This window comes from Sporosarcina sp. P19 (genome assembly GCF_002743165.1).
In the GTDB taxonomy this organism is placed as follows: domain Bacteria; phylum Bacillota; class Bacilli; order Bacillales_A; family Planococcaceae; genus Sporosarcina; species Sporosarcina ureae.
This window is the reverse complement of sequence record NZ_PDYR01000001.1, coordinates 1-57,671: the sequence shown is the minus strand read 5'-3', so window position 1 is coordinate 57,671 and position 57,671 is coordinate 1. Positions and strand designations below refer to the sequence as shown.

The window sequence follows — 57,671 nt, the reverse complement described above, 5'->3', positions numbered from 1 at the left end:
CCTCCTGCCACGATTTTGCCTTTGAACGCATTCTCGAGCAAGGCGCGCCCCATCCTAAAATAATTAATGCCGTGATGTTTGTAGAACCGTTGATCCTCCACGGACACGACGGCTTCGACCAGCGTATCCGGAATCTGATCGATCAATACACCTTCAATAGTCGAATTCGAAACCTTACGGATGACTTCTCCGTCCGGATCGTAAATAACCGTTGATCTGGGTGCCGGTTCTTCGAGTTTACTTACATCGCTGAATGTGATGAAAATATTCAGCACGAGTAGCACGGAAAGGACGGCAAGCAGTACACCGATGATTGCGAAACGGATGATCTTTTTCTTCAGGCTGATTTTCTTTATTGGCGTTTTTTTACGCTGTAGTTCTTTATATTCGGATCTTTTCATATAGGATTCACCTTCTTTATTACTGCGGAGTTTTATTTGTTGAATATAGCATAGTATTGACGATGGGGGTGTTTGAAAGTTGCGGATTTTGTCTTTTGGGGGATTTTGGTACGAATGTATGTAAAAAAGATATTACTCAGAAGTTGGGCTTCTGGGTAATATCTTAATAAAAATACCTGTACTTGAAATTTTCATGATCGTTTACACATTCACGCTTTTTCGAATACGGATAGGTAATGTAAATTAAATACCCAATTATTGAAGGAACGGTGCCATTAATACTTTTCCTGTTCCGCAGTAGACATTTACCAATCCTTCGCCTGAAGCCGCCGAACCCATAAGTGTTTTTCCAGACCGTTCGACAGTAAATTCTAAACCGCCTGACCAAGCAATCGCCATATTCCCATCGATTTTCAACTCATCATTTTCTAACTCGACTTCTATAAGTTCCTCTCTCGCTACGGAAGATTCCAGTGCAATCGTTCCTTTACCGGTAAGTCCCAGATTGAAAAGACCTTCCCCACCGAGTGCAGCAGAAGAAAGATTTGAGCGCATCACAGCCTTATGTTTTAATCCTGAATCACAAGCTAAAAAGAGTCCGTCTTCAATAACGAGTGACTGATCCCACTCGTCTACATCCAGCAGCAAAATATGCTTGTACGTTGGTTCTAAAACAAGTGTACCCGTTCCCGTGTACTCAGGTTTGATGCTCGATTCTTTGGTCATTTTTCCCCTAATCGTTTTTCCAATAAAGTCTCCTACACCCTTAAGCCCAGTCGTCGCTTTCACATCTCCGGCCATCCATTGCATCGCCCCTGCCTGAATCGTAATGTTCGACTGACTGACATCGCAAACTAGCTGTCTTCTTCTTACATTCATTTCAGAAGCATAATATGCCGATTGGGCCGTAGCATGGCCGATACTTAATTCTCTTTGAAACTCTACGACTTTAAAAGGACCTAGCTCCTCCCTGACTTTTACATTCTCATTGTCTTCAAAATTTTTGATCGTAAACAGAAGAATCGCCCGCTTTCTGATTTTTTAATTTGTTTGATTATGGTAATTATAACACGAGATTTTACTTAACTAGAAAAAACCTGTACAGCCTATAACTTTAACACGAAGAAGGATCGTATTGAAGTTATACCTGTACAGGCTAGCTATTAACTTATTGAATTGTAATCACAATTTTACCTTTTGCATGATGCGTTGCACTTAGATCATGTGCTTCATGCAATCCCTTTTCTGTTAACGGAAACGTATGACCAATATGAGATTTGACTTCTCCTTTTTCCATCAGGTCTCCCAGTTCTGCGAGTTGCTTACCATTTGGATTCAGCCACAGTGATTCTGCGGTAATGCCATTCGTTTTCGCTTTCTCTGCATTTGGCTCACCTGCAATTGAAACGAGTCGACCGCCTTTCTTCACAACATCTAAGCTCTTCTCTAAAATTTCACCGCCCATAGTGTCCAATACTAAGTCCATGTCCTTTGCCACATCTGCAAAATCAGTAGTTTTATAATTTAGTGAAAGGTACCTGTGCGTGGAACTTTCATGATTGTTTAAACATTCATGTTTGTTTCTTGCACAGGCACCCATACTTCAAAGGGCACAGGATGAAAAAACAATCTTAAACGTTAGTAATGTTACTATTTACATTACTACTTGGGAATTGACTAATGATTTCTTCAAGATTGAAACTCAAATTCTTTAGATTTTCCAGTAACGATAGCACATCCTCAGATGCTGACTCGGCTAATTCTAATTTAATTTCACCCGCTCTTTCCGTACCAGTATCATGATAGCCCTCTAAGTATTCATCAAAAGCCATCATTGAGTTTTTATCAATATAGTCATTGACATATCTGATTTCATCAAACTTCATGTATTCATTGATTGGGGAACCTTCAGTATAATGGTCTCTAATATTCTCCAAGTCGGAAACCACCTGTCCTATATCAAATTCATCTATTTCATATTGCTCAAATTCAATTTGCACTTCATTTAGTAAATCTTCCAGATCATAAAGTAGATTATCCACTGGGGAAATATCATAAAGGGAGATATTATTGTCTACCATAAAAAACTCTTGGCTCTTACCTGCATGATCATGACTACCATGGGTTGCATAATAAAGGTCCTGTCTAATGCTTTCAAGATTCGAATAAATGAGGGATAACATTACTTTTAATCTACTAAATTTGTTATTGTAATAACTCACCGAACTCCCTTCCATATACCCTACTATATCCTTCTTAATGAATTCTATAAATTCTACATCGTCGCTAATGAAACCACTCTCTATATTATTTCTAGATTCATCAGAGAAGTTCGCAGATCCTACGTATACTTTATTATTTGTTAGTATGATTTTTGAATGATTACTAAAACTAAAACTTGTATCTGTATTTAAATTAAATCTTTCTGGGTTTAGTTTATCAATATAAATTCTAATTTTTCTTTTTGCAAGATTTCTTGCATTCTCATGATAATACTGCTTAAACCGCTGAGGTATATTACTAAAAATTTTAACCTCGGTATTAGGGCTGACATTTTTTAACTTACTAATTAGATAATCGCCATTCTCAGAAATATTAAAGGTCACAACAAGAATATAATCACTATTTTCAAAGTCATCAATGACTTCTTGGTATCCACATTCACTTTGGGAAAAAACAAATTTTACATTATTGACTTCGCGAGAAATTATCATATTATCCTCCTAGGGTTATCGTAAATGAAATCATCAGATTGACTTCAGTGTAAACTACAAAATACTATGACAAATCATTATTTAGTGGTTTTAAATCAAATGTTGGGATGGAGTAAATGACTCACTCCCCCTTATCCTAAATGAACACCAATTTCCTTATATTTGATATTTAATAAAATCTTCGCTCCAAAGTGATCGAAACGTCTAATGTCACAAGCATTGCGTTTCATCACTTTTTTATTATTAATGCCTTCAAGAAACCCATTGGAATAGTTGAAAGCGAAACTATTCAATATCTTGACTCGCCAGTTCTTCAACGTTTGTATCGCTTTTAGAAAGGCAGGTATCTGTGCCTCTTCCAACTTACGGTAAAACGCTTCTAATCTTCTTTTCACTTCTACGACATCATCTGTCGTCTTCGCCCAATCAAACCATTCACAATACGCTTCTTTCAATTCATAAGCTGTTTTCAATTCTTCAGACATCCCTATATACCAATCACGATACCACATGGATTTGTTATGAAGTTTTCTACTTCGCTTATAGAGCACATACTGCATCCGTTTACACTTTTTGCGATCATACACATGCCATTCTTTCTGTACTTTCCGTTAAATAAAAGTACCTTTGCATGAAACTTTCATGATTGTTTAAACATTCACGTTTGTTTCTCACACAGAAACCATTTTTACAGAGCTTCTGCGCTCCGTGTCTTTTTGTCTGTTAGTTCCGAACCCGCTTGACAAGACCATACAGCTCGTTGCCTTTTCCGTTCGTCTTCTGGATGAGTCCAATGTCTTGGGCGTAGTATTCGATGATGGTTTCTTTGTTCCACCATAAATAGTTCTCCACGACAAGTACATCATGATACTTCACGCCATGTACAGATTTCACCGCATTTGTGGAATTAATCCAGATATCACCGTAATTTGCCGGTCCTATGCCGTCATCTTTATGTGTCTGCATCACAGCAAATGGATGTGCAAGATAAGTGTCAAAGTGCGTCCAGTTTTCAGCACCTGCCCCGTAGTGAGACTTGTTTTGCATATATCCGATGCGTGGAATCTCTTCATACTCTGTTTCATTTGTAATTCTCCAGTAATCCAGCCCATTTTCTTCATTGATACCTTCATGATCATGGCGATACATACTTTCGCTGTCTGTATAGTAATACGTATAATCGCTGTTTGGCATTATATTCATTTGTTTCACAGTCATCGCCCGAGTGAGGAAGGCTGCAAAGTGTCCCCGTGTGATTAGGTGATTCGGCTTAAATTTACCATCGGGATAGCCAGTTGCTACGTTATTCGTCGAAACACGCATGATATCAGTATAAAACTCTGATTTTTTTCTTACATCCGTATATGGTGGCTGATAATCTCCCTTGTCCAGCACTTTCAATTGAAATGCTTTACTCATCAGACGTGCCATGAACGCACGAGAAATACTTGACTCCGGTTTGAACCGATCCGCTTTAGAAAATAATCCTGCCGTGTAGGCTGCCGCAATTTCTTTATAGTATGGATGATTTTTCGGTACGTCACGGTAGCCAGGATCTTTCAAATCATCTGTCGGCAGTTCCAGCGCTTTGACAAACATCGCAGCTATATGCTTTTTAGCAATCGGCTCGTTCGGCTTGAAACGACCATCCGGATAGCCGCTGATAATTCCTTCATCTGCTAGATAATTCACTTCCACATATAGAGAGGTTTTGTATTTTTTCATATCTTTAAAACTTGCAGCCTGCACCCCCTGTCCCAAAACTGTTACTGCCAGCACGCTGATTAGTAGCGCTGTCATCCATTTCTTCCACATTCCAACCGCCTCCTTCTCTTTTTGCATATTCATTAATTTAAGTTACCTGTGCATGAAACTCTCATGATTGTTTTACACAAAGTTATCATACACTAACTTATTCTTTAAAATATGCGGATTGTAATGATGCATATCCACTTGAATAATCTGCGTTCAATATCACGCTATATCCTTTCTTAAACCACGATGCACTAACTTTGGAGTATTTATCATTTTTATAGTAATCCGGTTTTCCTAAATCTCTTTTGATATCTTCTAAAACATTATAATGAAACCCTTCCAATCGATCCCATGCAACGTATTCTTCTATACCTCCAAAATAATCGAACATTATTGATGTTAGTTTATCTTTCTCAAAACCGTAAAGTACCGTAGTGTCATAGAAACCTGGACCACTTACTATTTTATATTGTAAAAAGCTGGTATGTCCATCTGTAGTTTCTCCTATTAAATGTGCATTTTCTCCTTTTTTGATTTGTTGTACGCTTGCGCCAAAATATACTCCACGAGCTATAATTTCTTTTTCTGCTGGTCTAAATGATGGTTCCATTGCCCTAGCGATAAATGCTGCAATATGTGATCTCGTCAATGTTTGATTAGGTTTAAACGTACCGTCTGGATAACCAGATGTGATATTTGCAAAAGCTAATTTGCGTACGGCATTGTAAGATGTAGATCCTTTCGCAACGTCGCTAAAATAAAAATTTCCTTCTTCAGTCAATTTAAAAGCATTTGCGATAAAAGCTGCCATATGACCACGCGTGACAAACTGTGTTGGTTTGAATGTACCATCTGGATAACCGTTGATGATTCGAGCATTTGCTGCTGATTGAATATATCCTGATGAATATCTACTAGCTGGTACATCTTTAAATTTGGTTTTCGTTTTTTTTCCATTTAAACCAGTGGCTTTAGCGACCATGATTGCTACTTCTTCGCGAGTAACTTTATCGTTAGGGCCGAAACGCTTTTGCTTTACAATAACGCCTTTATCCGCCAAATACATAATAGCTGCGTAATTAGGATGATTTTTCTTTACATCCGTAAATACATTTGAAGTCGCCTCAGTTTTTTGAATCGGTAAGAATGAAGTTACTAAGATTAGAATTAATAATACTGATAATATTTTTCTCATATACAGTCAATCCTTCCTATTTAATGATATAGATATTATATCATACAAAAATAGTATATTTTGTATGAACGCAAGTTTATTTTGAGTAAATAAAGGCATCTATGCGTAAGACTTTCAGGATTTTTTCTCATATTATCAATTTTTTTATAAATCTTAAAAGTATGTACATTAAATCCGTGGCGGATTGTTACGTACGCATTCACTCAGTCCATTATTATTTTAGACCATCATATTTTCGCTGTTGCGAATTGGGCACGTCCCGCTACTTTTCTGCTTGTTATTGGTATTTTGTTTTATAAAGGTGCCAGAACCTCACACAACTCTAGTTTAATTCAGAATTATTTCTGACTTGTCTAGGGACTTGTAGTCACTTTAAAAGGTACCTGTGCGAGAAACTTTCATGATTGTTTGAACGTTCATGAAAGTTTCATACACAGATACCTTATTTTAAAAGACAGGCAACTAATTTATAGATGCCTTTATTTTATTCATAGTTTCAAAAAGGTGTTTTATGAATAAAATCTAGCAGGAATCAAGGTTCCTGCGGATTATGAAGTTTGGGTGATGGCACACAACTGTATAATGCGGCTGAAGAATACGAGCTCCCGACAGTCAACATGTCGGGAGCTCGTAGATAATTGATTATTCACGTACCTCCGCTGCAGTAGTGAGCAAAGGTTCCGCTGACACACGCGATACGACCTCTTCTTCCTCATGGACAGTTTCATCGTAATGCGAAACTTTTCTCGTGTCTGGTGAGAAGATGGCCAAAACTAGCGAAACGAGAAGGGCTACTATCATAAATCCGCCGAAAATCCATGGAGAAGGACCGTAATTGGCCGCCATGGTAGTCCATATCATCGGCCCGAACCCAACAATCGCAGCGGCTATTTGATATCCGAGTGACAGCCCTGTATATCTAACATTCGCGGGGAACAACTCTGAGAAAAACGTCCCTTGTGTCGCAAAAATGGCAGCCCAGACGACACCAAGCAACACAATCTGCATGATAAAGAATGTAGATGTACTACTGGAAATGCCGATGAAATAAGGAATTGTCAACACCAACATGCCGATTAGCCCAGAAATATAAATCACTTTACGTCCGATGAAATCAGATAGGTATCCCACTACGGGTATCGTAATCAGCATCATTGCACAGCTCAGTGAAAGGGCAAGCAGAGCCGTGTCTCGCGAGTAGCCGATATACGTTGTAGCGTACACCAGAATAAATGACATAAGGAATACGTTGAAAAAGCCGTCGCCCAGTTTCAAGCCGATGATTCGGAACATATCCTTGGAATTATTTCTGAACAGCGTCAGTACTGGCATCTTCTCGATATTGCCAGACTCTTTACGTTGTTGAAATTCTGGGGTTTCTTCGATGCTACTCCGTATCCAGAGCGCAAGTACAATGAGGACGCCGCTGAACAGGAACGGAATTCTCCAGCCCCATGCCATGAACTGTGCTTCCGTAGTGAAGCTGTTAATAATTGTGAAGCTGAATGTGCCAAGCACTAGCCCAATTGGTACGCCCAGCTGTGGGATGGAACCGAACAACCCTCGTACTCCTTTGCTGGCATTCTCTGTAGCAAGGAGGACAGCTCCACCCCATTCTCCTCCCAGAGAAATTCCCTGAATCAACCGCAGTATGACCAGCATGGCTGGCGCCAGGATACCGACTGCCGCGTAGGTCGGCAACAATCCAATCAAGAAAGAACTACCGCCCATCCCGATGAGCGTGATCATCAAGGAAGCTTTCCGTCCAATCCTGTCTCCCATATGGCCAAATATAATACTACCCAGCGGTCGTGCTGCATATCCCGCCCCGAATGTGGCAAATGCAATCAAAATGGATACGGCGGGATTTTCATTTGGGAAGAAAAGTGTAGTAAATACAATTCCAGTGGCTGTTCCGTATAAGTAAAAGTCATACCATTCAATAATAGAACCTGACAAGCTCGCCAACAATACTTTAAACTTTTTCATAAAAAGTCTCCCCTCTATTTAACTGGAATGTAATTTACCAACTTATTTTTTTGAATCTTACCCACAGATGTTCTTGGGAAGTCATCTAAAAAATCAATGGAATCAGGGACTTTGAATTTAGCCAACTGTGTTCGGCAGTGAGCCAACAGCTCATCCTCCCTTACGTCCATTTCTTCATTCAATATAACGAAAGCTTTAATCGCCTCATCGCGCATATCGTCCGGCACACCGATCACTGCTGCTTCGTACACAGCTGGATGGGAGGCTAAGGCACTTTCCACCTCAATGGTGGCCACATTTTCTCCAGATCGCTTAATCATATCTTTTACGCGATCTACGAAATAATAGTATCCATCTTCTCCAATACGGGCATTATCGCCTGTGCGAAGCCAGCCGTCCTGTATCGTTTCCTCAGTTGCCAGTGAATTCTGCAGATACTCTTTCATAATGGTGCGCCCCGGATGGCCTTTGATCAAGATCTGTCCTGGAGCACCTTTTTTAACCTCATTACCTTGTTCATCGACCAATTTCACTTCGTACGCTAGAGTCGGTCTGCCAATGCTTTCATTCTTGCATACGCCGTGTAGCGGATTCATTAGCGGAATGCCTATCGTTTCTGTCATCCCGTACAGCTGACTTAATCTGACACCGGCGAGTTCTTTAAAGCAGTTCAATTGTTCTGCCGCGACATTTTGTGCGAAGATAATTGTATGAAGAGTGTTCTTAATTACGTTCATTGATTCGTTTTTAGCTAAAATCATGCGAATAGGCGCAGCGAACAGTGAACCGACTGTAGCTTGCAGCTGATTGGCCTGCTCAAAATAACGGGATGCGCTGAACTTTTCAGTTAAAGCTATTGAAGCGCCAACGGTTAAAGCCGACATGGAAGAATAGTATTGAGCGTTACCGTGGAACAGCGGAAGGACGATAAAGGCCCGGTCTTCGGCAGTCAGCTGTAAGTTTAACGCCATCTGTTCGCCGACGAATAAATAGTTAGCATGCGTAACACACACACCTTTAGGTTTCGAAGTAGTGCCTGACGTGTATAGAATGGCGACGGTATCTTCATTATTAAGCTCAGGCAACGCGCATTTGTAATCGCTTTCAAAAATTAGCGCATCATTGTAGGATAAGTAACCATCAACAGGCTGACTTCTTGTGAGCATTCTGTAACGGATTGCGGGGCAGTGAGTTTCCACATCCGCGAACTTGTCTAAATAAGGCTGTTCTGTAATCAACATGACTGAATGGGAATTAGAGATAATATAGTTCATCTCGCTCGCAGGGGATAAAATATTCGTAGGCACCATGACAGCCCCTATATTCGCCAAAGCAAACCAAATTGTATAAAACTCCAAGTTATTCGGCATGTGTAATGTGACATGTTCACCTTTTCGTATTCCCAAGTTAAGGAAATATCGGCTTAGCCGATCCACTTCATCCTCAAATTCACTATAGGTTTTTTGTGAGACATGACGATTGGCATCTTCGAATAAAAACAATGTCTTGTCAGGATGCTGATGCAATTTCTCATTTAACAGGTCACGAAGTGTTCTTTCGCCTACACAATCCATTAAATCCCTCCTGTTCATTTGAATAGACCGTAGTCTTAGACTATAGTCTATATATTAATTGAATGTTCACAAGACTGTCAATATATTCTGAAAAATAGTTTTATATTTTATGAGGTATAATATCATCGGGGGGTATTGCTATGAAGAAATCGGCTAGACAAATCCAGGCTGAACAGACGAAGAAGCGCATATTGGAGACCGCGCTGGAGCTGTTTCGAAAAAAGGGATTTGATAATGTAACCGTAGATGAAATTGTGAAGAAAAGTGAAAGTTCCAAAGGTGCCTTTTATGGCCACTTCAGTTCAAAATATGATATCTTCATGGAAAAATTCAAAGAAATCGACCAATATTACATAAAAGTGGTTTCAGTTATGCCGGAAACGTTAACGTTCAATGAAAAAGTGCTGTATTTAGTGGAACGACAAATGCATTACCTTGAATTCGAGTTGGGAAAAGACATGATGAGGACGGTCTATGTCAGCGGTCTTATGGAAAGAGAAGGCAATTTCTTTTCTATACATGACAGAGGGTTGTATACCATTCTGGATGAATTTATCGTCACGGCAATCAAAGAGGGAAATCTGCCGGAAAACACCAATAATAAAGCGCTGATCCGCATGCTTTCAAGATGTATGCGCGGTCTGCTGTATGATTGGCTCTCTTTAGGCAATGAGTACAATCTAGATGCCGAAAGCAAGATGTTTTTTTCTACATTCCTGGCGGGACTTCAGTGTGCAGAATGAAGGCTGTGCTGTTAGAAGTGGAACGAGGTGGGCTGGGTCTTAAGCAATTTCGTAGGCGACTTAGAATCGTTTTCGGATTAATTGGGGACTCAATCTTTTTTAAATAAAGGTACCTGTGCACGAAACTTTCATGATTGTTTTAACATTCACGTTTGTTTCTCACACAGGTACCTGTTTTTAAAATTTACGATTATAAACATTTTCATACATTTATTAGAGGGAATTTTAAAAAACAAGTGATCTAATCGACATTTAATATTGTGATAATAAATGCATATCAATTAATAAATAAATTAATCAAAGAAATAATTAAACTAATAACAGAAACTGACACAGGAATCGTCTTAGCTAACAACATATATTTTTTATTCTCAAGATAGGCAACACCTCTTTCTCCTATTACTATTTGAACTGAACCATTTTGCAATTCTTTAGTTCCAAAGTGATGTTCTTTTCCATCAAGATGATTATATATATATCTTTCTTCTAGTAAATACTTTAAAAACATAATTACTTGAATATGAGCATATCCAGGGAATAAATCTTTAATTTCATCATAGGATAATTTACTCGTTTCACCCTCTTTAGCCTCTTTTTCTCGATAATTTTTTTGTTGTTTTTTTAATTCTTTTAAAATTTTTTCTGAATCCTTACTCAACATATAATAATTTCACCTCAAACATTCTTTTTTACATTTCACAAATAAACCTAATTCCTTTTTGTTCTCCATCACAAACCACTCTCTAAATTAGTTTAGGAAGTAAAAAAAAGGATTTCTCATGATAAAAGTTAAACGCAATTCAAAAGATAACATAATAAAATCCTGATTTTATAGACGGACTTTTACTAAAAACTTTTCAAACATACTCTTTATTGTCTTTTGAAATACTCTCAATATCAAAAGAAAGTTTATCCATCTTTTCTTTTGAGTGAAGATTTAATAAGTTGAATAAATTGTGTGACATTATTTGAACTAATTCAATGTGTTTTCCTTCACTGTTCTTAAAATCTATAATACTCTCTAATATTTGATCTCGTATCTCATTATCAATGTAGTCTTCACTTGTAATAGTTGATAAAATTTTCTCTTCTAAAATTAAATACCTCTGTAATCTTAGAGATAAAGATTGCAAATCGTAATTGAGGTTGATTGAGTTCACTTTTAACTCATAAACTGTGTCATTATTTTCTTTGAAAGTTCTTTCGTTTCTATCTACAATTTTTAGCAATGTATTTTTATTCTCATTTATATCTAACAAATTATAATTATTTATCAAACTTTCGATTAACTGCTCCTTAGCTATTTTAATGATTATATCTTGATCTCTGTTATTAATTCTCCACTGAAAAAATGCAAACACTGCAATAATTAGCGCGAAAAGAACTCCTACTACAGATAACATAGTGCTTTGCATTGAAATTAATCTATCAATTTGATCATAAAGTTGTTGAATCATAGTTGTTTCAGACATAGTTAAATCTCCTTTTCAAAGTACTCTTGGTAAAATATCTATCTCTTCCTTAGATATTGATTTATATATATTGACGAAAGGTCCTTACACAACTCTATTTCAATTCAGAATTGTTTCTGATTTGTGTAGGAACCTGGTACTTTCTTTATGCTCTACCCATATACTACCATTATAATAGTATGTCAACAATACTTGACAAATTAATGAAACTATTGGGTATAAGGTACCCGTGTAAAATATCAGTCCATCCATATAAGTAAAACTACAACTTTACATATTTCATAAATCCCAACATACATCCCCTATCTATCATGTATAGTTAAAGTGAATTCAAAAACCTACACATATAATATAAGCTGGAGGCGACTTACAATGAAAAAAATCATCCTAACAACCGAAAGCGGAGCCGATCTACCAGAATTTCTAGCAAAGAAACACAACATCCATGTAGTACCCATGCACGTCATTATGGACGGCCAGGACTATTTAGACGGTCATCTACCTGTACAAGACATATTTGATTTTTACGACCGCACTAAAAAGATACCGTCCACTGCCGCCACGAATACCCATGAATACCAAGAGTTTTTCAAAAAGATTCGAACAGAATTTCCTGATCATACAATCGTTCATATAGGCTATACATCAAAGGCATCTGTTTCCTATCAAAATGCGTTAACAGCAGCGGAAGATGTAGAGGATATTTATTTACTAGATGCATTAAACGTTACTGGCGGATTAACTGCGGTGATTATGTATGCGGTGGCTCTGCTGGAGGAAGAACCTGAAATGGATCCTATCCTCTTGCTAGAAAAAATCGAAGCAAAGATTCCAAAAGCAAGACTTGCCTTCGTTCCTGGCAGCTTAGATTTTTTAAGAGCTGGCGGACGAGTCAGCAATATGGCGTATCTTGGAGGTGCCTTGCTAAAAATCAAACCATGTATTGAATTAGTAGAAGGTAAGCTTGTTTCGACTAAAAAATATCGTGGAAAAATGAGCAAAGTGGCTGAGAGTTTACTGCTAGACTATTTACAGCAATACGACATAGATAGACAACAAATTTATTTTATTTATTCAATCGGCCTTAGTGAAACTATCAAAGAACGGATCAATGAAATCGCACGAGAAAAAGGATTCAAAAATAGTCTTTGGATTGAAGCGGGTGGTATGATCTCGACACATTCTGGTCCTGGAGGATTTGGGATTGCGGGGATAGAAGTTTAACGTCAATAAGGTACCTGAGTTTATACAGGTACCTTTAACTATGTTGAGCCCTATCCAATAAAACTCAAATACCGGCCCAATTCCATCTCTTCATAGTCCACTATAAACTCCACAAACCCCTTATAATCCCCTGAAACAGCAGCCTGATCCAACAACTCATAATATTCAAACCGACGCTCTGTCTCAATAATAACCGGTAAATAACCCGATCGTACCAGTTCTAAATTCAACAACAGACGAGCCGTCCTGCCATTGCCATCAGTGAATGGATGGATATTCACAAAATTACTATGAAGAATCTCCGCTCTTTCCACTGGATGTAAATTCTTAGCGGCATTGTACCATTAGATCAAATCCGTCATTAACTGCGGAACTACTACAGCGTCAGGTGGCGTATGAGAGGCACCTGAAATGATTACATTCTGCTCTCTATATTTCCCAGCATTAGCTCTGTCTATTGAATGCAAGACAATGCTATGCAATTCTTTAATCACCATTTCCGAGAAAGGCTGATCTTGCTGCACAATTTCTTCAGCAACTAAAATTGCTTCCTTATGCTTAATAGCTTCTAGGTGCTCTCTCATGGATTTTCCAACAATAACTATACCGTCCTCCAGCACTGCCTTCGTTTCAAAAACCGTTAATCTATTTCCTTCAATCGCATTGGAGTGATATGTACTTTTAATTATAAAGTCTTCCTTCAGGATTCTAGTCAGTTCCTTTGAAAGCGGTCGTTGCTGATCAAGGTTCTTCTTCATTAATGTGAGTCGGTCCAAATTTCCATTCATAGCTAATCCTCTCTCCTAATAAAAATAAGGGATATCACACAAGAGGTTATCTTGTACAATATCCCTTACATCTTATTACACCTTAATCTCATAATGGAGACGGTGGGAGTCGAACCCACGTCCAAAGGCTCTGCTACTTCAGCGTCTACGCGTGTAGATTGATCATTTAGGTTTCGCGCAAGCATTCTGCCATCAATCAGGGCGTCCTGTGCGCTATTCCGGGAATCTCTTATGACACCCTCAGAATGCAGACGTCATCGTAGCTCACTATAAGTGAACCTTACGCCTCCACATGAGCCATGGAAACGGAAGGTAGATTCAACAGCTTACGCTGCGAATGCTAGGTTGTTGTTTGTTTTGCCAGTTATTATTAACTGTCGTTTCTGACGGAGACGATCCCTCCGACGCGCAGCTCAAGCCCAGACCACCCCTGTCGAATCCGTAACGTCCCCGAAGGAAAGTCCGGAACCCAGGCCCGTTTCACTTAAAACGGCGGGTCGTACTTGAAACTATCTATAGTATATAATAAATCGGCTTGAATATCAATCTTGTTGATTGGCTTTGAATGCTCGTTGCATATCGCGCTTATGCTCTTTTTCTTTCAAGTCTTGGCGCTTATCATAGAGTTTCTTCCCTTTACCTACACCGATCAATACTTTGGCGAAGCCATTTTTAATATACATTTTCAACGGGATGATCGAATAGCCTTGTTGTTTCATCGTGCCTGTGAGCGAAGCAATCTGTTTTTTGTGCAACAGTAATTTTCGCACACGAACGGGATCATGGTTATGGATATTCCCTTGTTCATATGGACTGATGTGCATATTCGACAGCCATGCTTCGTTATTACGGATTAATATAAAGGCATCACGCAACTGGACTTTCCCTTTGCGGATTGATTTGATTTCCGTTCCTTTTAGCACGATTCCTGCTTCAATCGTTTCTTCAATTGCGTAATCAAAATTCGCCTTTTTATTGACGGCGAGTACTTTACCGGTTCCTTTGGCCATGCAACTTCCTCCCTGACAGAAGACCGGAGACAAGCTCCAGTCTTATTTTTTCTTTGGACGTTTCTTAGATTTCTTTGGCATACCTTCATAAAACTTCTTCTTCGGTTTTTCGTATTTTTTATTGCGCTTGTCGCTAGAACTCTTCGCTCCGCCACCAGTACTTGATTTACTACTAGACCCTTGGCTTCTTCCTCTACCTGCACCTTGGCCTCTGCTCTTACCTCTGCTAGCCTGGATAACTTTTGGTGACTCTTTACGAGAGCCTCGGAAGTTTTCTTTCATTCCAACGATTTCGAAGTCCACTGCTTGCTCTTCTGGTTTAACAGATGTCACACGCACTTTTACTTCGTCCCCGATACGGTATTGTTTCGCTGTACGTTCTCCGATCATCATCATTTGGCGATCATCGAAGCGATAATAGTCGTCGTTCATGTTCTTGACATGGACAAGTCCTTCAATCGTATTTTCAAGCTCTACAAAGATTCCGAAGTTCGTAACAGAAGATATGACTCCTTCAAACTCTTCCCCTACTTTATCGAGCATAAACTGCGCTTTCTTCAGTGCGTTCGTATCACGCTCTGCATCTACTGCACGGCGTTCACGTTCAGACGTGTGCTGCGCAATCTCAGGCAGTGTAGCGGACCAATGTGCAACCGTTTGTGCCGATGTATCTTTATTGAATAAATACGTACGGATGAGACGGTGAACGATTAAGTCCGGGTATCTTCTGATCGGTGCAGTGAAGTGCGTGTAGTATTCCGTCGACAAACCGAAGTGACCGATACTGTCTTGGAAATACTTCGCTTGTTGCATCGAACGTAATAACATCGTGGAGATTAGCGATTGTTCTGGCAGTCCTTCAATTGATTCCACAATTTCTTGCAATGCACCTGAATCGACTTGTTTACCCGTTCCTTTGACGACGATTCCGAATGTCGTAAGGAACTCGAAGAAGCGTTGTAATTTCTCTTCTTTAGGATCTTCGTGGATTCGGTATAAGAAAGGTACTTTCATACGGTCGAAGTGCTCTGCAACGGTTTCGTTGGCAGCTAGCATGAATTCTTCGATTAAACGTTCAGATACTGTACGCTCAATAATGATGACGTCTGTCGGCCAGCCGTTTTCATCTACTAAAATTTTGGATTCTTTGAAGTCGAAATCGATGGCGCCACGGTCTTGACGCTTCTGACGGAAAATGCTTGCCAGTTTGGCCATGTCGTTTAGCATCGGTACGATCTCTTCGTATTTCTTCGATAGTTCTTCCTCTTGATGCTCAATGATTTGGTACACTTCATCGTATGTCATGCGGTAATTGGAGTTAATGACACTCGGATAAATATCATGATCAATGACTTTACCGTTCATATCGACTTTCATTTCGCATGTCAGTGTTAAGCGGTCTTCTCCTGGATTGATGGAACAGATTCCGTTCGACAATCGGTGTGGCAACATCGGAATGACGCGGTCTGTCAGATAGACACTCGTACCACGGTCTGCTGCTTCTACGTCCATTGGAGAGTTCTCTGTTACGTAGTAGCTCACGTCCGAGATATGGACAAATAGACGATAGGATCCGTTGTCTTCTTTGAAGACTGAAATCGCATCATCCAAGTCTTTTGCATCGGCACCGTCAATAGTCATCGTTAATTCTTTACGTAAATCTTTACGGCCTTCAAAGTCTTCTGGCTGAACTGTCGTCGGTACACTATTCGCGTGTTTCATGACGTCTTCAGGGAATTCGATCGCAATGCCATGTTTGTGAATAATTGATAGGATGTCTACACCTGGATCGTTTTTATGCCCAAGAATCTGTGTGATCATGCCAGTCGCATTATTTTCATCGCTTGGCCAAGCCGTGATTTCAGCAATAACTTTCTGACCGTCTACCGCTTCCAATGAATGACCTTTTTCGATGTACAAGTCCATTGGCAATTTCTTGTCATCCGGTAAGACGAAGCCATAGCCTTCATGTGCTTGATACGTTCCGACGACTTGTGTCGTTTTACGCTCGACGACTTTCGTGACCACACCTTCGCGACGATCTCCAAATGAGTCGTTTGATACGCGTACCAAGACGATGTCGCCATTCATTGCGCCGTTTACTTCATGTGGCGGGATGAAGACATCATCGCCCTCTACTTGCTCTGGTGCCACAAAGCCGAAGCCTTTTGCGTGTCCGATGAATTTACCGCGAATTAAATTCATTTGTTCAGGCAAGCCGTAGCGGTTATTGCGTGAACGAACGATTTTCCCGCTCTGTTCTAATTGTACGAGCATTTTTACTAAGTCTTTAAATTCGTCCGCCTGTTCTAAGCCGAGTGCTTCTTGTATCTCGTGCACAGTGGACGGTATATAGGATTTTTCTTTTAATAAAGACATAACCCGTTCTTGTAACTCTTTTATATTTGGTTCCAAAAAAACCATCTCCTCCTTTTGTTCCTTTAGTTATATCTTCCCCTAATTTCACTCTTGCCAATCAAGGGATTCTAAAAATTTTAGTATATTTTTGTGAAGTTGTGCTTTTTCGGGGCCTAGTGTAATGACATGTCCCGATTCTTCGTACCATTGTAGTTCTTTTTCTGTAGATTCTGCTTCGTCATAGATGATTTGTGCAGAGTTCGGATCGATTACGTCGTCGTGACGTGATTGAACAACGAGTAATGGTGTGTAGATGCAGTCAACTTGGTCGCGCACGCCTTGGACCATGGATTGCAAACCGTCTAGACCTGGCATGGACTTCGTTTTTAAGTCGTCCATTTCTCTTTTGATTTGCTCATCTGATAGGCCCGCGAATTTTTTGTAGTCTCGTGCATATTTCAGCACGCCTGACCACATCAAGTCCGTCGTTTTCATCGTCATCGGTGCGCACATCGTCACGATACCTTTTAGCGGAAATTGCGCTGCGAGCTTCAATGAAAATACGCCACCGAGCGATAATCCCGCCACAGCAATCTCTTCATATCCTGCCTCTTTTAGCTCATTATATGCATCCAGTACATCTTGCCACCACTGGTCAGGATTTGTCTCGATCAATTCTTCAGGCGGCACGCCATGACCGCGGTAATGTGGTGCCAATGAAGTGTAATTATGTTTTTCAAGGAAGCGGCCGAGCATCCGCACATCCGCGGATGTTCCTGTAAAACCATGCAATAGTAATACCGCACGTTTTCCATGTTGAAAGAAGAATGGTTTCGGTTGGGCAATTCGCATGTATTTCGTTCCCTTCTACGAAAAGCGCCTGACCGTTCAAACATGGTCAGGCGCTTGCATTTTATATTTTCATAATCGCAATGGTTAGGACAAAAAATAAGACGGATAAGACGATAGTCGCTCTTTGTAGAACGAGATCTAATCCACGTGCTTTTTGTTTTCCGAAAAGTTGCTCTGCGCCTCCGGAGATGGCCCCTGACAGTCCCGCACTCTTACCGGATTGCAATAAAACGACTACTATTAATGCTATAGCTACGACTATCAGCGATGCTGTTAGAACGGCATGCATGTTTTCCACCTCCAAAAATAGCAAGTTACAACATTTCTATTCTACCAAAGCAAGTCTCTCGGCACAACCTTTTGTTACAAATTATGCCGATTGACCAGTAATAGATGCTATTATTTATTCAAATTATAGAATGTCTCTTTGCCTAGGTACTGCGCTGTTTCAAACAATTGATCTTCGATACGAAGCAATTGATTGTATTTCGCGACACGATCCGAACGAGAAGGTGCACCCGTTTTGATTTGGCCAGCGTTTGTAGCGACAGCGATGTCTGCAATCGTAACGTCTTCTGATTCACCTGAACGGTGAGAAATAACTGCCGTGTAGCCTGCGCGTTTTGCCATTTCAATCGCGTCGAATGTTTCAGTCAGTGTACCGATTTGGTTCACTTTGATAAGGATCGAGTTACTGATGCCTTCTTTGATTCCACGTGATAATTTGTCTGTGTTTGTAACGAACAAATCGTCACCCACTAGTTGAACTTTATTGCCAAGACGTTCTGTCAATAGCTTATGGCCAGCCCAGTCGTTCTCGTCCAAACCGTCTTCAATCGACACGATTGGGTACTTTTCGCAAAGCTCTTCATACCAAGCAACCATTTCTTCAGATGTTTTACGAATATCTTCACCTGCAAGGTAGTAGTTGTTTTGGTCTTGATCGTAGAACTCAGAAGAAGCTACGTCCATCGCAAGCAAGATGTCTTCGCCTGCTTTGTAACCTGCTTTTTCGATTGCTTCGATAATAGTAGAAAGTGCTTCCTCGTTAGAAGCTAAGTTCGGAGCAAATCCGCCTTCGTCTCCAACTGCTGTGTTCAAGCCTTTACCGTGAAGAACTGTTTTTAGGCTGTGGAAAATTTCCGTACCCATGCGAAGTGCATGACGGAAAGATTCTGCGCCAACCGGCATGATCATGAATTCCTGGATGTCGACGTTGTTATCTGCGTGCTCTCCACCGTTTAAGATATTCATCATCGGTACCGGCAATTGCTTCGCGTTGAATCCGCCAAGATGCTGGTACAATGGAATGTCTAAGTAATCTGCTGCTGCGTGTGCAACTGCCATAGAAACACCAAGGATTGCGTTCGCGCCGAGGTTGCCTTTATTCTCTGTACCATCTAATTCGATCAAGGCTCTGTCGATGACGACTTGATCCAACACAGAATAGTTTTCTTCTAGTTCAGAAGAGATCACTTCATTGACATGATCTACTGCTTTCAATACACCTTTACCGTTATAACGATTTTCGTCGCCGTCACGTAGTTCTACCGCTTCATACTCCCCAGTAGATGCACCGGATGGTACGATTGCACGTCCAAAGGCACCGCTTTCTGTGAATACTTCTACTTCTACAGTTGGATTGCCTCGTGAATCCAATACTTCTCTAGCTTGAATGTGGGTAATGATTGGCATGAAAATCTCTCCTTAGAATAATGATTTTCCGGTCATTTCAACCGGTTGTGGAATTCCTAACATTTTCAACATCGTCGGTGCCAAGTCTGCAAGAATACCGTCTGTACGCAGCACTACATCTGGATTCGTGACAATGACAGGTACAGGATTTGTCGTGTGCGCTGTCATAGGTTGTCCACCGATTGTAGTGACTTCATCCGCATTGCCGTGATCCGCTGTAATGATAGCCGATCCGCCTTTTGCAGATAATGCGTCTATGATTCGGCCTAAACATGTATCGACCGTTTCAATCGCTTTAATGGTTGGCTCTAGCATTCCGCTATGGCCGACCATATCCGGATTCGCGAAGTTCAGGATGATGGCATCTTGTCGTTCCGCTTCGATTTCGGCAACTAACGCATCTGTTACTTCGTATGCGCTCATCTCCGGCTTCAAATCATACGTCGCGACTTTCGGCGAATTGATCAGAATGCGCGTTTCACCTTCAAACGTCTCTTCGCGTCCGCCACTCATAAAGAACGTCACATGCGGATACTTTTCTGTTTCCGCAATACGCAACTGACGCTTGCCTTGGTCTTCTAGCACTTCACCGATTGTTTTGGTTAGATTGACATTATGAAATACAATGTCTGCTACTACATCATCATTATAATGCGTAAAGCCGACAAAATGTAAGTCCGTAAATTTTTTCACGCCTCGATCGAAGCCATCAAAGTCCGGTTGCGTGATCGCCCGTGATAATTGAATCGCACGGTCTGGACGGAAATTGAAGAATATTACCGCATCTCCGTTATCAATCGTTGCTACTGGTTTGCCGTCTTGTTGAACGACAAACGGCTCGATAAACTCATCATGTATTTCTTCGGCATACGAAGCACGAATTCCTTCTTCTGCTGAATCACAATGAGGTCCAATTCCATAGACCATCGCGTCATACGTTTTCTGCACACGTTCCCAGCGCTTGTCGCGGTCCATCGCAAAGTATCTGCCGGACACCGTAGCGATCTGACCGACCCCTACTTCTTCCATCACATCTTCTGTACGTTTGATGTAAGGAAGAGCTGTCGTCGGTCCCACGTCACGTCCGTCGAGGAATGCATGCAAGTAAACACGCTCTACGCCATGTTCTTTCGCCATTTTCAATAAAGCGAATAAATGCTCATAATGACTGTGAACGCCACCGTCAGATAGTAGTCCCATTACATGAAGTGCAGAGCCCTTCGTTTTGACATGCTCCATCGTCTCAAGCAATGTCGCGTTCTCAAAGAACTCACCTTCACGAATCGACTTGTTGATGCGCGTCAAGCTCTGATAGACGATACGCCCCGCACCAATATTCAAGTGACCTACTTCAGAGTTCCCCATTTGTCCTTCTGGTAACCCTACGGCTTCTCCACATGCCGTTAATGTTGCGTGAGGGTAGTTCTCCCATAGCAAATCAAAGTTCGGAATGTTGGAGTGTGCTACCGCGTTGCCGTACGTTTCATCTCGTAAGCCGAAGCCGTCCAAGATAATTAACGCGACCGGTTTATTCACCATGAGTTCCTGCCTCCACTAATTGAACGAATGCTGCCGGATCAAGACTTGCTCCTCCGACTAACGCACCGTCGATATTGTCCTTGCTGAGTAGTTCCGTGATATTTTCTGGCTTCACACTGCCACCGTATTGAATACGAATAGCATTTGCTACGTCTGTTGAGTAGAGTGTTTCGACCTTATGACGGATCGCTGCACATACTTCATTGGCATCATCAGCTGTTGCTGTTTTGCCTGTGCCGATCGCCCAGATAGGTTCATAGGCAATGACGGATTGTTTCGCTTGTTCTGCTGTGACGCCAAGAAATGCCTTTTCTACTTGCGCTGAGACGATGGAAACCGTTTCAAGTGCTTCGCGCTGCTCTAACGATTCTCCTACACATACTATCGGTACGAGGTGATGGTTGAACGCTGCGAGTACTTTTTTATTCACCGTATCGTCGGTTTCATTGAAATACTGACGACGTTCGGAATGTCCAAGAATGACATACTGTACGCCTAAGTCTTCCAGCATAGCCGGGCTGATTTCGCCTGTAAATGCCCCTTCGTCGGTATCATGCATCGTTTGAGCGCCTACTTTGATCGCAGTCGTTTCAAAACGTTGTAGTAAATCGTTCAGATACAATGCCGGTGGGCAGATGACTGCTTCGACTTGATCTGATGCCGTGAGTTGTTCTTTAATGTGTTCCGCAAAATCTGCAGCTTCACCAGATAATTTAAACATTTTCCAGTTGCCCGCAATGATTCGTTTTCGCAAAAGAATTCCCCCTTATTCTCGATCTTGTAATACAGCGACTCCTGGCAATTCTTTGCCTTCCATAAACTCGAGTGACGCGCCGCCACCTGTAGATACATGATCCATTTGATCCGCGACTTCAAATTTTTCCACAGCTGCTGCAGAGTCTCCTCCACCAATTACCGTATAAGCAGTTGTTTCTGCCATTGCGTCCGCCACTGTTTTTGTCCCGTTTGCGAATGGTTCCATTTCAAACACACCCATCGGTCCGTTCCAGATGACAAATTTCGAGTCTTTAATTACTTGCTCGTAACGCGCTGCTGTTTCCGGTCCGATATCCAGACCCATCCAGCCTTCTGTAATCGCATCGACTGCAACCGTATTAGTTTCTGCATCCGCTGCGAACTTATTCGCTACGACTGCATCTGTTGGCAAGTATAGATTCACTGCCTTTTGCTTCGCCTTTTCAATGAAAGACGTCGCCAACTCTACCTTATCTTCTTCTACTAATGAATCTCCAGTTTCATGACCTTGTGCGCGTGTGAATGTATACGACAATCCGCCACCAATCAACAAGTTATCGACTTTATCCAACAAATTATCGATGACGCCGATTTTGTCTTTTACTTTCGCTCCGCCTATGATCGCTGTGAACGGACGATCCGGATGAGACAATGCTTTTCCGAGGACATCTAATTCTTTTTCGAGTAGGAAGCCAAGTACCCCCGGTATGTACTCTGCAATGCCAGCAGTGGAAGCATGTGCACGGTGCGCCGTTCCGAATGCATCATTTACAAAGACGTCTGCAAGTTCTGCAAATTGCTTAGATAATCCCGCGTCATTCTTCTCCTCGCCTGGATTAAAGCGAACGTTTTCTAGCAAGATCACGTCGCCGTCTTTCATTTCCGCAATCGCTTTTTCTACTTCTTCACCGATGGATGAATCCAATTTCTTCACAGGTTTCCCAAGAAGCTCAGACAATTTATCGCCAGCAGGTGTCAAGCGCATATCTTCTTTCACTTCGCCTTTAGGACGTCCTAAGTGGCTAGCTAAAATAACCTTTGCCCCCGCGTTTGTCATATATTCAATTGTTGGTAAAGCTGCTCTAATGCGTGTATCATCCGTTACCTTTCCGTCTTCCATTGGTACGTTGAAATCCACGCGACAAAATATGCGTTGACCGTTCAATTTAATATCTCTAATCGTCTTTTTCGTGTTCATTCAATAAGTCCTCCTCGGCTTAAATACAAAAAGAGGAACGGGTTCTCCGTTCCTCTCACCCATATTAATTCATTATAATCGGTTAGTTGTGGAATGGCTACGATTTATAACAGAATTGATGGTTTTATCGAATTATAGGCCTTGTTCGTTCATATATCGTGCAAGATCGATACAACGAGCGGAGTAACCGGACTCATTATCGTACCAAGAAATGACTTTTACCATATTGTCTTCCATTACCATAGTAGACAATCCATCTACTGTGGAAGAAGCTGTGTTTCCGTTGTAATCAACAGATACTAATGGCAAGTCACTGAAGAACAGAAGTCCTTTTAATTCGCCTTCAGATGCTTTCTTCAATGCTGCGTTGACTTCTTCTACCGTTACGTCTTTTTCTAATTCCGTTACAAAGTCAACAAGTGAAACGTTTGGAGTTGGCACACGTACTGCCATTCCATCTAGTTTTCCTTTTAGTTCAGGAATTACTTTCGTTACAGCAGAAGCTGCACCTGTTGTCGTCGGAATCATTGACACGCCAGCCGCACGCGCACGTCGGTAGTCGGAGTGTGGTAGATCCAGAATTTTCTGGTCGTTCGTATACGAGTGAATCGTCGTCATCATACCGCGCTTAACGCCGAATGAATCGTTCAATACTTTCACGACAGGTGCTAAACAGTTCGTCGTACAAGACGCGTTCGATACGATGTGATCGTTCGCTGCATCGTACGTTCCTTCATTGACACCCATCACAAGTGTTGTCATTTCACCTTGTGCTGGAGCCGACAAGATGACTTTCTTCGCGCCTGCATCGAGGTGTTTTTGCAATCCTTCTTTTGAACGGAAGACACCTGTACAATCGATGACGATATCTACCCCAAGGTCTTTCCAAGGTAGGTTCGCAGGATCTTTTTCTGCAAACACGCTAATCTTTTTGTCATTTACACGGATCGATGATTCATCTGATTGCACATCAGCATCGAAAATGCCGTGTACTGAATCATATTTCAATAAATGAGCCAACATCTCTGCGTCCGCTAAATCATTGATTGCCACTACTTCCATATCTTCTGTTGCAAATGCTTCGCGAAGTACCAAACGTCCAATTCGTCCAAACCCATTAATCGCTATTTTCACTGCCACAATAAATCGCCTCCGTTAAAGTAGTTGTATCATTTCGCCTTTTAGGCATTATCTCTGCGGTTTACATGAGCGACAGCATATTCTGTGCTGCCCCTTCATCTGTTATCAAAATTGTTTGGGACGGTGCACTTGCTAAATACGACAGCAGTGCTTCCGCTTTACTCGCTCCGCCAGCTACTGTGAACACGAGCGGAACGTCTTGCAATTGCTCCATCTGAATTCCAACTGTTCGGATACGATGGACAATTTCACCTTGCTGATTAAAATAAAAGCCGAATGCTTCTCCCTTAGCTTGCTGATCCTGTAAAATCTGCTGTTCTTCTTCGGAAGAGTTTCGCAATACAGCCATCTTCGTCGCATCCCCGACACCGTGGATCACGCAATCGGTGCGACTATATAACTCCAACATCTCTTTCGCAGCAGGCTCGTGCTGGAATACCGCATGTGCTTCTTCACTCAGAGTATCTGGATAATAAAACGCTTTGTATGTTGCGTGACACGATTCTGCAAACGAAGCAGCAATCATATTCGCCTGTAACCCAACTTCTTCCCCAACGCCACCTCTTGCTGCAATGAATTGCACATTCGGCAATTCGTCTTGCTGCATAAACGATGGTATCGCGGCTACTGAACTGCCACCAGTTACAGCGACAATTTCATTCCCTTTAATGCGCGAGCGAAATTGTTTCGCCGCTTGCATGCCGAGCAGCTTTTTCGTCAAAGGTGAATCATCGGAATCCCCTTCCACAACATGTACTTTCAGAATACCGAGACGCTCCGCCAACTCATTCGCAAGTTGTCGTCTGCCCGATTTCTCTTCCATCGTATCATGTAATACAAAAAGCACTTCTATACCTTTTTCGGTAGTCGATACGCCTTCTTTCGCAATATGCACCAATTCTTGTTCTTTCATTAAATCGAGCATCGTACGTGTTTCCCTTTCGGAATAACCAGACATGGAACTAAGTGTTCGTCTGCCGACAGGCCCCGACGCTTTAATCAATTTCAACATCTGATAGCGTTGCTCGATCAACAGCGGAAGTTCAGGTACAAGCGCGAGTTGCGCTTCGTAAAATGATAAGTTCACTCACATCACTCTTTTCAAGTGGGTTATATTCGGTCCCTGTTAGTTATTCTTGTCCCACCTAGTGTAAAAAAATACTATACATGAAGTATAGCATGTTCAGAAATGAAACACAATAAGAAAGCGTTTTCATTGTTCAATTAATTCCAAAACATCGATATAGCCGATATTTCCATATGCTAACACTTGCCCTTCGTGCTCAATGACTGGGATCATCAACATATATTTCTCGTGGATTTCGTCATCTTCTTCTATATTAATCGTCTGCCACTCGAGTGGGTAATCCTCTGCGACCAAGTGAAGCATTCGTTCCGCTTCTTCGCATAGCTCACAATTGGGTTTTGTGTAGAATTGAATTTTCATTGGTGGGTCACCTCGTTTTTACTTATGATGTCATGGAATGGGCTGTTTTTCTAGTGATTTGCATTTTTTTGTGGAGGTTTGGGTGAGGTTTGAGCGGTTGTTGGGGTGGATTGAGCGGTTGGCTTGGGGTTATGAGCGGATACGGGGTTGCATTGAGCGGGAGACGTGGGACTATGAGCGGATTTAGAGCGTGATAGAGCGGACCACGCAGCTGATAGAGCGCTAGCTGGGGGGCATTGAGCGCATCGCTAGATTCATTGAGCGAAAACCATTGAAGACAAAGATAGATGGCGCGATGGATACAATGTGAGGAGATAAACTGTCGTGCCGCGGACTTAGAGTGGATAAGGAGTTGCATTGAGCGGGAAACGTGGAACTATGAGCGAATGTGGGTCGAGATAGAGCGGACCACACTGCTGATAGAGCGCTCGCTGGACTGTATTGAGCGGATAACGAGATTCATTGAGCGCCTCCCCCCTGCAATGATAACTACGGAAAGATAGATGGCGCGACAGATACAATGGTGGGAGATTAGCCATCAGGCCGCGGACTTAGAGCGGATAAGGAGTTGCATAGAGCGGGAATCGTGGAACTATGAGCGAATGTGGGTCGAGATAGAGCGGATCACACTGCTGATAGAGCGCTCGCCGGACTGTATTGAGCGGATAACAGGATTCATTGAGCGCCCTCCCCCACTGCAGTGATAACCGCGGAAATAAAGCACTCAACCAACAAAAAAAGTGACAACAACTCAAAATCGAGTCATCGTCACTTTCCCGCAAAGCAAGCCTTTACCAACTTCGGCCTGCTCCGCCACCACCACCGGAACCACCGCCGCCGAAGCCACCAAAGCCTCCACCGCCGCTACTTCCACCTCCGAAGCCGCCGCCACCGGAGCCAGGGAAGAATATTGGGCCGACGCTAGATCGGCCACGTGGACCGCCGCCACCGCCTCTTCCTCCGCCGCCGAAAAAGACGCGGAATAGAATATAGAGAACGATGATCACGATAATAAATGATGGCATGCCCACGTCTTCATCACCTTGCTCGGGGTATACGACTGGCAACTCATCGCCTTCTAATCCGTATTCCGCAGCTATTTCATTATAGAATGCTTTGTACGCTTCCATAATAGCGAGGTCTGGTTGTTCTTGCCTTAAATACGGCATCGCTAGTTCGTCAATATAACGTCCCACTTTACCGTCAGGAAGTGCTCCTTCCAAACCGTAGCCAGTCGCTAAATAAAACTTACGATCGATACCTGCCGCCTCATCTTTTTCTGTGGAAACGACAAGCAATGCGCCGTTGTCCATTTCTTTATCGCCTAATTGCAATTCACGAAGCAACCGTAATGCATATTCCTCAACGGGCTCGCCTTCGAGAGAATATACTGTACGAACAGCAAATTCTGCTTTTGTTGCTGCTTGCAAGCGAATTCCGTACTCTTCTATCTCCGCTTCTTGCGTAGGTGATAAAATGTCCGCGTCATCAACTACCACATCTGTAATCGCATGAACGGTCGTAGTACCGGTAAGGGCCACTAGTAGCGCTACGAGGAACATGCAGACGCGGTGGATCACTTCACGTCATCCCCGAAATCGACTGATGGCGGTTGTTGCGCCCCTTCGACCGCTTTGAAGTATTCTTTTTCATCGAATCCGAAGATCGAAGCTACGATTTTACCTGGGAATCGTTTCACTGTTCTATTAAAAGCAGACACGACGTCGTTATAATCTTTACGTGCAACAGCGATACGATTTTCCGTACCTGCTAATTCATCCATTAATTGTTGGAAGTTCTGGTTCGCCTTTAAATCAGGATAATTTTCCACTACTACTAATAAACGACTTAATGCACTTGATAGTTCTGAATCTGCGGCAGCTTGTTCTTCAGGACCTTGTGCCCCCGCCATTTTACTACGTGCATTCGCAATGTTTTCAAGCACCTCTTTTTCATGGGAGGCATATCCTTTCACCGTATTCACTAAGTTCGGGATTAAATCTACTCTACGTTGTAATTGCGTTTCGATTTGCGCATACGACTGATCAACATCTTCTTCCAAGTTCACTAACTTGTTGTAAGAAGGAACGATCATAATCGCCGCGATAATTACTAACACAATAATGGCTATAAGCGGGCCAGCAAGTTTCTTCATTGATCACTACTCCTCTCATCATCTCATTAGTATGTACTTACCCTACTTCTTTCACTCACCAAACTTCCCATCGCGATCTTTTTAACGTTAATAGTTGGGTCTATGTCCAGTTTACTTCCTATATATAAGCATAAACTACATACAATATGACGCATCTATTCAATTAAATGTGCTTCTAGATAAAATCCGCAAGAATATTTTTCAATAACTACTTTACAGAAATTTTTGAGTAAGCTATACTATTGAAAGTTGCGCTAGGGAAACAATATAGTCCTAATCATGCATTAGAGTTGCATAGGGGAAACTATTGTTTTATATTATTACTTATAAAAAAACTATACTGCTTCTTGAGTAAAATAAAAGTTGTATTCCTTTTATCTAAAAGTTGCACTAGGGAAAGAAAAGAGGAGGAAACTGGATGATAGATCCGATCACAGTCAATAATGTAAGTGTTTCGTATGACGGAAATGAAGTCGTAAAAGACGTTTCTTTTTCATTTGGAGCTGGTAGTTTGATTGGTGTTCTCGGGCCGAATGGTGCGGGTAAATCTACACTGATGAAAGCTATGCTCGGCTTAATTCATAAAGATCAAGGAGATGTGAGATTCGGTAGTAAGACGGTGGATTCCATGCGTAAGCAAATTGCTTATGTTCCTCAGCGTTCCAATATCGACTGGAACTTCCCAATCATCGTGAAAGATACGGTTTTGCTTGGTACGTATCCTAAGATCGGCTTACTAAGACGTCCTCGTAAAGCAGATAAAGAATGGGCAATGGAGTGTTTGAAGCAAGTGGGAATGGAAAGCTTCGCTAATCGCCAAATTGGTGAGTTATCGGGCGGCCAGCAGCAGCGGGTATTTCTTGCACGTGCGCTAGCCCAAAAGGCGGACTACTTCTTTCTTGACGAACCATTCGTAGGAATTGACGTATCCAGTGAAGAGATTATTATTGGCATTTTGCGCGAGATGCAAGCGGAAGGCAAAGTGATTTTTGTTGTTCACCACGACTTGTCAAAAGTAAAAAAATATTTTGATGGTCTGATTCTCATTAATAAAGAGTTAATTGATGCAGGTCCTACTAGTAAAGTGTTCCAGTCAGACAATATGGCGAAAGCATATAACCGTGAATTTATGATCGACGGCTTGGAGGTTTCTATGTAATGGAGTTTATTCAAGACTTAATGACGTACAGTTTCTTACAGAAAGCATTGATTACGTCGATCATGGTCGGCATCATTTGTGGAGTGATTGGAAGTTTCATCGTTCTTCGAGGAATGGCTTTGATGGGTGATGCGATTTCCCACGCTGTTCTACCAGGTGTTGCCATTTCTTATATGCTTGGAATTAACTATTTCTATGGCGCAGTGTTTACAGGTGTTCTTACAGCATTCAGTATCGGTGCCATATCTCAAAATAGTCGAATCAAGAATGACTCCTCTATCGGGATTGTCTTTTCAGCGTTTTTCGCTCTCGGGATTATCTTAATCACACAAGCTAAAAGCGCGACGGACTTAACGCAGATTTTATTCGGTAACGTGTTGTCTGTCCGTAGTTCTGATATGTGGCTGACATTGATTATCGGTGCAATCGTCATTTTAGTAGTAGCGTTGTTCTTTAAAGAACTCCTCGTTTCTAGTTTTGACGAGACGATGGCTGCAGCTTATGGTTTGAAAACGCGTCTGATTCACTACGCGATTATGTTTTTATTGACATTGGTTACAGTCGCTTCATTACAGACAGTTGGCGTGATTCTCGTTGTCTCTTTATTGATCACACCCGCTTCTACAGCGTATCTGTTAACGAATCGCCTCTCGGTCATGGTCGTACTAGCAGCATTTTTCGGTGCAGTATCTTCCATCGCCGGACTGTATTTCAGTTTTTTGTACAACATGCCGTCTGGACCTGTGATCGCATTGGCAGCGACAGCCATTTTCGTCCTAGCCTTCCTATTCTCACCTAAGCAAGGCGTTGTTGTCAGTATGTTCCGGAAGAAATTCAAACGTAAATCAATTGCAGGCGCAACCGAGTAAGGAACCAACCGCCGCGGCGGTAATATAAATTTATTATTCATAAAGGAGTAGAGTGTATCACATGAAGAATTTAGCAAAATGGCTAACCTTGTCATTGCTCGCTGTGTTTATGTTAGCAGCATGCGGTAATGATGATGAAGGCAAGAAGACAGAAGGTACGGACGACGGTGACAAAGTAGCGGAAACAGGCGACAAGCTGAAAGTTGTTACGTCATTTACAATCATTGCAGATATGGCACGTGAAATTGGTGGCGATTACGTTGATGTATACAACTTAGTACCAACCGGAACGGACCCTCATGAATATGAGCCATTGCCCAATGATATCAAAGCCGCAACAGATGCAGACATATTATTCTATAACGGTTTAAATCTTGAAGGCGGAGAAAAAGGTTGGTTCTTCAAAATGATGGATTCCGTAGGACAAAAAGACGAAAACATTTATAGCTTGACTGAAAAAGTAGAACCTATGTACATCGGTGGAGAAGATGGTAGTGACGAGGAAATCAACCCACACGCGTTTATCGATCCAGCTGTTGGTGTCAAGATGGCTGAAGCTATGCGCGACGCATTGATTGAAAGACACCCGACAGAGGGCGAAAAAATTAAAAAACAAGGTGACGAGTACGTAAAACGTCTTCAAGAACTGGATGATGAATTTGCAGAGCGTATTTCTACAATACCTGAAGAAAACCGCGTACTTGTTACAAGTGAACGTGCATTCCAATACTTGAATGACCACTATGGTTTGAAAGAAGCATTCATCTGGGAAATCGATACGGAAGAGAATGGTTCACCTAAGCAAATCAAAGAACTCGTTCATTATATCCAAGATCACAAAGTTCCTGTATTATTTGTAGAATCTAACGTAGACTCTCGCCCAATGGAAACTGTTTCTGCAGAGACTGGCGTTCCAATTGCTGAAAAGAAGATCTACTCTGACGAAATCGGTAACCCTGGTGACGAGATCGATACGTATGTAAAATACTTAAACTACAATATGAATCTCATTCATGATGAGTTGAGCAAAGAACGATAATTTCCCGGTCAACCAACTCGAGATAAAAAGGAAGCCACACTCCCCTGTGGCTTCCTTTTTTATTTGTGTATATAAAAGTATTGAACATGTAAGTCTAAACTTATATGTTATAGAGACAAAAAAATATAGGAGTATTTTATAAATGCTACACAAATGGAACGTTACTTAAAAACGATTGGCGATTAATTTCTATTGCAATTATTGAAGTTATGGCGGGTTCCTCCTATTGAAAGTAGTCAATAGGAGAACCTATGCAAATAATACTAGCTTCTACTATATTTCTACTCACGCTAGTCTGGGTTATTTGGCAACCGCGTAACCTCTCAATTGGATGGTCTGCATTACATATGGCGTTTTTGCCAAAGGAAGTAGCGTACGGATGTTTTTACTAGTCATCCTGCTTGTTGCTGGAGTAGCAGGATTGAGGTCTGTACTGACTGGCTTGATCGAGTAGACATCAAGTCACGGCTTGCATGCTGCTACGATTAGTATGCGGTTCATCGCAGCGGTACCACCTAATGTGCGGGAGGCGTTAATTTATGCGAATGTGATTTAGGTCTGAAGATGACACCAATCGGCTCGCTGACGGCGTTGCTTTGGTTGCATGTGCTGCTGTTAAAGGGCGTGCGTACTTCATGAAGGTATTAGGTAGTGTATTGACTGTGCCTACGCTTCTGATTACGCTGACGGGTTATGGTGGCTATCGGTTTCTTGAAATTAGGAACGCTGGGGATTGGTGCTTCACCCCCATGTAAACACTACCTAACTCTCACAAACATTCATGTTTATCTCCGGAGCATTACTTCGGTTCTGAATTTCTACCGATGATTTATTCATAGGAAAAAGTAAACAAAATGAATATAACTTATTAAAAAAGAACACACTCAATGAGATTACTTACACTTTTTCTCATCGAGTGTGTTCTATTTATATCTTTCCAATGTCGTAAAAAACAACGATTGGATGCACGATCCAAATGGACCATGACAAACAATCGTTGTTTAAGATAGAACCTTGATGCCCTCGGCGGGAGTCGAACCCACATTTTGAGCTTCGGAGGCTCACGTGCTATCCATTGCACCACGAGGACTAAACGTGTAGTATCAAGCTTTAACTATAACTACTCCACTACAGAAAAAAGCTTTTCTTCTGTAAGAGACATCTTCCATTATATCGTAGAATATAATGAAAAGCAATGTGTATTTTTAAGGCAAATGATTTGACCTTTGTTGACCTTAATAGGTAAAATACAGTTATAGTTGAAATACGAAATGATTTCAACCGAACGAATATTATGAAGTAATTAAAGGAGGAAGTCTAATTGAATCTAATTCCTACAGTTATTGAACAAACAAACCGTGGTGAGCGAGCGTACGATATTTACTCTCGTCTATTGAAAGACCGTATTATCATGTTGGGTAGCGGCATTGACGACAACGTAGCCAACTCTATCGTTGCACAACTGCTATTCCTAGAAGCTGAAGATCCAGATAAAGATATCTCCATTTACATCAACAGCCCAGGTGGAAGTATCACAGCAGGTATGGCAATCTACGATACAATGCAATACATTAAGCCAGACATCCGCACAATCTGTGTAGGTATGGCAGCATCTATGGGGGCATTCTTGCTAACAGCTGGTACAGAAGGTAAACGTTACGCTTTGCCAAACGCAGAAGTAATGATTCACCAACCACTAGGTGGCGCACAAGGTCAGGCAACTGAAATCGAAATCGCCGCAAAACGCATCTTGCACCTACGTGAAAAACTAAACCAAATCCTAGCAGATCGCACGGGCCAGCCAATCGACGTCATCGCAAAAGACACAGACCGCGATAACTTCATGACTGCCGAACGCGCTAAAGAATACGGCCTAGTCGACCACGTTCTAGAACGCAGCGAAATCGAAAAGAAATAACAACAACAGGTTGTCCGGAAAGCCAAATGGCCTTCCGCGACAACCTTTTTATTTTGTATTTTATATGGGGTTGGGGTTTATCTTCACCACACAAATGTACCAGCTCTCTAACTCCAGAAAGAGACAGCTAGTTGATCTGCGTTCCAGGGGGCGACTCCCGATGGATTAGCGTGCGCCTTGAGACCCTGGACGTAGCGAAGCGAAGGAAGCGGCTCAAGGCCACGCCCATGGGAAAGCGTCCACCTGGAACGCAGATCAACGGGTCGCTCTCCTCCCTTATTCCAAAAAACAAAAAAAGATGACGAAACCTAAAAAGGTCATCGCCACCCATATTCAACACGATCCGACTCACTGCTCAACTTCGACTAAATCAGCCAAATTCTGAAGAGCCAAATCCTCATCAATCCCGTCCGTAATCAACGTGATCTCCGTCCCCTTCGCAATCGCCAAACTCATAATCCCCATAATGCTCTTCGCATTCACCTGACGATTATCCTTCTTCAAATAAATATCAGCCGTATACTTATTGGCCTCCTGTACAAATAACGCCGCCTGTCTAGCTTGCAAACCAGGTTTAATTCCTACTTTTACTGTTTTTTCTACCATAGTGTGTGCTCCTTTTCTTCCTCTTCTCATGAAGGATCTACTAGTTATTTAACGTAAACGATCTGCGATTTCTTCAATCTTACGCAAACGATGATTGACACCCGACTTACTGACCGGTGCACCCGTTACCAGTTCACCTAGCTCCTTTAGCGTCACGTCTTGGTGCGTAACACGTAATTGAGCAATTTCTTGCAGACGATCCGGTAATTGATCTAAACCAATCGTGCGCTCAATTAACTTAATATTTTCTACTTGCCTTTGTGCCGCACCGATTGTCTTATTCAGATTGGCAGTTTCACAATTCACTAGCCGATTCACACTGTTGCGCATATCACGCATGATCCGCACATCTTCAAACTTCATAAGGGATACATGCGCACCGATAATGCCAAGGAAATCGGATATTTTTTCTGCTTCTTTAAGATACGCAATAAATCCTTTTTTACGTTCAATAGATTTCGCATTCAACTGAAAATGGTTCATCAACTCAACAAGTGATTGACTATGTTCTTGATAACTTGAGAAGATTTCCAAGTGGTAAGAAGACGTCTCCGGATTATTAACGGAACCTCCTGCCAGGAAAGCTCCCCGTAAGTATGCGCGTGCACAGCAGTCATTTTCAATTAGCTGTGGATCGATCGTATTAATCATTTGGAAATCATGCGTCATAATCGACAATTCTTCTAATAAATGTTTGGCTCCATCTCGGATCCGACAAATATAGATATTATTTTTCTTTAAACGCATTTTTTTTCGGACAAGCAATTCCACTTTATATGGATACAACGCCTTCACGTTCGAATACAGACGACGCGCAATAGAGGCATTTTCTGTTTGAACGTCAAGACTTAGTTGTTTATTAGAAAAAGACATAACACCATTCATTCGGATGAATGCCGCAATTTCTGCTTTCGTACAGCAGTCATCCGCCTCAATTTGCGTCAGTTCTTTTTTCGTTTTGGATGCAAAAGACATGATATTCCCCCTTTTCGGCGATCTTCATATCTATCCGCCTTCTACGTTCTCTCTATATAACTCATCAACATATCTGATACTTCCATCGTTTTATGCATGATCGTTCCATCTAATATTGTCGCAATCTCCTGCACAAATACTTCAGGCACTAGTGATTGAAGTATTTCTAGGTCATTCTCCACAAGCCAAGGTTCTTCACTTTCACTCAGGTTATGCGTACGTCTGAACGCTTCTGCATTATTCACTAGTACTGCATCAAGAAATGGTTCTCCCGCATGATCATAAAGCGCCTGAACATGCTCAGAAGCAGTATAGCGATACGTTTCGCCACGTTGTGTAGTTAAATTACCAACATAGACCTTTTTTGCAGTACTTTCGAGAACCGCTTCGCGAATATCCTGCACTAAAAGTGTTGGCAAAGTACTAGTATACAAGCTTCCCGGTCCAAATACGATTAAATCTGCATTTTTTATTGTATCCGCTGTTTCTGGCAAAGGTTTTACATCTTGTGGCGTGATGAAAACGTTACGGATTTTCCTTCCATAGAGAGGGATTTTCGATTCACCTGTAATGATTGAACCATCTTCAAGCTCGGCATGCAAGGTAATTCTCTGATTTGCTGCAGGTAGTACGGTTCCTTTAATATTCAGCACAACGCCCATCTGCTCGACTGCACGTGCGAAATCGCCAGTAATAGTCGTTAAGGCTGTAAGCATTAAATTCCCTAGAGAATGTCCTTTCAAGCCATCTGATCCCTCAAAACGATGCTGAAACATTTTCTCGATCATAGGCTCAACATCTGAAAGCGCTGCCATAACTTGCCTTATATCTCCAGGCGGCGGGACGTTATACTGGTCGAATAAACGACCTGAACTTCCCCCATCATCCGCTACCGTAACAATCGCTGTCAATTCGATCGGATAACGTTTTAAGCCACGAAGGATATTGGATAATCCTGTGCCACCGCCGAACACAACAACTCTTTTCATCGTAGTGGATTGCATATTCATGTCAACCCTTTCTTTTTTCAACGTCTCGATGCGATACATGCGTCGGGTAGTCGTCTTTAAAAACACCTGTAAAGTATTCAGCAAGTGTAACAGAACGATGTTGACCACCTGTACAACCGAATGCGATAACCGCCTGACCTTTTCCTTCTTGTTTATACTGAGGGATTAAGAATTTAAATAAATCGGTTAGTTTTTCAATTAATTCTTTTGTATCTGACCATTTCAATACGTAATCCGATACTTCGCGATTCAAACCTGTCAACGGACGTAATTCTTCCAAATAAAACGGGTTCGGTAAAAATCGAACGTCGAATACTACGTCTGCATCAATCGGCATCCCATGCTTGAATCCGAATGATACAAAATTCAAGGTGAAGTTTGGCTCGCCTGCTTCAGAAAATTCACGTGTGATTTTCTCTCGTAATTGCTTAGGCTTTAACTTAGATGTGTCAATAATAGAACGTGAAAGTCCTTTTATTTCAGTCAGTAAATGACGTTCTTTGCGAATCCCTTCGAGTAACACGCCTCCTTCAGATAACGGGTGTGATCTACGCGTTTCTTTATAACGTTTCACAAGTGCTTCGTTATCTGAGTCGAGGAATAACAAACTTGTTTTAACATCTTCCATTTTGAATAATCCTTCGAGTGCAGTAACCATGGAATCAAATAAACTTCCTCCGCGCGTATCCATTACAGCGGCAATGCGTCTCATCTGATTATCCGACTTCATCATCAAATCCAGGAAAGTTACAAACAATTCGGGTGGCAAGTTGTCTATGCAATAGAATCCCATGTCTTCAAAGCATTGCATGGCGACTGTCTTGCCTGCACCTGACATCCCTGTAATAATTACGACTTCATATTCATTTACCGCTTGTGGTTGATCCATAAATGTTATTCACCTTCCATTGATTGTTGAAGCGATTCTCGCAAGAAGCGGAATTGCTCTGTATAATAGAACGTTCCATATTGCATACCTTTCTGACTAACCGCAAAGAGCAAATTCTTGCGATCACCTTCCGCCATTGGCAGTGTATGCAAACTTTCAAGCGGATGCCATTCCAGTTCACCTTCGACGGTTGTCTTCATTAATTCTCCGGAATAATCATGTGCGACAAATGTGAAGAGTAACCATTCGTTCAATAATTCTGTTCCCTCATCATCCATAATCATCATCGTATATACGCCTTTTAAATGTGGCGAGATCGCCTGCGCACCGGTTTCTTCGAGAAATTCACGAGTAGCTGCTTCATATACAGACTCACCTTCATCGATTTTCCCTCCCGGTGCTACATACCAACCACGCCTTGGCTTCTTTAGTAATAGGACTTGACCGTCTTTTACCACGAGCAAATTAGCAATTTTTTGCATATGTAGTTCCCCACTTTTCAAGTATGTACTTATAGTATACAACGCTTTCATTAAAAACGAAAAAAAAAGGTGACTATTCACGGAAGTTTGTACCGTAAATAGCCACAAAGTTGCTATATTATGAAAGGGGGGTCTTTCTTCTTTCTATTATCCCCCTTTTTTATTGCAGACCCATTACATAGACGTTACAAATGGATAACCTGTTTTACGCCTTCGCTTCTACTTCTTCCATCAACTCTTCAATATACTTCTGAGCTGCTTGAGCTGCAATACTTCCGTCTCCTGTAGCGGTTACGACTTGACGTAATAATTTCTCACGCACATCACCTGCAGCAAAGATTCCAGGAATTTTTGTTTCCATGATGTCGTTCGTTTCAATATAGCCGTTTTCATCCAAAATGCCAAGATCTTTGAAAGGCTCTGTTATTGGATCCAATCCGATATAAACGAACATACCTTCAGTTTCCATTTCACGTTCAGAACCGTCTTCAGTAGATACCAACGTTATAGAACCGATCTTCCCGTCTTTTTCATTCACTTGCTTAACCGTTGAATTCCAAATGAAATCAATCTTCTCATTTGCAAACGCACGCTCTTGGACGATTTTTTGTGCACGCAATGTATCACGACGGTGGATAATAGTTACCTTATTAGCAAAACGTGTTAAGTATGAACCTTCTTCTACCGCTGAGTCACCGCCACCAATTACGACGATATCTTTATTACGGAAAAATGCCCCGTCACATACTGCACAGTAACTTACGCCACGGCCCGTTAATTCTTCTTCACCCGGTACACCGATCTTTCGGTATTCTGCACCCGTAGTCAAAATAACTGCACGTGCTTTATAACTTTTCTCGCCTACATGAACCGTTTTGAATTCACGGCCGTCTTCGATTTTCGTTACGTCTCCATACGCATATTCAGCTCCGAAACGTTTCGCATGATCGAACATTTTCGTGGAGAGATCCGGACCTAAAATACTTTCAAATCCAGGATAGTTCTCAATATCTTCTGTATTGGCCATTTGACCGCCTGGCAAGCCTCTTTCTAGCATCAGTGTGGACATATTTCCACGTGATGTATAGACAGCTGCTGTCATCCCTGCTGGACCTGCTCCGACGACAATCACATCATATACTTTTTCTTCCGTTGTCATGGTGTTTTTCCTCCTTCAAAATACGCATCCCTTGGTGTTCATTCATATCACCAAACATTTTATCTGACTGGCAGATAAAACTATCGCTACATAAAATCGTACGAGAAATACACGTGAATTTCAACTTAAATGCAACATCTACAGGCAGTTATTCTTTTGAATAAGGCAGAAATTGAAGCAGTTCTTGAATATACTTAGAAAGTGTTGCAACTGATACGCTATAATTTTCTGCGATAGACTTCTTTGTCACTTTTTTGTCATGTGAAGATTGGAACATAAAATCTGCAGCGGCAGCAAGTGCATGTACATTGCTGAACATGTATTTTTGTTCAAGCGCATTTTCACATAAAGAGAACCACATTTGAAAGAGCTGTACTCCTTGCTCATCAAGCGGTTTATACTCTTCATACAATAGATCACAAATTGCCAGCGCTTTTTTCAAAGCCTTTTCGAATGGAGTAGTCACCTTGAATGAATAGTTCAGGCTGTGCGCTAAAAAAAGCTGTTCTGCAGCAGTCAATTTTTCCACATCTATATATCCCGGATGCGATAAGATCTCCTGTAAATGTGACGACTTTCCTACTAAGTACAAACCAAGCATTCGCTCACTGTGATAAGGGTTTGAAATCTTTTCAATCAAGAACGGCACATCCTCTTCGTAAGAATCCGTGTCCAGTTCTTCATCCAGTGATTTCCAAGGTTCAAAACCTTCTTTAGTAGGATCCAACTTCAACAAAGCTTCATTTGCCTGTTCTGCTACTTTTCGATGACCCGTAAAGTATGCGGCATTCGCTAGCCAAAAGTAATACCCGACATCTCCTTCAAATCCGCGCTTTTGCAGACTTCGAAGCCAGTGGTACGCTTCTTCATAACGACCAGTTAGTGCAAATGTCGCACCTAATTTATAGCGTTGCTCGAATTGATACGGTTTAATTTTCGACAACAACTCCATCATGCTGTTCAGACGTTCTTCATCTCGGTTGTAATAAAAGAACACTGCCAAGTTACATAGCGCATGGATATTACCTTTCTCTTCACGTAGGACATCATACAATATATCTTCTGCATGCTTCTCTTTGCCAATATAAAAATACGCAAGCGCCAAATTATTATGGACAGCCCATGTTTTCGGATAATCCACTAATAAATCTTCTAGCACTTCTATAGCATCTTCAAAATCCCCTTGTTCCATCATGCGACGTGCTTTTTCTTGCCTAAAAATCACTTCACCATCAAGCTGTTCGCCTTCTTCCACGAACAATTCTTCTTGATCAGCGAATTCAGAGATTTCATGAGCTTCTTCTACAAATACACCATCCGGTGCCATAGCTACATATTTCAATGCATATTGCTTCGCTTCACGCAGTAAACCAAGATGTGCGTGAACTTCCGCTAAATAGAATGTCGTCTCCTCATTATTTGGATCTAGATCATCAGCCGTTTGCAACAGCTCATACGCATCTTCAAAGCGACCGACTTCCATGATGAACACGCCGTATTCCATGTGTGTCAGTGCGTCATCTGGATTCAATTCTAGTGCACGTTTATAATATTTTTCCGCATCAGAAAATTGTTCACGCTGCATAGCTTGCATCGCGCGTTTACGATAAAAATCACCGTCAGGCAGGAATGGTATAATTTTATCTTTCATAAATCGTTGGTTGTTTTTCAATCGAACTCCTCCGAAAAAGTAAGAGGAACGCACTTGACGTCCCCCTGCAATGTATCCTCTAGTATAGCACAACTACATAGCCCGTCATTCATTTCCTTTCACGAGCTGCACGTTCTGCCATTTCTTCGGCTGTATATATAATACGCACTGGATTCCCGCCAGCAAATGTACCAGCCGGAATATCTTTATTGACGAGTGACGCAGCGGAAACAATAGCGCCGTCACCTATTTTAATGCCTGGTAAAATCGTCGTATTGGCCCCAATCAGTACATGATTGCCTATTTCCACATCTCCAATACGGTATTCATCTATCAAGTATTCATGCGCTAAAATCGTCGTATTAAACCCAATTATAGAGTTTTCACCGACAGAAATTCGTTCTGGAAACATGACATCCGGTACAACCATCAGCGCAAAAGCCGTATGTTTTCCGACTTTCATTCGCAAGAATAATCGATACAAAACATTTTTCCATGAAACGAACGGAGTGTACCGCGCAATTTGAATGACGATGAAATTTTTGGCTACTTTTACAATCGAGACCGTTCGGTAAATATGCCAAAGTGAATTTGCATCTCCTTTGGAAGGATGCCGCTCTGTGCGTCTCATAGCTTGATGCCCGCAGTAATTTTAAGTAAGTCGGACATATGTTGCAACATGTAATCAGGTTTGAATGTCTGCAAGTATTCTTCCCCTTTTAGTGCCCATGCAACGGCTGCAGTTCGTGTTCCTGCATTTTGTCCGCCGAGTATATCGTGGAAATTATCCCCGATCATAAGTGACTCTTCTGCTGTTCGATCCAGACGTGTTAACGCCAGTAATATAGGTTCTGGGTTCGGTTTAGGGTTCGTAATATCATCGAGTCCAATTACAGTCTCAAAATAAGGAGTAATTCCTAGAAGATTAATCCCTCTTTCAACCATGTCACGCTTCTTCGTGGAAACGACTGCCATCTTCAAGCCAAGATCATACAATTTACGAAGTGTATCTTTCACGCCTTCGAATTCAGTAACATATGCATCGTGGTTCGCCAGATTCCATTCACGGTATTCGTCAATTAATTGTTCTGTCATATCCGGTGCAATCGATGAAAACGTATCATGTAATGTAGGTCCGATGAATGGCAACATCTCTTCCCGCTCGAAACGTCCAGGGAAATGTTTTTCCAATACATGTTGGAAAGAAGAGAGTATTAACTCATTTGTATCTGCAAGCGTTCCGTCAAAATCAAATAATAATGTAGTAATCTGCTGATTAGTCAATAACAGCTTCCCCCTTCTCTCTCGGCTGCTTCCATAGAATACTCACTGTAATCGTCAGTCCAATGGCAGTAACAAGCCGAATAATCAATAATGGCCAAATCGGTATACCGAGTGGCAAGAATAATAGTGTGTCCTCAATTACCGCATGACATGCCATCAAGAATATGAAGGCCAATGTAATATCTCGTTTCGATACTCCATCTTCCTGCACTGCTTGAATCATGACACCTGCACCGTATGCCAGCCCAATCAATAATCCAGCAACGAGTGTCATCGATGCATTCGGTTTCACACCAATCATTTTTGTAAACGGTGCCAAACTAGTAGAAAAACGCTCTAAATATTTGCGGTCTTTCACATACTGCACAAACAGCATTAACGGAATGACGATCAATGCCAGCTGCAAAACGCCAAATGCCGCCTTTTCAAGTCCCAGCAAGAAAATTTGCACAAAGCCTTCCGGTACGACTTCCGCTTTTGGCGTTAGACCGTATTGAGCGATTTCATTACCACCTGTCCAGAATAAATTAATCAGAACTCCAGCTAGCACAGCCAATCCAAGACGTACAACAAGCACTGTCCATAGTTTGACGCCCACTTTTATGGCGACAGCTGTTTCAATGAACAGATTATGCGCAAAACTGATCATCACAGCAATAATAAATACTTCTTTCACCGTTAATTCTAATGAAATGATGCCGGCAATTCCAGCGTATAAGTTTAATGCATTCCCAAGCACGATAGGCACGGCTGCTTCACCGCGCAAGCCAAAAAGATGCATGATAGGTTCAACCAATTGCACAAGCCAAGGTAAGATAGGCGTAAATTGCAAAATGGTTACAAGCAACGTAATAGGGAAAATGATCTTACCGAGTGACCATGTCGTTTTTAATCCCACTTGTAAACCATTTTTTAACGTATTAGATAATGCGATATTATCTTTGTTTGTCATTATAGTTCTCTTTCACTTTCATTACATATCTACGATACAACAAGATGGCAATCCCTATGACAATTCCCGTTACAGATACTAACTGCGCTGCACGCAAACTGCCGATGACATACAGACTATCTGTCCGCATCCCTTCAATAAAGAATCTGCCTATAGAATACCAGATGACATAAAACAAGAATACTTCGCCACGTTTCATCTTCAGCGTTCTTCGAATCACTAAAATCAAAATGAGTCCGACAACATTCCATAACGACTCATACAAGAATGTCGGATGATACGTGATCCCGTCAATGGTCATTTGATTCATAATCCAGTCAGGAATAATCGTACTTTCTTTAAACGCTTCTGAAACCGGACCGCCATGCGCTTCCTGATTCATGAAGTTCCCCCAGCGCCCGATAATTTGTCCAATCAATAAACCAGGTGCCGTAATATCCGCAACTTTCCAGAATGACACGCCACGCTTCTTGCAGAATATCACCGCGGTAATGACCGCACCGATCAACGCACCATGGATGGCAATCCCGCCATTCCAAATTTGAATAATTTGGTCTGGATGATCACGGTAATAATCCCATGTGAAAATCACATAGTAAATTCGCGCACTAATAATTGAAATAGGTATCGCCCAAATGAGCATGTCCGTTAGTAAGTCAGGGTGCATTCCCCGCTTCAGCATTTCTCGTTGAACTACCATAAATCCTAAAATAATTCCGAGCGCAATCAAAATACCGTACCAGCGAACTTCTAAGCTGCCAATACTGATCGCGACTGGGTTAATCACTAGCATAGATACATTCACTTAGTCGCGCTCCTCTTCGTCTAATAATTCCGCATTATCTGCGATTGCTTGATCCAAACGCTTCGTAAATTCCTCTGCAGCATTAATGCCAAGACGTTTCATTCGATAATCCATCGCCGCTACTTCAATGATGACCGCAATATTCCGCCCAGGTCTTACAGGAACGGACAATTTGGTAATTTGCGAATCAAGGATTTCTACTTTCTCTTCATCGATGCCAAGACGATCATAGTGCTTCTTATCATCCCAAATCTCCAAATCAACCGCTAGCAATACACGCTTATCATCCTTCACGGAACTCGCTCCAAATAACGTCATCAAATCGATAATACCGACCCCGCGAATCTCTAACATATGCTTCAACAGTTTCGGTGACGTTCCGATCAAGACGTTATCGGACACCTGACGAATCTCAACTGAATCATCCGCTACTAGTCTATGCCCTTTTTTAATGAGTTCTAACGCAGTTTCACTTTTACCTACTCCGCTGCCACCTGTGATCAATACACCCACACCATACACATCCACTAGCACACCATGAACTGTCGTCATCGGAGCAAGTTGTCCAACCAAGTAATTCGTCAACATCCCCGAAAATTGTGTAGTTTTATAATCCGTCCGGAGAACTGGAATGTTTTTCTCCTCTGCTAATTGGCTCAATTCCTTTGGACCTTCTTCGCCATGAGCAATAATGAATGCTGGCGTATCAACCGAGCAAAGTCGCTCCAAACGCTTTCTTCGTGTAATGGCAGGCAATGTTTCGAGGAAAGACATCTCCTTACGCCCGATCAACTGCACACGTTCAGCAGGATAATAATCAAAATAACCAGCCATCTCAAGTCCTGGCCGTGAAATGTCACTCATTTGGATTTGCTTATGAATGCCTGCATGCCCAGCAATCAATTCCAATCCAAATCGATTCATCATATCTTCTACCGTTAATTCACCCATGAAATCCCTCACTTTCTGCTACGATGTACGTATTCTGGCAGTCTTTTGTGCTTATGTACAAACTATTCCAACCTATTTTACCATGAAGGAAACGAAAAGAAATGGATTACTTCTTAATCTATATCCCCTTTTTGTATCCCTTTTAAAAGAATTCTCTATATAGAGGATAAAGGAGAGTGGACAGAATTGACACTAATCATTCTTGATGCAGGTCACGGACCAGATACACCCGGTAAACGAACACCTGATGGAAAGCTTCGGGAGTATCACTTTAATGCGGCAGTAGCTACACTCGTTGGAGAGTTTTTAACGAAGGAAGGCATGATAGTTAAGTATACTCATGCGTCTACCCAGGACGTACCTTTAAGCGAACGAACCGCTTCAGCTAACCGAATGAAGGCTGATGCATTTGTCTCCATCCACGCCAATGCATTCGGCAATGGCTGGCACTCAGCACAAGGGATTGAGACATATATTTATCCACAAGCAAGCAAAAGTTCCGCTGTGCTCGCTTCTGCCGTGCAAAAGGCTTTGATCTCTGCTTGCCAGCGTCCTGATCGTGGCGTGAAGAAAGCGGACTTCGCCGTACTGCGTGACACAAATATGCCTGCGATTTTAGTAGAGTGCGGCTTCATGTCGAACCAGACAGAGGCCGCGTTATTGCAGAGTAAAGCCTATCAACGCCAATGCGCACGGGCTATCGCTTTTGGAATTTTGTGTTGGGAGTATGGGAGGTGAATTGGTGGGTTTAGGCTTGGATGTGATGGGATACGGGCGGCAATGAGCGGATACGTGGTGTGATTGAGCGGATAACCCGTGGGTATGAGCGGGTGCGTGGCATGATTGATCGCATAAACCGTTAGTATGAGCGGATACGGTCCGGGATAGAGCGGGTAGCTGTTGGGATAGAGCGGTTAGCCCTCACCATAGAGCGGATACGCAACCACAATGAGCGCTTACACGAATTAATGAGCGCACGAGCGATCTACCTCTAGATGTTGCAGGGCAATGAGCGCGTGCGGGGCCTGATTGATCGCATAGACCGTTAGTATGAGCGGATACGGTCCGGGATAGAGCGGTTAGCTGTTGCGATAGAGCGCTTATCCCTCACTATAGAGCGGGAACGCAACCACAATGAGCGCTCAGACGAATTAATGAGCGCCCGAGCGATCGCCCTCCCGATGTTGCCGGGTCATTGAGCGGATAATCGGCATGATTGATCGCATAGACCGTTAGTATGGGCGGATACGGACCGGGATAGAGCGGTTAGCTGTTGGGATAGAGCGCTTAACCCTCACCATAGAGCGGATACGCAACCACAATGAGCGCTCAGACAAATTAATGAGCGCCCAAGCAACTCCCCCTCATTACATTCAAACAAAACAAAAAACACCTGCACCGCCACAAATGGCAATGCAGGTGTTTCATTATGCTATCAAACCATATCGACAGAGTTATAGCGAACCATAACTGAGCCTGTCTTGGACTCACCAGTAACATGCAACGGTTCTTTCGTCGCGTCATCGGCATTTTTACTGAAGCGGATCGTACGATGCAAGAATTGCTCTTGCTCTTCCACACGGGACACGTCATTTAATTGCAAGTCGAGCTTGCCCATGTTGGACGTAATCTCTCCCTTAACACCTATAGAAGATGGGAAGTAAATTTCAACAGAACCGCTAATTGACTTTGCTTCCAATCTTTTTGCATCAGTAGATGAAGTCGTCAACGTCACATTTCCGTTTAAGGATTTCGCATCTACATCTTGTACCGCGCCATCTATATAGACACGACCGTTTAATGTTTCGGCTTCTAGCTTCTCACCAGTAACTTTTAATAAACGTACCATACCATTTGCTGTTTCTAGTTCGGCTTCATCGAATTTAATATCTGCACATTCGATTTTACCATTTGCCGTTTTGATGCGTAGATCTTTGAAAGCGACACCTTCTACTGAACATCCTCCGTTCAACAAACGGACAGAGAGTTTATTATAAAGTGTTGAAGTCGGAACGTACAGATGCATGTTGACTTGCAACATTTTCAAGTCACTCCCGATGCGCAACTTATTACCGTCTTTCACGAACAATAACTTTTCAAGGAACTGACTAAGTGCGCCTGCTTCAGAATCAGTATTGAAATGCTTTACAGAAAACTTCGCCATGATCTCATCGTTTTCTGAAGGATGAATTTCCACAGTACCGTGATCGATATGGATGATGATTTCTTCTATATCTTCTACAGATTTACTTTCTGTATGGGTAAAGGAGACAGATTTGCTGAATGGTGCTTCGAAATCGAATTCTTTCACACGGTGTACTGCCGTATCCATAAATTGCATGAAGCGGTCACCTGCTGAGACGAATTCTTTGCGGATATCTTCGAAGAAAGCATCAGCTGAAGAGCTCTCTTCTGCTGTTCTTTGTTCAGATTCCTTACCCATGGCTTCCAGTAATTTCAATGCTTCTTCAGCTGTAATTTTACCTTCTTCAAGCATTGTTAGTATTCGTATGCGTTCATTTTGCATTTCCAGATTCCTCCTCGTTTTGAACAATCTTTGCAGTAACTATCTATTTATACGGTTCTGAGGAATAAAAGTTTCATTTTCTATTTCTTTACTACTTTTTTAATTTGTTCTTTCATCCGATTTCGATCTCTTTCTAGGATGGTCTTCAAATATTTACCGGTGTAGGACTCTTCGACTTCTGCTATCGCTTCCGGTGTCCCCGTCGCAACAATTTCTCCGCCTTTGTCCCCGCCTTCTGGACCAATATCGATAATATAATCGACTGTCTTAATGACGTCCAGATTATGCTCAATAACGAGAACGGTGTTACCGCTATCAACTAGACGTTGTAGAACTTCAAGTAACTTGGCAATGTCATGAACGTGCAAACCTGTTGTTGGCTCGTCCAAAATATAAAACGATTTACCTGTAGAACGTTTATGCAGTTCGGAAGCCAATTTCACACGTTGTGCTTCTCCACCTGACAGTGTCGTTGCTGGTTGACCTAATTGTACATAGCCTAAGCCTACATCCACAATCGTCTGCAATTTACGATGGATTTTCGGGATATTCTCGAAAAACACCACCGCATATTCCACTGTCATCTCCAGTACGTCCGCAATATTCTTTCCTTTATATTTCACTTCAAGTGTTTCTCGGTTATACCGTTTGCCATGACATACTTCACACGGTACATATACATCCGGTAGGAAATGCATTTCGATTTTGATGATTCCATCTCCACGGCATGCTTCACACCGTCCACCCTTCACGTTGAAGCTGAAGCGACCTTTTTTATAGCCACGAACTTTCGCTTCATTCGTCATGGCAAAAACATCGCGAATATCGTCAAAGACGCCTGTATACGTTGCTGGGTTGGAACGTGGTGTTCGTCCAATTGGTGATTGATCGATATCGATAATCTTCTCCAAATATTCCACACCACTGATACTATCGAATTTTCCAGGTCTTTGTTTGGATCGATTCAATTTCTGCGCCAATGTTTTATGCAATATGTCATTGACCAACGTACTCTTGCCCGAACCGGAAACTCCAGTAACTGCAATAAATTGACCGAGAGGGAACTCTGCATCAATATGCTTCAAGTTGTTCTCTGAAGCCCCCTTGACGATAATACTTCGCTCATCACGTGGTCTGCGTTCAGTCGGAAGTGGGATGAATTTCTTTCCGCTCAAATATTGACCGGTCAGCGATTTTTTGTTTTTCATGACTTTCGCAGGAGTGCCAGCAGCTACCACTTCCCCTCCTGCCACACCAGCACCCGGACCTATATCAATTAAATAGTCAGCAGCCATCATCGTGTCTTCGTCATGTTCTACAACAATCAGCGTATTTCCAATATCCCGCATGTTTTGTAGTGTGCCAATTAATCGATCATTGTCTCGCTGATGAAGTCCGATTGAAGGCTCATCGAGTATATACAAAACACCCGTCAAACGAGATCCAATTTGTGTAGCCAGACGAATCCGCTGTGCCTCTCCACCAGACAGTGTTCCCGCTGAACGTGATAAATTCAGATAGTCGAGTCCGACGTTTACCAAGAAGCCTAAACGTTCTTGGATTTCTTTTAGGATCATATCTGCAATTTGCGCGTCTTTCTCAGAAAGGGTTAATTGGTCAAAGAATTTCGTTGTTTCAACAATCGAGCGTTCCGTGATTTTCCCGATATGCTCGCCATTCACTAATACCGAAAGTGATTCAGGCTTTAAGCGATAACCTGTACAAGTAGGACAGGATTTTTCCGTCATATATTTACCCATCTGCTCACGAATGTAGTCTGAAGATGTCTCATGATAACGGCGTTCTACGTTGCGCAAAACACCTTCGAAATAAATATCGCTATCGCGGGTATTACCGAATTCATTTGTATAGCGGAAACGAATCTTCTCCTTTTTCGATCCTAGCATTAGTTTTTCAATATCCGAATCAGCTAATTCACTAACCGGTACATCCATAGGAATTTTATAATGCTTGGCAATCGTCTTCAGGAGTTCCGGATAATACTGAGAACTTGTTGGCTCCCATGGGGCAATGGCGTGTTCTTTTAGCGTTAGTTCATTATTTGGAATGACTAAATCTGGATCGACTTCAAGTTTCATGCCGAGCCCATCACATTCAGGACATGCACCGAATGGACTGTTGAATGAAAACATACGCGGTTCTAGCTCACCAATTGAAAATCCACAAATAGGACATGCATGATGTTCACTGAAAAACAGTTCTTCTTCACCGATTACATCGACAAGAACATTACCGTCAGCAAGACGTAAAGCGGACTCTAATGAGTCACTTAAACGTGTTTCGACGCCTTCTTTCATGACAATCCGGTCAATGACGATTTCAATCGTATGCTTTTTATTTTTATCTAAATCTATATTATCGTCCAAATCAATCGTTTCACCGTTGACCCGTACGCGTACATACCCTTGTCTTTTAATGTCTTCAAATAATTTGGCATGCGTCCCTTTACGTTCTGAAATAATAGGTGCCAAAATCTGAATTCGAGTACGCTCCGGCAACTCTATTACACGATCCACCATTTGCTGAATCGTCTGCGTTGAGATTTCAATGCCATGATACGGACAATGTGGTTTTCCAACTCTGGCATACAGCAAACGCAAGTAGTCATAGATTTCCGTCACCGTTCCTACAGTAGAGCGTGGGTTTTTACTCGTTGTCTTCTGGTCGATGGAAATCGCCGGCGACAATCCTTCTATAGAGTCCACGTCTGGTTTATCCATTTGTCCAAGGAATTGACGCGCATACGCGGATAATGATTCCACATAGCGGCGCTGTCCTTCCGCGTAAATCGTATCAAACGCCAGTGAAGATTTTCCTGATCCAGATAGGCCCGTAAGCACAACTAGTTTGTCACGTGGAATCTTCACTGTAATGTCTCTCAGGTTATTCGCTCTCGCGCCCTGGATTACAAGTTCTTTATTTTTCATGCGAACTCTACCTTTCTGCTTTCAGTTCTAATACGGTATCACGTAACTCTGCAGCTCTTTCGAAGTCCAACGCTTTTGCTGCGTCTTTCATTTCTTTTTCCAATTTAATTAGCAATAAGCCTTTCTCGTCTTTCGATAGCTTCTTGCCGTTGGTCACCTTTTGCAAATACGATTCCGTTTCTTCAGCCACTTGAGTAGCACGGATCAATTCACGTATCGGTTTGACGATGGTTGTTGGTGTTATACCATGTTTTTCATTGTAAGCTATTTGAATTTCACGACGACGTTCCGTTTCATCAATAGCTTTCTTCATGGAATCCGTCATTTTATCCGCGTACATGATGACGCGTCCTTCTGAGTTACGTGCAGCCCGACCAATCGTCTGGATCAACGCACGTTCCGAACGCAAGAACCCTTCTTTATCTGCATCCAAAATCGTGACCAATGAAACTTCTGGGATGTCGATTCCTTCACGCAGTAAGTTGATTCCGATCAGCACATCATACGTCCCGACACGTAACTCACGAATAATTTCTGTCCGTTCCAGTGTCTTGACGTCAGAATGGAGATACTGAACCTTAATCCCAATATCTTTTAAATAATCCGCCAAGTCTTCTGACATCTTTTTCGTCAGAGTTGTAATCAAGACACGTTCATCTCGTTCAATTCGAAGTTGTATTTCATCCAATAAATCATCAATTTGCCCTTCAATTGGACGCACTTCAATGATTGGATCAAGTAATCCTGTAGGACGTATAATCTGTTCTACCATCTCGTCTGTATGCTCAATTTCATAAGGTCCTGGCGTTGCAGAAATATACATAGCCTGTCGAATATGCTTTTCAAATTCTTCAAACATCAATGGACGGTTGTCTAATGCAGACGGCAAGCGGAAACCATGTTCCACCAATACCTTTTTACGCGCTTGGTCTCCATTGTACATACCGCGAATCTGCGGCAAGGATACGTGACTCTCATCTACTACGATCAAAAAGTCATCAGGGAAATAATCCAGCAACGTATAAGGTGTCGCACCTGCTTCACGCAATGTCAAATGTCTGGAATAGTTCTCAATACCAGAACAGAAGCCCATCTCCCGCATCATTTCTAAATCATAGCGCGTCCGTTGTTCTAAGCGCTGCGCTTCTAATAACTTATCGTTATCACGTAAATATTTAAGCTGTTCTTCCAACTCGATTTCAATATTTTCAATCGCTTTAAGTAACTTCTCTTCGCGTGTAACGAAGTGAGATCCTGGGAAAATAGCCACATGATCACGATCACCGATGACTTCACCTGTTAAAGCATCTACTTCACGGATTCGTTCAATTTCATCTCCGAAAAACTCAAGACGTATACAACGCTCATCACGTGCCACCGGAAAGACTTCGACTACATCGCCTCTAACACGGAATGTACCACGCGTGAAATTGATGTCATTGCGTTCGTACTGAATGTCCACTAGCGTGCGCAATAGTTCATTACGAGGTATTTCCATCCCCTTGCGTAATGAAAAAACCATATCATTATATTCTTCCGGCGAACCAAGGCCGTAAATACACGAAACAGATGCCACAATCAAGACATCATTGCGTTCAAATAAAGCACTCGTTGCGGAGTGGCGAAGTTTATCAATTTCATCATTGATCGATGAATCCTTTTCAATGAAAGTATCTGTCTGTGGAACATACGCTTCCGGTTGATAAAAGTCATAGAAGCTGACGAAGTATTCTACTGCATTATCCGGGAAAAACTCTTTGAACTCGCTATATAATTGGCCTGCTAACGTTTTATTATGCGCAATGACCAGTGTAGGTTTATTGATTTCTGTCAGTACATTGGAAACAGTAAATGTTTTACCTGTACCCGTTGCACCAAGTAACGTTTGATGTTTCTTACCTTGTTTAATGCCGTTAACAAGGCTTTCGATCGCTTTTGGCTGATCTCCTTGCGGCGTATATGGTGCCTGCAATTGAAATGTTTCGTTCAAATGGTTCCACTCCTCTTCTTAAACACCTGTCCTTCTATTTTACCACAACCAGGTTTTTTTCTAAAGAAATAACGAACGTACGTTTTAAGCTAACTCTCTATGTACTTTATTGTACCCTTGTACTTTGTGAAAGAAACTTGCAGCAAGACATTCTATACAATAAAAAAACACTGCTAGAATTTTGCCCTAGCAGTGCCTATGAAAACATTATTTTGTTTTAAGTTCATATCCGTTCTCTTGTGAAATGTCGAGTAATTGTTGTGTATACAGGTCGAATGCTTCTTTGTCATTTTGATCCAGCGCATCGTCAATCAATAGCATGATTCGCGATTGTGTTTGTTCCCAATGAATGTGTTGTAGAAACAGATCCCAATAGATTTCGTTCAGCAGCTTTTCCGCTTGGAGAGAAGTGCCTTTGTTACCTACCGCTTTCAAAAATTCAGCATATGAGTTGTTATTGTTCATCTCTCTCACCCCTGATACCTTTTAGTAATTATATATGCAATAGAATACTAAATGCAACCATTATTTTAACTATTCTAACTTTTTAATTACTTCTGTTTAATTAGATTAACGTTCACTAGGTACATATATCCAGAAAATTCCGTGACAGGATTATTTTTTTCTTAAGAAATGCTGATTACCTATTACTATTTCAACTTATCTACTGTCTAGCATCATATATCTATCATTTGCTCTTTAGTCAATCGAATTGTTGCTTCACCGACAATGAGTGCGATAGCTGCAATCAAGAGTGGTGTAACACTTAATCCGTACAATGGTAATGCCGCCAGTAATAGAATGATTGCTTGTAGCCAAATCAATTTTCTTACTAACAAACGAACCGCTTTGATTTGCGATTTTTCCTGTTCTTCAGGAAACAGCTGATCCATAGTGAACTCGAAGCCGCCTTCAAGTGCCAATATTAACTGAACAGCAGTCGCAAACGCCAATGCCCCTAAAAAGATGAACGAGACGATCGGAATCGGTATTAAAAATGCACCCATCGCAGACAGCACCGTTAATCTAACCCACAACCAAAATGTATCATCTGTACGAATAAATGTCCGGACAACCAAGTAATTTTGTACATCTTTGCGCTTGAACGTAGAACGTTTCATGGCAATTTTTAACCAGCTACGCTTACTTACTGATCCGACTAGATGCGGTACTTCCGTGAAATAATTCGCAAATCGATAGAAACGCATCATACGGTTTTGTTCTAATTCAATAAACTGCTCATACGGAAACGGAAACTGCTCTGCTTTTTTATCCCAAAACTTCGCATAGAGCATGGCGATCAAAATTCCGATAAAGATTGCAACCGAACTCCACGTAAGAGCGAAGTAAATTGTTGAAAATGTTAAAACCAGACGAAGCACACGGTCCGGCCAAACGAAATCATGATTGGCTACTCGAACACTATATTCAGTCCCTACAAACAATCCTTTAAACGCAATGATCAGCAATATCACGAGGAGATAATCAGTGCCTGCGCCCACTTCCGTTGCCTTTAATAAAGGCAATGCAATGACCATGGCAATCAACGGTAAAGGAAGTTGAGAAAACGTCGACCAAGTAATTGAACGTCTCATATAGCTCGGCAATTGGTTTTCCAATGGCAGGAAAAAGACAATATCTGCCGGCTTTAGTAACGTAGTCGGTGCAGCTTTCATTAACAACAGTGCAATGACGACGGATACAATGAAGACAGATGGGAATGTAGCGGGCACTTCTTTCAGCCATTCACTATACGCATAGCCTCCTGCTCCAATGGCGAACATGAAGACTATAGCCAAATGTCCAGTGAATACATAGCGCATATATTTCTGTAATTCATTGACGTAATGGAAGAACCGTTGTCCCCAAATCTCATGCATGTTGTTCATAGTCAGGTTCCTCAGTCATTGCAATATACAAGTCATCAAGTGTTGCATCCGGTCGTCCGAACGCCTTGCGCAAGTCGTCCATCGTACCGTTCGCACGGACCCGTCCTTCGTGCAACAAAATAATACGATCACAATACTTCTCAGCCGTCGCCAAAACGTGAGTCGACATCAGTATAGAAGCACCGGCATTTTTCCGTTCAATAATTTGGTCGAGTAATGCGCGAATCGCCAACGGATCTAACCCAACGAACGGCTCATCGATAATATATAATTTTGGTTCTACTAGGAAAGCACACATGATCATGACTTTCTGTCGCATACCTTTAGAAAAGTGAGCGGGAAACCACTTCAAGCGTTTTTCCATACGGAACTCTTTCAGCAATTGTTCGGTACGGATTTCAAACTGCTGCTTGTCCAACCCGTATGCCATCGCAGTCAGTTCCAAATGTTCTTGTAATGTAAGTTCTTCGTATAACACTGGAGTCTCTGGAATATAACTGAATGATTGGCGGTAATGTTCTTTATCACTAAACGTCGCACCGTCAATCTTGATTATTCCTTCGAGGGGATTCATCACACCGATAATATGTTTGATTGTCGTACTCTTTCCTGCACCATTTAGTCCGATTAACCCGACCAATTCCCCCTCTTCTATTTGAAATGAAAGGTCATGTAAAACGGGCTTACGCGTATAACCACCTGTTACATGTTCTAGTTCTAGGATTGCCATTATTTTTCCCCCTATCTTCTTTTAATATTTTAGCAAAGAAATTGTAAAATTGCTTTATCCGCCTTCGTTAACTATCTGAAAATATGCTACAATACATCCAAACATGAAAGGATGTGTAGAAATGACCTCATGTATTTTCTGCAAGATTGTAGAAGGCACGATTCCAGGAGAAAAAGTATATGAAGATGATCACGTGATCGCGTTTATGGACATTATGCCTGTCACGAAAGGGCACGTACTCCTGATTCCAAAAACACATCGTGAAAATGTGTATGAATTAACTGAGGAAGAAGCTGCGAATATATTTAAAGCGGCCCCAAAAATTGCTAACGCATTAAAAGAAGAATTTCAACCGTCCGGGATGAATCTATTACAAAACAACGGATCTTTCGCAGGTCAGTCAGTCTATCATTTCCATATGCATTTAATTCCACGCTATGATAAAACAGATGGTCTGAAAGTAGAATTCAACACAAAAGTAGAGCAGTTCCCGATGGACGTAGTATCTGAATTAGCTACTAATATTTCAAGACGACTGCAAGAATAACACGTCGAGGATGTAAAACAGAAGAGTACGGGACTATGTTTCATAACTTGAAATGAACTCCACTCTTCTATCCAATCCTCCCACCATTAGGACAGAATGCTTTTGTTAGAATAATATTTCATTCATTTTCTTGCTCAACTACGTAATAACATGCTTTAATAAAATAATAACTATACAAAAGGAGTGTTCTCTATATGAAAGCGTCCACATTCTTTATTGGTCTGGCAGCAGGTGCTGTCACTTCTGCGGTAACTGTTCTATATTCTACACCTAAAGCTGGCAGCGAACTGCGTGATAGTGTCAAAAATGCATCACTCGAATTGAAAGATAAGTTGAAAGATGTCAAAGGGCAAGTCGCAGATCTAAAAGATTCCGTAACCGATTTATCGAAAGAAGCAAAAGAACTTGTACCAGAGACAGTTGAAGAAATGAAAGTTTCCGTGGCAGACTGGAAGCGCTCAACAGAACATAATAAGAAACGTTTGGAGAAAGAAATTTCTGCAATCCAAACAGCACTGGATGATCTCGAAAAATCCATTAGTGCTCGCTAACGCATTTCCATTTAGGCATCAGTTTTTTACTTGCTAATCTTTGAGTGACCCATAGTAAAACAGCTATGAACTAGCTGGATTCTATGGGCGTATACACTCAAACTGATTTATTTTATTATTCCGTCTTCTCTATTTGTTGCTTTTTTGGTATAATAAATAAAAAGACTGAAAGAAAGCAGGTGTCTCGATGGCCGATCAACATATTTCACGTAAAGACGCCATGATCTTCAATCAGCGCGTAGCCCAAATGTCCAAGGCATTATGGAAAGCTGTAGAGAAGGATTGGCAACAATGGATTAAACCGTATGAACTCAATATTAATGAACATCATATTTTATGGATCGCCTATCATTTAGAAGGCGCTACAATTTCAGACATCGCGAAGTTTGGTGTAATGCACGTCTCAACCGCCTTTAACTTTTCAAAGAAGTTGGAACAACGTCAGCTTTTGTACTTCTCGAAAAAAGATGATGACCGACGCAATACATACGTGACGGTTTCAGATGAAGGCATAGCATTACTCATCCAGATGAATGAAAATTACCACAATGAAGATTATAGCGTACTTCAAGGTTCTCTTCCTATTCGCGATATTTACGGTAAATTCCTTGAAGTCATGTCTGTATTACGTAACATCTACGGGGATGATTTCATGGATATATTTGAACGCGGTTTCCAGAACATCGAGAAGACCTATGTCGATTCGAATGATTACCTTACAAAATCTGAAGTAGAGTCATAACTACCTGCTCTTCATACAGTTTAGTTTTTTCCTTTTGATCATAAATTCTGCTATGATAGTACAGAAGCAGAAAGAGGAGGTCTAAAATGGTTATAGCGATTACCATTCTATTTTCATTGTTCTACTTATATCAAATTAATAAAATGACATTTGCTCTTTGCCAATCTAGAGAGATCCCAGAAGAAAAGCAGCCAAAGATTTATCGAACTGTAAACATTCTGATTACAATCCTCATTTTATCCTTATATGTAGAAGTGTTCTTTAGCGCCTGACACTATGTATGCCCACCCCCAGTACTGGAGGCAGGGCTTTTTTTAATACAAGTATGCCGCACCGACGATAATCAACAAAATGAACAACACAACAATTAAAGCAAAGCCTGATGAACCTGATCCGCCATGTGTGTAACCGCTCATGAAGGCACCCCCTTTCACATTGTATCCTATGCGAAAGTAGAAAAAAGCGGTTGGGCAGTTTGGATGAATGGAACCTTTTTGTTTTTCATACGTTATATGGTATAGTGTTTACTTAAAGAATATACAGAATCTATACTTAGATTAGGGGAGTTAATTACATGAAAAAGAAGATGTTAGCATTTACACTCGCAGCTTCGGTTGCAGCTTTATCCGCTTGTTCTGGTGGCGGGGATGAAAAGGTTATGACCTCTAAAGCAGGAGATGTAACGAAAGATGAGTTTTATCAAGAAATGAAAACATCTGTCGGTGAACAAGCTCTACAAATGATCATCTTAGAAAAGGTTCTGGATGATAAGTATGACGTAGACGATAAGCAAGTAGACGCAGAATTTGATAAAAACAAAGAACAACTCGGTGAAAACTTCGAAGCATTTTTAGCTCAACAAGGACAAACACCTGACAGCTTCAAAAAAATGATTCGTTTGAATAAATTGCAAGAAGCTGCATTGACTGACGGTATTGAAGTTTCTGACGAAGAGTTAAACAAACGCCTTGAAGAATCTCAATCAGAAATCAACGCTCGTCACATCTTAGTTGAAGATGAAAAGACAGCAAAAGAAGTAAAAGAGAAGTTGGATAAAGGAGAAGACTTTGCGAAAGTAGCAAAAGAATACTCTACTGATCCAGGTTCTAAAGATGAAGGCGGAGATCTTGACTGGTTCGCATACGGTGTAATGGTTCCTGAATTCTGGAACGCTGCATACGACTTAGAGCCAGGCAAAATCAGTGAGCCGGTTCAATCAGATAATGGCTTCCACATCATTGAAGTAAAAGAAAAACGCAAAGCTGAAGATGAGAAAATCTCTGATGAAAAGAAAGATGAAATTCGTCACGAACTATTGATGGAAAAGGCTGACGAAAATGAGCTATTAGCTAAAGTTTCGAAGCTAGTAAAAGCAGCAGATGTAAAAATTAAAGACGAAGATTTGAAAGCTTCACTTGATTTGTTCAAGATGGAAGAGCAACCAACTGAAGGTGAAGCTCCAGTTGACGTAGAAGCACCTGCAGAAGACGCTCCAGCTGATGATGCTGAAGTGGAAGTTGAAGAAGGTAAGTAATATATGAAAAAGGTCTGCCCCGGAAGTTTCAATTTCCGGTAGCAGACCTTTTTTTGTGTTTTCAATAGACTTTTAGTGCTCTTTAGGTCACTGTTCTGTTGTAAGTGCGTAAGTGACCATGATTACGTTTCTATTTAGCATGCCTAATAAGCGGCGTGCGGTTGTGGTTTAGCTAGCAATCTAAGTGGCAAATTCTTTGTCCCCACTTCGGCGCGTCGTGTGTAGGGCAGTTCTTACACTTCTTTTTCATAAATAGAAGATCAGTATCACTAAGTCACTGATTTTATTCTTGTTTGAACCACAATCAAAGTTAATACTACTCAGTAGCGCAGGCACAACTGCGGGGTAGGCCGTGGCCATGAGACAACTGGCAGCCCTACCGCCAGCTGGCTCATGGCTGGAGGCAATCCCCCACGTGCCTGTGCGGGTCCAGAAAGCAGACACTCGGTGACTCCAGTG

Annotated in this window: 55 protein-coding genes, 1 tRNA gene, 1 other RNA gene and 4 pseudogenes (1 of these 61 running past the window's edge); 14 read left to right on the top strand and 47 right to left on the bottom strand. The window is 41.7% G+C overall.

The genetic code is table 11. From position 1 onward, the window contains the following. From CSV74_RS00305 to CSV74_RS00265, 9 genes and pseudogenes are all read right to left on the bottom strand, one after another. On the bottom strand, window positions 1-401 hold the 5' portion of the coding sequence (locus tag CSV74_RS00305; RefSeq protein WP_099690162.1) for a transglycosylase domain-containing protein. Its footprint begins 1,648 nt before the window's first position; 401 of the gene's 2,049 nt are visible here — the first part of the coding sequence; the start codon lies at window positions 399-401; the stop codon falls past the left edge of the window. A gap of 255 nt (window positions 402-656) precedes the next feature. After that, window positions 657-1,280, bottom strand: coding sequence for an AIM24 family protein (locus tag CSV74_RS00300; RefSeq protein ID WP_233190698.1), 624 nt, complete (start codon window positions 1,278-1,280; stop codon window positions 657-659). A 289-nt stretch (window positions 1,281-1,569) separates the two neighbouring features. Continuing rightward, window positions 1,570-2,001, bottom strand: coding sequence for a zinc-binding dehydrogenase (locus CSV74_RS00295; protein WP_099690160.1), 432 nt, complete (start codon window positions 1,999-2,001; stop codon window positions 1,570-1,572). 31 nt (window positions 2,002-2,032) lie between these two features. After that, window positions 2,033-3,115, bottom strand: coding sequence for a phospholipase D-like domain-containing protein (locus CSV74_RS00290; protein ID WP_099690159.1), 1,083 nt, complete (start codon window positions 3,113-3,115; stop codon window positions 2,033-2,035). 131 nt (window positions 3,116-3,246) lie between these two features. Further along, window positions 3,247-3,714: pseudogene (locus CSV74_RS00285) on the bottom strand (ISL3 family transposase); the annotation flags it as partial. Between the two features lie 124 nt (window positions 3,715-3,838). Then, entirely contained in the window at window positions 3,839-4,930 is a 1,092-nt protein-coding gene (locus CSV74_RS00280) for an S-layer homology domain-containing protein (protein ID WP_158231715.1), read from the bottom strand. Window positions 4,931-5,027: 97 nt separating this feature from the next. Beyond that, window positions 5,028-6,065: an S-layer homology domain-containing protein gene (locus CSV74_RS00275; protein WP_099690156.1), complete on the bottom strand. Its 1,038-nt coding sequence runs from the start codon at window positions 6,063-6,065 to the stop codon at window positions 5,028-5,030. Window positions 6,066-6,707: 642 nt separating this feature from the next. Continuing rightward, window positions 6,708-8,054 (bottom strand): MFS transporter, encoded by a 1,347-nt coding sequence (locus tag CSV74_RS00270; RefSeq protein WP_099690155.1) that lies wholly within the window; start codon window positions 8,052-8,054, stop codon window positions 6,708-6,710. Window positions 8,055-8,068: 14 nt separating this feature from the next. Further along, window positions 8,069-9,628, bottom strand: a complete 1,560-nt coding sequence (locus CSV74_RS00265) for an AMP-binding protein (protein ID WP_099690154.1) — start codon at window positions 9,626-9,628, stop codon at window positions 8,069-8,071. Between the two features lie 140 nt (window positions 9,629-9,768). Between CSV74_RS00265 and CSV74_RS00260 the strand changes: the two genes are divergently transcribed. Continuing rightward, on the top strand, window positions 9,769-10,371 hold the full coding sequence (locus tag CSV74_RS00260) for a TetR/AcrR family transcriptional regulator (protein ID WP_099690153.1): 603 nt from the start codon (window positions 9,769-9,771) through the stop codon (window positions 10,369-10,371). Window positions 10,372-10,648: 277 nt separating this feature from the next. Here the strand turns inward: CSV74_RS00260 and CSV74_RS00255 are convergent, their stop codons facing one another. Both CSV74_RS00255 and CSV74_RS00250 read right to left on the bottom strand, forming a co-directional pair. Further along, window positions 10,649-11,032 carry a hypothetical protein gene (locus CSV74_RS00255; protein ID WP_099690152.1) on the bottom strand — a complete coding sequence of 128 codons (384 nt, stop codon included), beginning with the start codon at window positions 11,030-11,032 and terminating at the stop codon, window positions 10,649-10,651. A gap of 196 nt (window positions 11,033-11,228) precedes the next feature. After that, window positions 11,229-11,843: a hypothetical protein gene (locus CSV74_RS00250; protein ID WP_099690151.1), complete on the bottom strand. Its 615-nt coding sequence runs from the start codon at window positions 11,841-11,843 to the stop codon at window positions 11,229-11,231. Between the two features lie 372 nt (window positions 11,844-12,215). Here CSV74_RS00250 and CSV74_RS00245 point away from each other — a divergent pair, with 372 nt between their 5' ends. Beyond that, window positions 12,216-13,067: a DegV family protein gene (locus CSV74_RS00245; RefSeq protein ID WP_099690150.1), complete on the top strand. Its 852-nt coding sequence runs from the start codon at window positions 12,216-12,218 to the stop codon at window positions 13,065-13,067. Window positions 13,068-13,117: 50 nt separating this feature from the next. Here the strand turns inward: CSV74_RS00245 and CSV74_RS16830 are convergent. The 16 genes and pseudogenes from CSV74_RS16830 to CSV74_RS00170 all read right to left on the bottom strand — a co-directional run. Further along, a pseudogene (locus CSV74_RS16830) lies at window positions 13,118-13,396 on the bottom strand (Fic family protein); the annotation flags it as partial. Between the two features lie 15 nt (window positions 13,397-13,411). Beyond that, entirely contained in the window at window positions 13,412-13,855 is a 444-nt protein-coding gene (locus tag CSV74_RS16820; protein WP_233190693.1) for a Fic family protein, read from the bottom strand. A gap of 91 nt (window positions 13,856-13,946) precedes the next feature. Further along, window positions 13,947-14,307: a transfer-messenger RNA gene (gene ssrA, locus CSV74_RS00235) on the bottom strand. Between the two features lie 90 nt (window positions 14,308-14,397). After that, window positions 14,398-14,865, bottom strand: a complete 468-nt coding sequence (smpB, locus tag CSV74_RS00230; protein ID WP_029054058.1) for an SsrA-binding protein SmpB — start codon at window positions 14,863-14,865, stop codon at window positions 14,398-14,400. Between the two features lie 42 nt (window positions 14,866-14,907). Next, window positions 14,908-17,289, bottom strand: a complete 2,382-nt coding sequence (rnr, locus tag CSV74_RS00225) for a ribonuclease R (RefSeq protein WP_099690149.1) — start codon at window positions 17,287-17,289, stop codon at window positions 14,908-14,910. A gap of 39 nt (window positions 17,290-17,328) precedes the next feature. Further along, window positions 17,329-18,075: an alpha/beta hydrolase gene (locus CSV74_RS00220; protein WP_099690148.1), complete on the bottom strand. Its 747-nt coding sequence runs from the start codon at window positions 18,073-18,075 to the stop codon at window positions 17,329-17,331. A 61-nt stretch (window positions 18,076-18,136) separates the two neighbouring features. Then, window positions 18,137-18,364 (bottom strand): preprotein translocase subunit SecG, encoded by a 228-nt coding sequence (gene secG, locus CSV74_RS00215; RefSeq protein WP_085426945.1) that lies wholly within the window; start codon window positions 18,362-18,364, stop codon window positions 18,137-18,139. Window positions 18,365-18,474: 110 nt separating this feature from the next. Further along, window positions 18,475-19,770, bottom strand: a complete 1,296-nt coding sequence (eno, locus tag CSV74_RS00210) for a phosphopyruvate hydratase (protein WP_099690147.1) — start codon at window positions 19,768-19,770, stop codon at window positions 18,475-18,477. Between the two features lie 12 nt (window positions 19,771-19,782). After that, window positions 19,783-21,309, bottom strand: coding sequence for a 2,3-bisphosphoglycerate-independent phosphoglycerate mutase (gpmI, locus tag CSV74_RS00205; RefSeq protein ID WP_099690146.1), 1,527 nt, complete (start codon window positions 21,307-21,309; stop codon window positions 19,783-19,785). Next, window positions 21,299-22,063, bottom strand: a complete 765-nt coding sequence (gene tpiA, locus CSV74_RS00200; protein WP_099690145.1) for a triose-phosphate isomerase — start codon at window positions 22,061-22,063, stop codon at window positions 21,299-21,301. Before tpiA ends, gpmI begins: the two co-directional genes overlap by 11 nt. A 12-nt stretch (window positions 22,064-22,075) precedes the next feature. Beyond that, the gene (locus CSV74_RS00195) at window positions 22,076-23,263 is read right to left on the bottom strand and encodes a phosphoglycerate kinase (RefSeq protein WP_099690144.1); all 1,188 of its coding nucleotides are present in this window, start codon (window positions 23,261-23,263) and stop codon (window positions 22,076-22,078) included. Window positions 23,264-23,395: 132 nt separating this feature from the next. After that, a complete protein-coding gene (gene gap, locus CSV74_RS00190; protein ID WP_099690143.1) occupies window positions 23,396-24,403 on the bottom strand; it encodes a type I glyceraldehyde-3-phosphate dehydrogenase in 1,008 nt (335 codons plus the stop codon). Window positions 24,404-24,464: 61 nt separating this feature from the next. Continuing rightward, a complete protein-coding gene (locus CSV74_RS00185) occupies window positions 24,465-25,490 on the bottom strand; it encodes a sugar-binding transcriptional regulator (RefSeq protein WP_099690142.1) in 1,026 nt (341 codons plus the stop codon). Window positions 25,491-25,616: 126 nt separating this feature from the next. Then, window positions 25,617-25,850: a glutaredoxin family protein gene (locus tag CSV74_RS00180; RefSeq protein ID WP_099690141.1), complete on the bottom strand. Its 234-nt coding sequence runs from the start codon at window positions 25,848-25,850 to the stop codon at window positions 25,617-25,619. 791 nt (window positions 25,851-26,641) lie between these two features. Continuing rightward, complete coding sequence (locus CSV74_RS17075) at window positions 26,642-27,430, bottom strand: TPM domain-containing protein (protein ID WP_099690140.1); 789 nt, start codon at window positions 27,428-27,430, stop codon at window positions 26,642-26,644. Then, a complete protein-coding gene (locus CSV74_RS00170) occupies window positions 27,427-28,005 on the bottom strand; it encodes a LemA family protein (protein WP_099671327.1) in 579 nt (192 codons plus the stop codon). Before CSV74_RS00170 ends, CSV74_RS17075 begins: the two co-directional genes overlap by 4 nt. A gap of 418 nt (window positions 28,006-28,423) precedes the next feature. Between CSV74_RS00170 and CSV74_RS00165 the strand changes: the two genes are divergently transcribed. The 5 genes and pseudogenes from CSV74_RS00165 to CSV74_RS16725 all read left to right on the top strand — a co-directional run. Continuing rightward, window positions 28,424-29,164, top strand: a complete 741-nt coding sequence (locus tag CSV74_RS00165; RefSeq protein WP_099690139.1) for a metal ABC transporter ATP-binding protein — start codon at window positions 28,424-28,426, stop codon at window positions 29,162-29,164. Then, window positions 29,164-30,033, top strand: coding sequence for a metal ABC transporter permease (locus CSV74_RS00160; protein WP_099690138.1), 870 nt, complete (start codon window positions 29,164-29,166; stop codon window positions 30,031-30,033). The genes CSV74_RS00165 and CSV74_RS00160 overlap by 1 nt, the downstream gene beginning before the upstream one ends. 61 nt (window positions 30,034-30,094) lie before the next feature. Then, window positions 30,095-31,072: a metal ABC transporter solute-binding protein, Zn/Mn family gene (locus CSV74_RS00155; RefSeq protein WP_199170295.1), complete on the top strand. Its 978-nt coding sequence runs from the start codon at window positions 30,095-30,097 to the stop codon at window positions 31,070-31,072. Between the two features lie 251 nt (window positions 31,073-31,323). Beyond that, window positions 31,324-31,431: pseudogene (locus CSV74_RS16455) on the top strand (ArsB/NhaD family transporter); the annotation flags it as partial. Between the two features lie 59 nt (window positions 31,432-31,490). Beyond that, window positions 31,491-31,827 (top strand): annotated as a pseudogene (locus CSV74_RS16725) (ArsB/NhaD family transporter); the annotation flags it as partial. Window positions 31,828-32,090: 263 nt separating this feature from the next. On the opposite strand, the gene CSV74_RS00140 reads toward CSV74_RS16725, so the two are convergent. Further along, window positions 32,091-32,162, bottom strand: a tRNA-Arg gene (locus CSV74_RS00140). 231 nt (window positions 32,163-32,393) lie between these two features. Between CSV74_RS00140 and clpP the strand changes: the two genes are divergently transcribed. Next, on the top strand, window positions 32,394-32,990 hold the full coding sequence (gene clpP, locus CSV74_RS00135; protein WP_029054094.1) for an ATP-dependent Clp endopeptidase proteolytic subunit ClpP: 597 nt from the start codon (window positions 32,394-32,396) through the stop codon (window positions 32,988-32,990). 348 nt (window positions 32,991-33,338) lie between these two features. On the opposite strand, the gene CSV74_RS00130 is transcribed toward clpP, so the two are convergent. From CSV74_RS00130 to hprK, 12 genes are all read right to left on the bottom strand, one after another. After that, window positions 33,339-33,596, bottom strand: a complete 258-nt coding sequence (locus CSV74_RS00130) for an HPr family phosphocarrier protein (protein ID WP_029054095.1) — start codon at window positions 33,594-33,596, stop codon at window positions 33,339-33,341. A 48-nt stretch (window positions 33,597-33,644) separates the two neighbouring features. Further along, window positions 33,645-34,571, bottom strand: a complete 927-nt coding sequence (gene whiA / locus CSV74_RS00125; RefSeq protein WP_099690136.1) for a DNA-binding protein WhiA — start codon at window positions 34,569-34,571, stop codon at window positions 33,645-33,647. Window positions 34,572-34,612: 41 nt separating this feature from the next. Next, window positions 34,613-35,560, bottom strand: coding sequence for a gluconeogenesis factor YvcK family protein (locus tag CSV74_RS00120; RefSeq protein ID WP_099690555.1), 948 nt, complete (start codon window positions 35,558-35,560; stop codon window positions 34,613-34,615). A gap of 22 nt (window positions 35,561-35,582) precedes the next feature. Then, window positions 35,583-36,470, bottom strand: coding sequence for an RNase adapter RapZ (gene rapZ / locus CSV74_RS00115; RefSeq protein ID WP_029054098.1), 888 nt, complete (start codon window positions 36,468-36,470; stop codon window positions 35,583-35,585). Window positions 36,471-36,475: 5 nt separating this feature from the next. Beyond that, on the bottom strand, window positions 36,476-36,952 hold the full coding sequence (locus tag CSV74_RS00110) for an 8-oxo-dGTP diphosphatase (RefSeq protein WP_029054099.1): 477 nt from the start codon (window positions 36,950-36,952) through the stop codon (window positions 36,476-36,478). Between the two features lie 205 nt (window positions 36,953-37,157). Further along, complete coding sequence (gene trxB / locus CSV74_RS00105; protein WP_029054100.1) at window positions 37,158-38,111, bottom strand: thioredoxin-disulfide reductase; 954 nt, start codon at window positions 38,109-38,111, stop codon at window positions 37,158-37,160. Window positions 38,112-38,259: 148 nt separating this feature from the next. Beyond that, window positions 38,260-39,783 (bottom strand): tetratricopeptide repeat protein, encoded by a 1,524-nt coding sequence (locus tag CSV74_RS00100; RefSeq protein ID WP_099690554.1) that lies wholly within the window; start codon window positions 39,781-39,783, stop codon window positions 38,260-38,262. Between the two features lie 88 nt (window positions 39,784-39,871). Further along, window positions 39,872-40,393: an acyltransferase gene (locus CSV74_RS00095; RefSeq protein ID WP_099690135.1), complete on the bottom strand. Its 522-nt coding sequence runs from the start codon at window positions 40,391-40,393 to the stop codon at window positions 39,872-39,874. After that, window positions 40,390-41,046 (bottom strand): pyrophosphatase PpaX, encoded by a 657-nt coding sequence (ppaX, locus tag CSV74_RS00090; RefSeq protein WP_099690134.1) that lies wholly within the window; start codon window positions 41,044-41,046, stop codon window positions 40,390-40,392. Before ppaX ends, CSV74_RS00095 begins: the two co-directional genes overlap by 4 nt. After that, window positions 41,039-41,998, bottom strand: a complete 960-nt coding sequence (locus tag CSV74_RS00085; protein ID WP_099690133.1) for a nucleoside recognition domain-containing protein — start codon at window positions 41,996-41,998, stop codon at window positions 41,039-41,041. Before CSV74_RS00085 ends, ppaX begins: the two co-directional genes overlap by 8 nt. Continuing rightward, the gene (gene lgt, locus CSV74_RS00080) at window positions 41,982-42,803 is read right to left on the bottom strand and encodes a prolipoprotein diacylglyceryl transferase (protein ID WP_233190692.1); all 822 of its coding nucleotides are present in this window, start codon (window positions 42,801-42,803) and stop codon (window positions 41,982-41,984) included. The genes CSV74_RS00085 and lgt overlap by 17 nt, the downstream gene beginning before the upstream one ends. Then, complete coding sequence (gene hprK / locus CSV74_RS00075) at window positions 42,804-43,754, bottom strand: HPr(Ser) kinase/phosphatase (protein WP_099671317.1); 951 nt, start codon at window positions 43,752-43,754, stop codon at window positions 42,804-42,806. A 186-nt stretch (window positions 43,755-43,940) separates the two neighbouring features. Between hprK and CSV74_RS00070 the strand changes: the two genes are divergently transcribed. Further along, window positions 43,941-44,492 (top strand): N-acetylmuramoyl-L-alanine amidase, encoded by a 552-nt coding sequence (locus tag CSV74_RS00070; protein ID WP_099690132.1) that lies wholly within the window; start codon window positions 43,941-43,943, stop codon window positions 44,490-44,492. Window positions 44,493-45,189: 697 nt separating this feature from the next. Here the strand turns inward: CSV74_RS00070 and CSV74_RS00065 are convergent. From CSV74_RS00065 to CSV74_RS00040, 6 genes are all read right to left on the bottom strand, one after another. Next, on the bottom strand, window positions 45,190-46,281 hold the full coding sequence (locus CSV74_RS00065; RefSeq protein WP_099690131.1) for a DUF4097 family beta strand repeat-containing protein: 1,092 nt from the start codon (window positions 46,279-46,281) through the stop codon (window positions 45,190-45,192). A gap of 80 nt (window positions 46,282-46,361) precedes the next feature. Next, window positions 46,362-49,229 (bottom strand): excinuclease ABC subunit UvrA, encoded by a 2,868-nt coding sequence (gene uvrA, locus CSV74_RS00060; RefSeq protein ID WP_099690130.1) that lies wholly within the window; start codon window positions 49,227-49,229, stop codon window positions 46,362-46,364. 7 nt (window positions 49,230-49,236) lie between these two features. Continuing rightward, on the bottom strand, window positions 49,237-51,219 hold the full coding sequence (uvrB, locus tag CSV74_RS00055) for an excinuclease ABC subunit UvrB (protein ID WP_099690129.1): 1,983 nt from the start codon (window positions 51,217-51,219) through the stop codon (window positions 49,237-49,239). 207 nt (window positions 51,220-51,426) lie between these two features. After that, complete coding sequence (locus CSV74_RS00050) at window positions 51,427-51,684, bottom strand: IDEAL domain-containing protein (protein WP_099690128.1); 258 nt, start codon at window positions 51,682-51,684, stop codon at window positions 51,427-51,429. A gap of 212 nt (window positions 51,685-51,896) precedes the next feature. Next, window positions 51,897-53,108, bottom strand: a complete 1,212-nt coding sequence (locus tag CSV74_RS00045) for an ABC transporter permease (RefSeq protein ID WP_099690127.1) — start codon at window positions 53,106-53,108, stop codon at window positions 51,897-51,899. Continuing rightward, complete coding sequence (locus tag CSV74_RS00040; RefSeq protein ID WP_099690126.1) at window positions 53,092-53,838, bottom strand: ABC transporter ATP-binding protein; 747 nt, start codon at window positions 53,836-53,838, stop codon at window positions 53,092-53,094. Before CSV74_RS00040 ends, CSV74_RS00045 begins: the two co-directional genes overlap by 17 nt. Before the next feature lie 121 nt (window positions 53,839-53,959). Here CSV74_RS00040 and CSV74_RS00035 point away from each other — a divergent pair, with 121 nt between their 5' ends. From CSV74_RS00035 to CSV74_RS00020, 4 genes are all read left to right on the top strand, one after another. Then, window positions 53,960-54,385 carry an HIT family protein gene (locus tag CSV74_RS00035; RefSeq protein ID WP_099690125.1) on the top strand — a complete coding sequence of 142 codons (426 nt, stop codon included), beginning with the start codon at window positions 53,960-53,962 and terminating at the stop codon, window positions 54,383-54,385. Window positions 54,386-54,579: 194 nt separating this feature from the next. Continuing rightward, on the top strand, window positions 54,580-54,936 hold the full coding sequence (locus CSV74_RS00030; protein ID WP_099690124.1) for a YtxH domain-containing protein: 357 nt from the start codon (window positions 54,580-54,582) through the stop codon (window positions 54,934-54,936). A 187-nt stretch (window positions 54,937-55,123) separates the two neighbouring features. Further along, the gene (locus CSV74_RS00025; protein ID WP_099690123.1) at window positions 55,124-55,678 is read left to right on the top strand and encodes an HTH-type transcriptional regulator Hpr; all 555 of its coding nucleotides are present in this window, start codon (window positions 55,124-55,126) and stop codon (window positions 55,676-55,678) included. A gap of 86 nt (window positions 55,679-55,764) precedes the next feature. Next, window positions 55,765-55,950 carry a hypothetical protein gene (locus tag CSV74_RS00020; RefSeq protein WP_029054118.1) on the top strand — a complete coding sequence of 62 codons (186 nt, stop codon included), beginning with the start codon at window positions 55,765-55,767 and terminating at the stop codon, window positions 55,948-55,950. Between the two features lie 42 nt (window positions 55,951-55,992). Here CSV74_RS00020 and CSV74_RS00015 read toward each other — a convergent pair whose 3' ends face one another. Next, window positions 55,993-56,094 (bottom strand): YjcZ family sporulation protein, encoded by a 102-nt coding sequence (locus CSV74_RS00015; RefSeq protein WP_081657910.1) that lies wholly within the window; start codon window positions 56,092-56,094, stop codon window positions 55,993-55,995. A gap of 158 nt (window positions 56,095-56,252) precedes the next feature. Here CSV74_RS00015 and CSV74_RS00010 point away from each other — a divergent pair, with 158 nt between their 5' ends. Next, window positions 56,253-57,212: a peptidylprolyl isomerase gene (locus CSV74_RS00010; RefSeq protein ID WP_029054119.1), complete on the top strand. Its 960-nt coding sequence runs from the start codon at window positions 56,253-56,255 to the stop codon at window positions 57,210-57,212. Window positions 57,213-57,671 lie beyond the last annotated feature (459 nt).

Excerpts from the sequence above, each read along its gene's own strand:
- CSV74_RS00300 (WP_233190698.1), bottom strand. The coding sequence starts at position 1,280 with ATGAATGTAAGAAGAAGACAGCTAGTTTGCGATGTCAGTCAGTCGAAC.
- CSV74_RS00295 (WP_099690160.1), bottom strand. The coding sequence starts at position 2,001 with ATGGGTGCCTGTGCAAGAAACAAACATGAATGTTTAAACAATCATGAA.
- CSV74_RS00290 (WP_099690159.1), bottom strand. The coding sequence starts at position 3,115 with ATGATAATTTCTCGCGAAGTCAATAATGTAAAATTTGTTTTTTCCCAA.
- CSV74_RS00280 (WP_158231715.1), bottom strand. The coding sequence starts at position 4,930 with ATGTGGAAGAAATGGATGACAGCGCTACTAATCAGCGTGCTGGCAGTA.
- CSV74_RS00275 (WP_099690156.1), bottom strand. The coding sequence starts at position 6,065 with ATGAGAAAAATATTATCAGTATTATTAATTCTAATCTTAGTAACTTCA.
- CSV74_RS00270 (WP_099690155.1), bottom strand. The coding sequence starts at position 8,054 with ATGAAAAAGTTTAAAGTATTGTTGGCGAGCTTGTCAGGTTCTATTATT.
- CSV74_RS00265 (WP_099690154.1), bottom strand. The coding sequence starts at position 9,628 with ATGGATTGTGTAGGCGAAAGAACACTTCGTGACCTGTTAAATGAGAAA.
- CSV74_RS00260 (WP_099690153.1), top strand. The coding sequence starts at position 9,769 with ATGAAGAAATCGGCTAGACAAATCCAGGCTGAACAGACGAAGAAGCGC.
- CSV74_RS00255 (WP_099690152.1), bottom strand. The coding sequence starts at position 11,032 with ATGTTGAGTAAGGATTCAGAAAAAATTTTAAAAGAATTAAAAAAACAA.
- CSV74_RS00250 (WP_099690151.1), bottom strand. The coding sequence starts at position 11,843 with ATGTCTGAAACAACTATGATTCAACAACTTTATGATCAAATTGATAGA.
- CSV74_RS00245 (WP_099690150.1), top strand. The coding sequence starts at position 12,216 with ATGAAAAAAATCATCCTAACAACCGAAAGCGGAGCCGATCTACCAGAA.
- CSV74_RS16820 (WP_233190693.1), bottom strand. The coding sequence starts at position 13,855 with ATGAATGGAAATTTGGACCGACTCACATTAATGAAGAAGAACCTTGAT.
- smpB (WP_029054058.1), bottom strand. The coding sequence starts at position 14,865 with ATGGCCAAAGGAACCGGTAAAGTACTCGCCGTCAATAAAAAGGCGAAT.
- rnr (WP_099690149.1), bottom strand. The coding sequence starts at position 17,289 with ATGGTTTTTTTGGAACCAAATATAAAAGAGTTACAAGAACGGGTTATG.
- CSV74_RS00220 (WP_099690148.1), bottom strand. The coding sequence starts at position 18,075 with ATGCGAATTGCCCAACCGAAACCATTCTTCTTTCAACATGGAAAACGT.
- secG (WP_085426945.1), bottom strand. The coding sequence starts at position 18,364 with ATGCATGCCGTTCTAACAGCATCGCTGATAGTCGTAGCTATAGCATTA.
- eno (WP_099690147.1), bottom strand. The coding sequence starts at position 19,770 with ATGCCAATCATTACCCACATTCAAGCTAGAGAAGTATTGGATTCACGA.
- gpmI (WP_099690146.1), bottom strand. The coding sequence starts at position 21,309 with ATGGTGAATAAACCGGTCGCGTTAATTATCTTGGACGGCTTCGGCTTA.
- CSV74_RS00195 (WP_099690144.1), bottom strand. The coding sequence starts at position 23,263 with ATGAACACGAAAAAGACGATTAGAGATATTAAATTGAACGGTCAACGC.
- CSV74_RS00180 (WP_099690141.1), bottom strand. The coding sequence starts at position 25,850 with ATGAAAATTCAATTCTACACAAAACCCAATTGTGAGCTATGCGAAGAA.
- CSV74_RS00170 (WP_099671327.1), bottom strand. The coding sequence starts at position 28,005 with ATGAAGAAACTTGCTGGCCCGCTTATAGCCATTATTGTGTTAGTAATT.
- CSV74_RS00165 (WP_099690139.1), top strand. The coding sequence starts at position 28,424 with ATGATAGATCCGATCACAGTCAATAATGTAAGTGTTTCGTATGACGGA.
- CSV74_RS00160 (WP_099690138.1), top strand. The coding sequence starts at position 29,164 with ATGGAGTTTATTCAAGACTTAATGACGTACAGTTTCTTACAGAAAGCA.
- CSV74_RS00155 (WP_199170295.1), top strand. The coding sequence starts at position 30,095 with ATGAAGAATTTAGCAAAATGGCTAACCTTGTCATTGCTCGCTGTGTTT.
- CSV74_RS00130 (WP_029054095.1), bottom strand. The coding sequence starts at position 33,596 with ATGGTAGAAAAAACAGTAAAAGTAGGAATTAAACCTGGTTTGCAAGCT.
- whiA (WP_099690136.1), bottom strand. The coding sequence starts at position 34,571 with ATGTCTTTTGCATCCAAAACGAAAAAAGAACTGACGCAAATTGAGGCG.
- CSV74_RS00120 (WP_099690555.1), bottom strand. The coding sequence starts at position 35,560 with ATGAAAAGAGTTGTTGTGTTCGGCGGTGGCACAGGATTATCCAATATC.
- rapZ (WP_029054098.1), bottom strand. The coding sequence starts at position 36,470 with ATGGATCAACCACAAGCGGTAAATGAATATGAAGTCGTAATTATTACA.
- CSV74_RS00110 (WP_029054099.1), bottom strand. The coding sequence starts at position 36,952 with ATGCAAAAAATTGCTAATTTGCTCGTGGTAAAAGACGGTCAAGTCCTA.
- trxB (WP_029054100.1), bottom strand. The coding sequence starts at position 38,111 with ATGACAACGGAAGAAAAAGTATATGATGTGATTGTCGTCGGAGCAGGT.
- CSV74_RS00095 (WP_099690135.1), bottom strand. The coding sequence starts at position 40,393 with ATGAGACGCACAGAGCGGCATCCTTCCAAAGGAGATGCAAATTCACTT.
- CSV74_RS00085 (WP_099690133.1), bottom strand. The coding sequence starts at position 41,998 with ATGACAAACAAAGATAATATCGCATTATCTAATACGTTAAAAAATGGT.
- hprK (WP_099671317.1), bottom strand. The coding sequence starts at position 43,754 with ATGGGTGAATTAACGGTAGAAGATATGATGAATCGATTTGGATTGGAA.
- CSV74_RS00065 (WP_099690131.1), bottom strand. The coding sequence starts at position 46,281 with ATGCAAAATGAACGCATACGAATACTAACAATGCTTGAAGAAGGTAAA.
- uvrA (WP_099690130.1), bottom strand. The coding sequence starts at position 49,229 with ATGAAAAATAAAGAACTTGTAATCCAGGGCGCGAGAGCGAATAACCTG.
- CSV74_RS00050 (WP_099690128.1), bottom strand. The coding sequence starts at position 51,684 with ATGAACAATAACAACTCATATGCTGAATTTTTGAAAGCGGTAGGTAAC.
- CSV74_RS00045 (WP_099690127.1), bottom strand. The coding sequence starts at position 53,108 with ATGAACAACATGCATGAGATTTGGGGACAACGGTTCTTCCATTACGTC.
- CSV74_RS00040 (WP_099690126.1), bottom strand. The coding sequence starts at position 53,838 with ATGGCAATCCTAGAACTAGAACATGTAACAGGTGGTTATACGCGTAAG.
- CSV74_RS00035 (WP_099690125.1), top strand. The coding sequence starts at position 53,960 with ATGACCTCATGTATTTTCTGCAAGATTGTAGAAGGCACGATTCCAGGA.
- CSV74_RS00030 (WP_099690124.1), top strand. The coding sequence starts at position 54,580 with ATGAAAGCGTCCACATTCTTTATTGGTCTGGCAGCAGGTGCTGTCACT.
- CSV74_RS00025 (WP_099690123.1), top strand. The coding sequence starts at position 55,124 with ATGGCCGATCAACATATTTCACGTAAAGACGCCATGATCTTCAATCAG.
- CSV74_RS00020 (WP_029054118.1), top strand. The coding sequence starts at position 55,765 with ATGGTTATAGCGATTACCATTCTATTTTCATTGTTCTACTTATATCAA.
- CSV74_RS00015 (WP_081657910.1), bottom strand. The coding sequence starts at position 56,094 with ATGAGCGGTTACACACATGGCGGATCAGGTTCATCAGGCTTTGCTTTA.
- CSV74_RS00010 (WP_029054119.1), top strand. The coding sequence starts at position 56,253 with ATGAAAAAGAAGATGTTAGCATTTACACTCGCAGCTTCGGTTGCAGCT.